The organism is Mesorhizobium sp. M0296 (assembly GCF_040321675.1).
Taxonomy (GTDB): domain Bacteria; phylum Pseudomonadota; class Alphaproteobacteria; order Rhizobiales; family Rhizobiaceae; genus Mesorhizobium.
In genome coordinates, this window is record NZ_JAMYRZ010000011.1 from 55,449 (window position 1) to 109,151 (window position 53,703).

A 53,703-nucleotide genomic window follows, 5' to 3' on the forward strand; every position below is an offset into this window, starting at 1 on the left:
ATCGGCGGCGCCTTCGATGCGGCGCTCCGATTCACGGCCGACTGCTTCCATTGCCTCCATCAGCGTGCGGCGCGCCTTGACCTCGACGATCAGCACCAGATCGCCGCGCCGCGCGATCAGGTCTATTTCGCCGAACCTGGTGCGGTGGCGGCGGGCCAGAATCCGGTAGCCTTTCAGCATCAGCGCCGCCGCCGCCAGCCATTCGCCGTGATGGCCGCGCCGGTAGGCCTTTTGCCGGCTGGCGCTCGGCCGTTCAGCCATCGCCGTCTCCGCCGGCCCCGTCTCTTCCGGCATTCTTGAGGTCGAGCAGCCGACGATAGAGCGCCTGCTTCTGGCCACCCGTCATCTTGGCGGCTTCCGCCGCTGCCTTGGAGGCCGGCATCTCGGCGGCGAGCGAAAGCAGCAGCCGGTCGATGTCGGCCGGTCCATCAGCGACCGCATCGGCCGGACCGACGCAGATGACGATTTCGCCTTTCGGCGTGTCGGCTGCCGCGTAGTGGCTGGCAAGCGACTGCAAGGTGCCGGTCCGCATTTCCTCGAAGGTCTTGGTCAGCTCGCGGCCGATCGCCGCCTTGCGGGCACCGCCCAGCACCTCGACCATGGCACTGAGCGTCTCGGCCAGCCGGCGCGGCGATTCGAAGAAGATCAACGTTGCCGGCACCGCCTTCAGCGCTTCCAGCCGCGTCAGCCGCTGCCCGGTCTTCACCGGCAGGAAGCCGGCAAACAGAAACGCGTCCGAGGGCAGGCCGGATGCCGTCAAAGCGGCAAGTGCCGCTGATGGGCCGGGGATCGGCACGACACGAATGCCGCGTTCCAGCGCCTCACCGACCAGCCGGTAGCCGGGGTCGGAGATGAGCGGCGTGCCGGCATCCGAGATCAGCGCTACGCTTTGGCCGGCCAGCAGCGCCGCGATCAGCTTCGGTCCGGCCTCGCCGGCATTGTGCTCGTGGTAGGCGGTGGTGCGGCGGCGGATGCCGTAGCGGTCGAGCAGCACGCGGCTGACACGTGTGTCCTCGCAAGCGACGATATCGGCGGCGGCGAGCGTTTCCAGCGCGCGCAACGTGATGTCGGCGAGATTGCCGATAGGCGTCGCCACCAGGTAGAGCGCCGGCTCGAGCGGCCGGGCGGCGATTTCGGTCAGCCCGACCACATAACTGCGTTTGGCCGATTCGCCGGTCACCTGCACAACTCCGTTCGACCCTGTTTGGCACGGCTCACGCTTGGTTGCAAAAGCCTGGGTTGCAAAGGCCCTGGTTCCAAAAGGGATGCCGACGTGAACCAGCCGCCATGCCTTCGCCATAGTAGGGAACGAAACCGTTGCCGGCGAATTTTACACCTGATCTCGGGAGGAGCAGGATGAACAGCCTGACGATACAGGACGTTTTCGAACCCTACTATGCCGGCCGCAAACGCTTCGCCGCGCCATGCGACAAGAGCCTGCCTGCCGAAGCCGCAGATGGCAGAGCCAAGAAGCCGCTTGCACGCCAGCGATCGGCAGAGAGCAAGCCCGCAAACGAAACCGACCGCACGATGGAGCACTGACCGGACGATGCCCAATCGCTTCGACATTTTCATCACCCGCCTTGAAACAAAAAGCGCCCGCGATGGCGCAGCGTCACATTCCACAGACGACCAGCACCATGCCTCACGCGACAAAAGCGAGATCAAGCCGGCCCGTTCCGGAGAGACCAGCGAAAAAGATCGCGCCAAACACCGCCACAAGCACGAGGCTTGACCCCGCAAACCTTAGCGATCGGTCGAGACAGTTCTCGAAGCGCGGTTGCGAATGCTCCGCGATGTATCATTCAACCCAGATACTTCGAGACACGCGCCTCCAGCAGGCCCACCAGAGCCGGGTCCATGAATGCATAGTCGTCGGGAATATCGAGGCAGATTACTCGAGCCTTTTTCAGGCTTGTCTTGAATTTCTGCTGCAGTTTGGCGCGGTGCGTTTTTTCCATCACGAAGATGATGTCGGCCCAGGCGACGAGTTCATGCGTCAACGGAATGTCGGCATCGTGATTAGTGCCGGCCGAAGCGACCTCGATGTCCCGCCGCTTGGAAAACACCTGCTCCGCCGTCGGGCTGCGCAAGCGATTCTGGCTGCAGATGAAGAGAACGTTCTTCAACGTGCTATCTGGCCAAATCCGCCACGACCGCATCGAGCACGATCATGCCGGCCGGCGTGGCGCGCAGGCGGGCATTGCCGATCGGCGCCACTAGGCCTTCGTCCTGCAGCACCGACAGCCGTGCCGTCGACAGGCCACGCCCTGAAAATGCCTCGTAGCGGGAAAGGTCGATGCCCTCCGCCAGCCTCAGCCCCATCAGCAGGAACTCGTCGGCCTCTTCCGACCGCGTCAGGACCTCGCCGCCGGTAACGCCATGACCCTTGGCCTCGACCAGATTGGCCCAGGTCTCCGGCATTTTCTCGGCGATCGTCACCACGCGGCGGCCATTTTCGACGAACCGGCCATGCGCGCCGGGACCGACGCCGACATATTCGCCATAACGCCAGTAGGTGAGATTGTGCCGGCTTTCGGCGCCGGGCCTGGCGTGGTTGGAAATCTCGTAGGCCGGCAGTCCGCGCGCGGTGGTGATCTCCTGCGTTAACGCGTAGAGATCGGCGGCAAGCTCATTGTCTGGAATGATGAATTTCCTTGCCGCATGCAGTGCATGGAACGGCGTGCCTTCCTCGATGGTCAGCTGATAGAGCGACAGATGGTCTGCGGCGTGGCCGATCGCCTGCTCGAGCTCCGCCTGCCACGCTTCCGGCGTCTGACCGGGCCGCGCGTAGATCAGGTCGAACGACAGCCGTGGGAAAATCTCGCGCGCTAGGCCGATCGCATGCAGGGCCTCATCGACATTGTGCAAACGGCCGAGGAAGCGCAGATCCTTGTCGTTCAGCGCCTGCACGCCAAGCGATACCCGGTTGACGCCGGCCGCGCGATAGCCGCGAAAGCGCTCGGCCTCGACGGAGGAGGGATTGGCCTCCAGTGTCACCTCGATGCCGTCAGGCACCGTCCAGTTCTTCGCCACTGCATCCAGCACCGCCGCCACGGTCTGCGGTTTCATCAGCGATGGCGTGCCGCCGCCAAGAAAGATACTGGTCACCTCGCGCGGCCCGGTGCGGCCGCGCATCGTCGCCAGCTCGGTCTCGAAAGCGCGGGCAAAACGCTCTTGGTCGACCGGCTGGTGGCGGACATGGCTGTTGAAGTCGCAATACGGGCATTTGGCCGCGCAGAACGGCCAGTGGACGTAGACGCCGAAACCAGGCCTGCGGTCGAGCAGCATGGTCATACGGCGGCCAATCGGGCTTGCGCGAATTTCTGGAAGGCGCGGGCACGGTGCGACAATGCGGTTGGCTGGCCGGGCTTCCAGCCATGCTTTTCCTTCGCGCTCATCTCGCCGAAGGTCTTTTCGAACCCGTTGGGCAAGAACACCGGATCGTAGCCGAAGCCGAGCTCGCCGCGTGGCGGCCATACCAGCGTGCCCTCGACCTCACCGCGAAAATATTCCGCCTGGCCATCGGGAAAGGCCAGGCAGATGACCGCGACAAAGCGGCCCTTGCGCTGGGCAGGCGTGATCGCGCCAACTTCTTGCAAGGCCACTTCCGTGCGCTGCATGGCCATGCCGAAGTCGCGGGAGCCGTCCGGCGTCTCGGCCCAGTTGGCGGTGTAGACGCCGGGTGCGCCGTCGAGCGCATCGACACACAGGCCGGAATCGTCCGACAGCGCCGGCAATCCAGTGGCCTTGGCGGCGGCCAAGGCTTTTATGAGGGCGTTCTGCTCGAAAGTGGTGCCGGTCTCGTCTGGCTCCGGCAAGCCGTATTCCTTTGCGGACTTCGCTTCTATGCCGAATGGCGCCATCAGATCGGCGAATTCCCGCAATTTACCGATGTTATGGCTGGCGACGACGATCTTATGCCCGTCAAGCGAATGAACAGTTGGCGAATGCATCAGATGCCCCAGATTCTTGGCTCGGCGAATTCGATCGAATTGCCCGACGGGTCGCGAATATAGATCGAGCGGCCGCCCTGCGGCCATTCGAACTCGCTTTCGATGGCGATTTTCTTCGCCTCAAGATGCGCTTTCCAGCGTGGGATTTCATCCGCGCTTGCGGCGAAGCAAAGATGGCCCTGGCCGACCGCGCCATGCGGCGGTACTTTGAGCTTGGCGTCGGCCGGCGGCGGCACTTTGGTCGCCTCGGCATTGAACATAAGCAGCACGCTGTCGCCGCAGCGGAAGAAGAGATGCCTGCCATCGACCTTGCCGAGCAGATCGAGCCCGAGCACGCCCGAATAGAACCGTTCCGCGGCAGCAAGGTCCGTCACGTAGAGTGCTGATTCCAGGATTGCAGAAGGAGTCACAGGATCGCCAATCTCATCAATATTGACCGCAGCTAAGCCACCGCCATTTGCTGCAAGCTGACCAGGCGCTGAATACCTTTCTTGGCGAGCCCCATCAGCGCCGCGAACTGCTCTTCCGAGAACGGCTCGCCCTCGGCCGTGCCTTGGATCTCGACGATGCCGCCCTTGCCGGTCATGACGAAATTGGCGTCGGTGCCGGCCGAGGAATCCTCGATATAGTCGAGGTCGATGACCGGCTGGCCATCATGGATGCCGCAGGAGATCGCCGCAACGTGATCCTTCAGCACCTTGCCCAGGCTCGCCATCTGGCGGGTTTCCATCCAGCGCAGGCAGTCGTAGAGCGCCACCCAGCCGCCGGTGATCGAAGCGGTGCGCGTGCCGCCGTCGGCCTGGATCACGTCGCAGTCGACGGTGATCTGCTGCTCGCCGAGCGCCTGCAGATCGACCACGGCGCGCAGGGAGCGGCCGATCAGCCGCTGGATTTCCAGCGTGCGGCCGCCTTGTTTGCCGGCCGAAGCCTCGCGGCGCATGCGCTCGCCGGTCGAACGCGGCAGCATGCCGTATTCCGCCGTCACCCAGCCCTTGCCGGAGTTGCGCATCCAGCCCGGCACCTTTTCCTCCAGGCTGGCCGTACACAGCACATGCGTGTCGCCGAACTTCACCAGGCACGAGCCTTCCGCATGCTTGGAGACGCCGCGCTCGAAGGAGATGGGGCGCATTTCGTCGAATTGGCGTTTGGAAGGGCGCATTCAGGCTTCTTTCTTTCTTCGGAATCTTGGCCGGGGAATCTTGGCCGGCTTGTAGCCGCACGGGGCGTGAGGCGCAAAGGAAAATGGACCGGTTGCGCCGACACCGCGGAAGTCTATATCTTCGGGGCGGAGGTTTTTGGCTCGAAATGACAAAGGCAGTCGATCCCGGTTTGCAGTCGCACGTGCTCCCGTCGCACGCGCTGCAATCGCCCGCGCTTCAATCGCTCGACATGCGTTCGCGCGACATCTTCCGGCGCATCGTCGATTCCTATTTGAGGGATGGCGAGCCGGTCGGTTCGCGCAGCCTGTCGCGCATCCTGCCGTCGTCGCTGTCGCCGGCCACCATCCGCAACGTGATGAGCGACCTTGAGCATCTCGGCCTGATCTATGCGCCGCACATTTCGGCTGGCCGGCTGCCGACTCAGGCAGGCCTGCGCTTCTTCGTCGATGCTTTCATGGAACTTGGTGACCTCTCCGACGAGGAGCGCCGCACCATCGAGGCCCAGGTGCGCGCCTCCGGCTCGGGCGCGACGCTGGAGCATATGCTGACCGAGGCCAGCCAGATGCTGTCCGGCATGTCGCGCGGCGCCGGCCTCGTGCTCGCCGCCAAGAATGAGGTGGCGCTTAAGCACATCGAATTCATCCAGCTCGAGCCGACCAAGGCGCTGGCCGTGCTGGTCTCGCAGAACGGCGACGTCGAAAATCGCGTCATCGATCTGCCCGCCGGCATCACCATCTCGCAATTGCACGAAGCCTCCAACTTCCTCAACGCCCATATCCGCGGTCGCACCCTGGCCGAGGCGCGGGTCGAGATCGCCCGCATCAAGGAAGAGACCAGGGCAGCCCTCGACACGCTGTCGCAGGATCTGGTCGAGAAGGGCCTGGCGGTCTGGGCAGGCGCTGAAAGCGGCGTGCCTGGGCGGCTTATCGTGCGCGGCCGCGCCAATCTCCTGGAAAACGTCACTGCCCAGGCCGACATAGAATTGCTGCGGCATCTGTTTGAGGATCTGGAGACGCAGGATGGGCTGATCCAGCTTCTCGACCTCGCCGAGGCAGGCCCAGGCGTGCGCATATTCATCGGTTCGGAAAACAAGCTGTTTTCGCTGTCTGGCTCCTCGCTGGTGGTGGCACCCTATCGCGACAAGGACGCGCGCGTCGTCGGTGCGCTCGGCGTCATCGGGCCGACGCGGCTGAATTATGCGCGCATAGTACCGATGGTCGACTATACCGCGCAGCTGATTTCGCGCATGCTGAGCTAGGAGCCGCCGCGGGCCTGCCGCAAGGAGGAGAAAAGAATGGCGCTGGAATCGTTCAAGGCCCAGATCAGTCTGCTGCTCGAAGAAATGATCAACCAGCCAGAGGATCAGCACGAGGTGCAAGAGCAATTGCGCGAGAAGCTGCAAGAGATGCGGGCGATGGGTTTGCCGCTGCCGGCCGATCTGGTCGCGCTGGAAAAGCGCCTCGACGACGACTTTTACGCCTCTGGCAACTGAACGGGTTCGGCTTCAAATCCTCGTGTGCTGGACGGCCGCTTGGAACGATCAATACCTGATGCCGTTTGCCCTGTTCGAGGCGAATCCCGGAGGACGTTGATGATCCGATCTGGCGGCTTTGCGGCCGTTGCCGCTGCCCTCCTTGTTGCGACACCGGCAGCCGCCCAGCAGGCGGACCAGAATGTGCTCAAAGGCGAAGCCGCGTTTGGCGATTGGCAAGCCGACAGGCCTGGCGTCCGACGCCTGATTGGGCCGCGAGACATGCCGGCAGCCGACCCCGCCCAATCCGCTTCGAACGGCGCCGGCGTGGCGGAACGGCCCGAAAGCGCCAAGCCAGAATTGCCGTCGGGCTTTTCGGCTGAAATGATCGCATCCGGCATCGTCAATCCACGTGTCGTGCGCGTCGCTCCGAATGGCGACCTGTTTGTTGCCAACAGCCATGCCGACCAAATACGCGTCTATCGTCTCGCCGAGGGCAGCGCCAAGCCCATCGAGAAAGCGATCTTCGCCAAGGGGCTCAATTATCCCTACGGCATCGCCTTCTATCCGCCAGGAGACAAACCGCAATGGGTCTATGTCGCGAACAGCGACAGCATCGTCCGCTTCCCCTATCGCGATGGCGACTTGAAGACATCCGGAAAACCAGAAACCATTGTCGCCCAAATCCCGTCGGGTGGTCACACGACCCGCGACATCGCCTTCTCGCAGGACGGCAAAACGCTTTATTTGTCGGTTGGCTCCGCCTCGAACGTCGCCGAGGATATAGGCAAGGAGCCGGATAGCGGCCTCGACGCCTGGGCCAAATCAAAGCCGCTCGGGGCGGCCTGGGGCTCCGAGGACGGCCGTGCCGATGTGCTCGCCTTTGACCCGGATGGGAAAAATCCCCGAACTGTCGCCACCGGCCTGCGCAACTGTACGGGCATGACCGTGCAGCCCGCCACCGGCGCATTGTGGTGCGTCGTCAATGAGCGCGACGAGCTCGGCGACAATGTGCCGTTCGAATTTGCAACAGCGGTCAAGGACGGCGGATTCTATGGCTGGCCTTGGTACTACATCGGCAATAACGAGGATCCGCGCCATCAGGGCGAGCGGCCAGACCTCGCCGGCAAGGCCACTGTCCCCGATGTATTGATGCAGGCGCATTCGGCGCCGATGAATATAGCCTTCTACGACGGCAAGAACTTCCCGGCGGATTATCAGGGTGACGCCTTCGTCGCCATGCATGGTTCGTGGAACCGTGGCGCCAGGACCGGCTACAAGGTGGTAAGGCTCAAATTCAGGGATGGCAAGCCGACCGGCGAATATGAGGACTTCATGACCGGCTTCGTCATCTCGAACGACGCCGTCTGGGGCCGCCCGGTCGGTGTCGCGATGGCCAAGGACGGCTCGCTGATCGTCACCGAGGACGGTAATGGCACCATCTGGCGCGTTACCTACGAAGACGGCCGCTCCTGAACGGCGGTGTCGCCTGCTGCGCTGGCGCAATCGAATCCGGGCCGAGGGAATTCACCCAACTTCAACATTGTGCGACAAGCGCGAATCATGACACTCACCGGGTTTCTCGCCTATAGCGCCGCCCTCGGCATCGCCGCGGCCATCCCCGGCCCCGGCGTCACCGCGCTCGTTGCGCGTGCGCTGGGTTCCGGCTTCCGCTCGTCGCTGGCCATGTCGTTCGGGCTGATGCTCGGCGACCTGACCTATCTCACTGCCGTGGTGCTCGGCCTGGCTTTCGTCGCACAAACTTTCGGCATGGTCTTCCTGGCGATCAAATGGCTGGGTGTCGCCTACCTCGCCTTTCTTGGCTGGCGTTTCTGGACGAGCGGCATCACGCCGGAGACGGTGGAGGCGAAGAAAGGCAAGGGCGGCTTGGCATCCAGCTTTGTAGCCGGCCTCGCCGTCACGCTCGGCAATCCGAAGACGATGATCTTCTATCTTGCCATCACCCCGACCATCGTCGATCTGAAGACGATCACGCTGGCCGATTACGGCATCCTCGTCGCGCTCACCATCGTCGTCCTGCTCGTGGTGCTGGTGCCCTATCTGGCGCTGGCGGCCAAGGCGCGCTGGTTCCTGAAGTCGCCGCGGGCGCTGAGGGTACTCAACCGCACCGCCGCGGGCTTCATGGTCGGTGCGGCGGCGGCAATTGCCGCCCGCCAATAGATCTCTTTCGCCAATCCGCCCAAGGATTGCCACGCCTTGCAAGGGCGGGGGTACTCAGCACGAACTTCACTCGGATATTTTTCGGTCGACAGCCTATCTTGCGCGGCGGATGGCTCTATCCTAGGCCCCGCCCGACTCTTGCCGCTTGACCTCTGGGAGGAAATCAATGAACAAGCCCGCCACCCCCGCACACGTGCCCGGCCGCGGCCGCATCTACAATTCGATCACCGAGACGATCGGCGACACGCCGCTGGTGCGGCTTGATAAATTCGCCAGGGAGAAGGGTGTCGTCGCCAATCTGCTGGCCAAGCTCGAATTCTTCAACCCGATCGCCTCGGTCAAGGACCGCATCGGCGTGTCGATGATCGAGGCATTGGAGGCTTCGGGCAGGATTACGCCCGGCAAGACCACCCTGATCGAGCCGACCTCGGGCAATACCGGCATCGCGCTCGCCTTTGCCGCCGCTGCCAAGGGCTACAAGCTGATCCTGACCATGCCGGAAACCATGTCCGTCGAACGCCGCAAGATGCTGGCTCTGCTCGGTGCCGAACTGGTGCTGACCGAAGGGCCGAAAGGCATGAAGGGCGCCATCGCCAAGGCGGACGAGCTGGCGGCAACGCTGCCCGACGCTGTCATTCCGCAGCAATTCGAAAACCCGGCCAATCCGGAAATCCATCGCCGCACCACGGCCGAGGAAATCTGGAACGACACCCATGGGGAAGTCGATATCTTCGTTGCCGGCATCGGAACCGGCGGCACCATCACCGGCGTCGGCCAGGTGCTGAAGAAGCGCAAGCCCTCGGTGCATGTCGTCGCGGTCGAACCGGAAGCCTCGCCGGTGCTGTCGGGCGGTCAGCCAGGCCCGCACAAGATCCAGGGCATTGGCGCCGGCTTCGCGCCAAAAATCCTCGATACGACGATCTACGACGAGATCGTCAAGGTCTCGAACGAGGATTCGGTTGCCAATGCACGGCTCGTCGCTCGGCTCGAAGGTGTGCCGGTCGGCATCTCGTCGGGTGCCGCCCTGCAAGCAGCGATCGTCGTCGGCTCGCGGCCCGAGAACAAGGGCAAGAACCTCGTCGTCGTCATCCCCTCCTTCGCCGAGCGCTATCTCTCGACGATCCTGTTCGAGGGGTTGGGGACTTAGGGTCTGGACACGAGTAGCGATCCCTTCGCGCTGCCCTCCGGCGGGCCGCTGAAAATACCTGTAGCGACATCGTTCGCTGGAGCGGCGGGTCCCTTCCGTATCAAATCGTCGCTGCCCGGCAGGTGGAGGAGTTCATGTACAAGCTCTATACGCGTGCCAATACCGGCGGCTTTGTCATCGAGGCGGCGCTCGCTTTGGCGGGTGTGCCTTTCGACCAGATCGATGTTCCAAAAGGCCGACCCAACCAGGCCTTTTTAGATATCAGCCCCTTGAACCAGGTACCGGTCCTGGTCTTGCCGGACGGACGCTCGATGACCGAATCGGCGGCGATCTGCATCCTGCTGGCCGAGCGCCACCCGGAAGCAGGACTGGCGCCCGCAGCAAGTTCGGCTGACCGTGCCGACTTCCTGCGCTGGATGTTTTTCATGTCCTCCGTCATCTATTCGGCTGACCTGCGGTTCTTCTACGCTCCATCGCTACACGACCGATCCCCGCGGCGTGGACGCTGTCAAATAGGCGGCGGTCTCGGAAATGGATCGCAGCTTCGCCATTCTCGATGCCGCCCTCGCAGGCCATGACTGGCTGGCCGGCGACCGGCTCTCGCTGGCCGACGTCTATCTCGTCATGTTGGTGGCCTGGCATCCGGAGGTCGCGAAGGTTCCAACCGCTTGGCCGAATATCGAACGCCTGTGGGCCAATTTGCGGGAACATCGGGTGATAAAGAGGCTGAATGCTTCCCACGACATGTGGCCGGCCTAAGCACTCCGCCTTGTCTCAGTGTCTTTCCGCGTGGCCGAGCCATGCCCGTCGTTCCTGCAGGAACCGGCGCACGGCCGGATCGCGTTCGAGGCCGATAGCCCGGTCATAGGCCTCGCTCGCTTGCGGAACTTTGCCGAGTCTGGCCAGCAGGCCCGCGCGGGCGGCCCAGTAAGGTTGATAGTCATACAGCCGCTTGTCGCAGCTGAGTTGATCAAGCGCGCCCAATCCTGCTGAAGCACCTTCGGCCTCGGCAATCGCCACCGCACGGTTGATCGACACCACCGGCGAGCCGGCAATCACCGACAGCGCGTCGTAGAGCTCCTTGATCGCGACCCAGTCGGTGCAACCGGTCAGCCGCCGTGTCGTATGGGCGGATTGCACGGCGGCCTCGAGCTGGTAGCGGCCGACAACACCCTCGGCGGCCGCGCGCCCGAGCAGCGCCTCCGCTTCATCGATCAGGGTGTCGTCCCACAATGCAAGATCCTGCTCGGCCAGCGGCACATAGTCACCCGCCGCATTGCGCCGGGCTGCACGCCGCGCCTCGGCGAACAGCATCAGCGCCAGCAGGCCGAGTGCTTCCGGCTCATCCGGCATCAGCGAGGCGATCAGACGGCCGAGCCAGATGCCTTCGGTCGCGAGATTACGGCGCAGCGTTTCGGTGCCGGCCGGGTCGGACCAGCCTTCGGCAAACGCCGCGTAGATCGCTTCCAGAACGGTGCCCAGCCGCTCGCCGAGTTCGGCCCTCTCCGGGACGCGGAACGGAATGCCGGTCTCGCGGATGCGGGTCTTGGCGCGCACCAGGCGCTGGCTCATCGTGGCTGGCGAGACAAGAAAAGCCGAGGCGATGGTCGCTGCGTCGAAGCCAAGGACGGTCTGCAGGATCAGCGGCGCTCGTACGCCGGCCTCGATAGCCGGATGGGCGCAGGCAAACATCAGCCTGAGCCGCTCGTCCGGCAGGTCTTCGTCGGCTATGCGTGCCTCCATCTCCTCGGCGATCAGCCTGAGGTGGTCGCGGCCCGCCTCGCTGGTCAGGCGCCGCCGGATTGCGTCGACGCGGCGCCTGCGCGCCACCGCCAGCAGCCAGGCTTCCGGCTTGTCGGGCACGCCCGCCTGTGGCCAACGCTCGAGCGCCGCTGCAAAGGCATCGGCCAAGGCGTCCTCGGCACCGGCCACGTCGCGCGTGCGCGCGGCGAGATAGGCGACCAGTTTGCCGTAGCTTTGCCGGGCGGCCGCTTCCGCCGCCGCCCGCGCCATCTCCGGGCGACCGTCTATCACATGGTCATTTCTCAGATAAGTACTCCGTCATTTCCCAGATCGGCCGCACCTCTACCGTGCCGGTGCTGGCGCCCGGGCAGCGCGCCGCCCAGGCAATGGCGGCGTCGACGTCCTCCGCTTCGATCATATAGAAGCCGGCAAGCTGCTCCTTGGTGTCAGCATAGGGGCCGTCGAGCACGTTGGTCTTGCCATTGGCCATCCGTACCGAAGTAGCGGATTGCGTCGGCTTCAACCGGTCACCGCCAAGCCAGGCGCCGGATTTCTTCAGCGCTTCGGTGTAGGCGACGTACGCGCTCGACATCTGTGTCACCGCATCTGCTGGCGCGGCTGCCATCCCCGCTTCGTTTCCATAGATCAAAAGCATGTATCGCATGGTCTTCTCCCGTTTCTCGAAGGCCGCATCGTTGCGAGCCGGACGTATGTCGCCCGGCCCTGCCGGATTTCGACAAGCGCTGGAAAAATCTTTCTGCCGCGATGCGACCTCGCGCAAGCGCCAACGTGTTGCGGCACTGCTTAGCCGTTCGTCTAATTTGCTGCTATTGCAGGTTGGCATTTCCCGCCCGCTGTCTACACTCGCTTCGCTTCATGCCGCCGAGGAGGGCACGGCGACGAATTTTCAGGGAGGAAATCGCATGCTCAATTTCAGGACGAAATTTATTGCGGCCGGTGTGCTGGCGCTGTCGCTTGGCCTTGGCGCGGTATCGGTCAAGGCGCAGGAATTCATCAACGTGCTGACTGGCGGCACGTCCGGCGTCTACTATCCGCTCGGCGTCGCGCTGTCGGAAATCTACGGCAAGGGCATCGAAGGCGCGCGCACCCAGGTGCAGGCGACGAAAGCGTCGGTCGAAAACCTCAACCTGCTGCAGCAGGGCAAGGGCGAGATCGCCTTTGCGCTCGGCGATTCCGTCAAGCTGGCCGCCGAAGGCAACACCGAAGCAGGCTTCCCAGGCAAGCTCGACAAGCTGCGCGGCATTGCCGCCATCTATCCCAATTACATCCAGATCGTCGCCAGCAAGGAATCCGGCATCAAGACGCTCGCCGATCTCAAGGGCAAGAGCCTTTCGGTCGGCGCGCCGGCCTCAGGCACCGAGCTCAACGCCCGCACGATATTTGCCGCTGCCGGGCTGAAATACGAAGACCTCGGGCGGATCGAATATCTGCCCTTCGCCGAATCGGTGGAGCTGATCAAGAACCGCCAGCTCGACGCCACGCTGCAGTCGGCTGGCCTTGGGGTCGCGTCGATCCGTGACCTCGCCACCTCAGTGCCGGTAAACATCGTTGCCGTGCCGGCGGAGGACGTCGCCAAGATCGGCTCGCCCTATCTTTCCGTGGTCATCCCCAAGGGCACCTACGAGGGCCAGACCGAGGATGTTGCGACCGCCGCCGTCGGCAATTTCCTGATCACCAGCGCCGATGTCTCCGACGAGACCGCCTACCAGATGACGAAACTGCTGTTCGAGCATCTCGACCAGCTCACCGCTGCCCACGCCGCCGCCAAGGCGATCGACCCGGCCAAGGCGCTCGACGGCATGCCGGTGCCGCTGCATCCAGGCGCCGAGAGGTATTACAAGGAAAAGGGATTGGTGAAGTAAGGAGCCATCCCTCCCCCTTGAGGAGAAGGTGAACAGCTGCCGAAGGCGAATGGACGGGTAGGGTCGGTTGAGGCCGCGCACTGCCGCACCGACCCCACCCGCCTCGCTTCGCTCGGCACCCTCCCCTCGAGGAGGGGACCGCCCCGCCAGGAACCCCGCTAATGACCGTAATCCCGACCGTTCTTTCCCCCACAGCGGAAGCTCCTGTCGAAGGATTGCCGCCTGGCTTCGGCGAAGGCATCGCCGGCAAGGCGGCTTTTTTTATCGCCATCGCCTTCTCCATCTTCCAAATCTACATCGCCGCCTATGGCAGCCTGCCGAGCCAGGTCATACGCGCCATGCATGTCGGCTTCCTGCTGCTGCTCGGCTTTGCCCTAATCGCCAATCTGCGCGCCAAAAGCGTCCCGGCGAAAGCAGTGTTCTGGACGCTCGGCCTGCTTGGTTTCGCCACCGGTCTGTACAATTGGGTGTTCTATGCCGACCTCATCCGCCGCTCCGGCTTTCTCACCACGCCTGACCTGATCGTCGGCGCGGTGCTGGTCGTGCTGGTCTTCGAGGCGGCGCGGCGGTTAATGGGGCTGCCGCTTGCCGTCATTGCCTTTATCTTTCTCGCCTACGCATTTGCCGGCAATCATCTGCCGCCGCCGTTCATCCATCGCGGTTATGATTTCGCCCAGCTCGTCGACACCTTCGCCTATGGCACCGAAGGCATCTACGGCACGCCGATCTATGTCTCGGCCGCCTACATCTTCATCTTCGTCGTTTTCGCCGCCTTTCTTGAGCGCGCCGGCATGATCGCGCTGTTCAACGATTTTGCGCTTGGCCTGGTCGGCTCATGGCGCGGCGGCCCGGCGCAAGTCTGCGTGCTGTCCTCGGCGCTGATGGGCACCATTTCCGGCTCCGGCGTCGCCAATGTGGTGGCCAGCGGCCAGTTCACCATCCCGCTGATGAAGCGCTTCGGTTTCCGCTCGGCCTTCGCCGGCGCCGTCGAGGCGACCTCGTCGATGGGCGGCCAGATCATGCCGCCGGTGATGGGAGCGGTTGCCTTTATCATGGCCGAGACCCTGAACATCCCCTATGCCGCGGTGGTCAAGGCGGCGATCATTCCGGCGCTGCTCTATTTCGGCGCCTGTTTCTGGCAGGTGCACCTGGAAGCCGGCAAGGCCGGCCTGCACGGCATGGCCAAGGCTGACCTGCCCAATCCGTGGGATGCGGTGAGACAACATTGGCCGCTGGTACTGCCTCTCGCAGCACTGATCTACCTGCTGTTTGCCGGCTACACACCGGTGTTCGCCGGCACCATGGGCCTGGCGTTGACCATTGTGCTTATCCTCGGCACGCCGCTGGCAGCATCGATCGGGCCGCTCGCCTTCCGCATCGTCTTCTGGCTGGCGCTCGGGCTTGCCGCGGCTTCCTTCATGAAATTCGGCGTCAACATCCTCAGCCTAGTCATCGCCGTGCTGGTCGCCGCCTGCCTCACCTTCAAGGGCGGGCGCGAGACGCTGCGCATATGCATGGATTCCCTTGCCGAAGGAGCAAAGAACGCGCTGCCGGTCGGCATTGCCTGCGCCATTGTCGGCATCGTCATCGGCACGTTGACGCTTACCGGCATCGCCTCGACCTTCATCGGCTGGATCATCTCGATCGGCGAGAACAATCTGTTCCTGTCGCTGCTTTTGACCATGCTCACCTGCCTGGTGCTCGGCATGGGCATACCGACCATTCCCAACTACATCATCACTTCGTCGCTGGCCGGGCCAGCGCTGCTGTCGCTCGGCGTGCCGTTGGTGGTCAGCCATATGTTCGTCTTCTATTTCGGCATCATGGCCGATCTCACCCCGCCTGTGGCGCTGGCCGCCTTCGCCGCCGCACCCATGGCCAAGGAAAGCGGCCTCAAGATCGGCATCCAGGCCACCAAGCTTGCCATTGCTGGCTTCGTTGTGCCGTTCATGGCGGTCTATACCCCGGCGCTGATGCTGCAGGACCCCGGCCCGATCGCCGCCCAGTTCGGCTATCCCGTCGAGGTCGCCTATATCGTCATCAAAGCCTGCATGGGTATCGTCCTGTGGGGCGCCGCGGCGGTCGGATTTCTCGACCGGCGCATGGCCTGGTGGGAACGCCTCGTCGCCTTCGCCGCCGGCGTGCTGCTGGTTGCGGCGCTGCCGCTCACCGACGAGGCGGGCTGGGCGCTGTCCCTAGCCTGGATCGGCTGGCACTGCTGGCGCGCGCGGCAGGCTTCGCTGGCTAATTCAGCATGAGCCTCTGCATCGTCGCGGCCGGCAAGACGGTGACGCTCGCGGTCGCTGCCTTCACGCTCTCCTGGGTGCATTCGGTGGAGAAGACCCAGTGGCAGGAAGACTGGAAGGTGCTGCCGTCCGGCCTGCAGCTGGTCGAGGCCCGCATCAAGGGATCGGGCGCCGGGATGGAGCCGCCGCAAGGCTCGGTGCTGAGAAACGGCTGGTGGGTCTATGCGCCCAAGGTCGGGCCACGGCGGCGCCTCGCGCTCGCCGCCTCGGGCGCCACGGGTCAGGGCTGGACGCTGTGCACGGCGCAGGACTGTCGCGAACTGGCCAAGCTGGCAGGCGGCACGATCTCGCTGGAGCCGTGCGGGCCGGAGGGCTCCAGCCAGCCGCGGTAGCGGGCGATCATGCCGGCAAGCGGATGCGAGATCTCGACATGGAAGCGGAAGCGGCCATCCTTCACCGATTCGTAGGAAGTCGAGCGTGGACCGAGCCACATCGGAAGCGGCAGGCCAAAAAAACTCCAGCGGCGCAAGACCAGCGCCAGCCGGCCGTCATCGGCAACCAGCGCCATCGCGAAGGTCAGCGGGCCGAAGCGTTCGCACAGCAAGCGCTGCGATCGACCCCGGCCTGCGGACTGTAGGCTCGAAAAACTGTGCTGCCGAATGTCCGGGTCCAGGTCTCGCCGTCCTTGTCGGTGTCGAAGCGGACATGAACCGGGATGTCCTCGCTTGCCCCGGGGAAGCCGACCGTCCAGGCCATTAGCCGGCCAAGAACATTGCGCCCGCGTTCGACGCGCGCGCGGCCTGCGGCCGTGATCGTACGGTCATGCATTGACCTAATTGCCTCGGGAAGGCCTTGCCAGGCGGCACCGAGCAGCTCGGCATAAAGCGGCTTGTCCTCGTCCGCCGCCCCGTTCCTGAAGCCGGTGTAGATTGTCCGCCCGGCGAACAGGGCTTCATAATCCCGGAGCTCCAAATCGCGCACCCCCGCCCGTGCGCCCGGCGCGGGCTGATGTCCGGCCAGCGCTTTGCGGGCCAGTGCTTCGACCGCCATCGACGGGATCAGCGGCCCGTCATTGCCCTCGGCCAAGAGATGCCACGAGCGCTTGACGATGGCGCCCGCCCGGCCCGATCCCTCCACCTCGACGAACATGCCGCCGCGATGCTCGCCCCAGCGCAGCCGGTTCGTTGCCTGATGCATCAGCAGCGCCAGCGGCGAAAGCGAACCGATCAATCCGGTGCGCACCAGCCAGGCGAGGCCGATCAGGGCGCGGTGCAGCATTTCGGGAACCGGCCCGGCGCCCATCCAGATGGTCCTCGCCTCCGGCCAAAGCGCGGCCAAGGCGCGCAGGTCCGGAACGTCGACCAGAGAAAACAGCGTGTTTCGAAGCGGCAGCCGGCCCGGCGGCGCGATAGTGTAGCGCAGCTGCCCGGTAAACGGACGGCCTTGTTCGGGACGGCCATTGCGAACAAGCCGCACCGGCCGATAGCCCGGATGACGTTCCCGCCGACGCCGGCAAAGGGCGAAGGCGCGATGCCGCCGCGAATGCCGTCGACCCGCGTCAGGTCCGAAGACAGGCGACGCACCACCGCCGCCGTCAGCACCGGAAAGCTCGAGACGCCGGACAGCACGAAGACGCCGGCGTTTCGCGCCGCCTCGTCGAACGCAGAGACACCGGCGACGAAATCCGAGCCGTCGGCTAGATCGAGATAGTTGATGCGCCGGGCGATGCAGGCCTCGATCAGGCGATAGCGTCCCTCGCCATAGGCCTGGAACGGACCGCTCGCGTCGACTACAATATCAGGCTCAAATGCAGCGAGTTGCGCGGCGAGATCGCCGTCACGGTCGAACAGTGCCGGCACCAGCTGGGCTGCTGTCGGGGCGCGCTTCTTGCAATACGCGTCAGCCTTGGCGAGCGAGCGCCCGGCGACAAAGAGGATCAGATGCGGCTCGCCCTCCAAAAGCTCGACGGTGCGACCGCCAAAGGTGCCGTAGCCGCCGACGACAAGAACCTTCATCCGCAGTTCCCCCAAAATGCCCCGCCCGCTCCCGGCCACGGCAACGAACCTAACCGATCAATCTTGCCCTCACCTCGGCGGAAGGGATTTCGCAATTGTCCTTCTTGCCGAACAGGGCGTAGCGGTTCTTTGCGATACGGTCGTAGAGCCAGTCGCGAAGCGGGCGCGGCAACAGCAGCAGGATCCGCGCCGCCCGCCACGGCCAGCCGAGTTCGGCCATGACGGCAACGAAACTGTCCAGGCGGGTGAAAGCCGCGCCATCGACGATGACGAGATTGGTCTCGTAGCGATCCGTCCGCAGCCCGTATTTCTTGAACAGCATCTCGCCGAAGGGCGACTGCGCCGTTACGAAATGGAAGCGGCCCTTGCGGTCGAGCTTCACCACCATGCGCACAAAGCCCGAGCACAACACGCAAATACCGTCGAACACGATCAACGGGCGACTTGATTCGAATTCTGGCGGCTCAGGAGAATGGTTCGGCTTGACGATCACGTGACGCCCGGCAGCTGGTGTCAGGCGACACTAGGCCTGCCGGCGGCTGGATCAAAGCCCGGAATGCTAGAGGCTTGGCGTTGTCGCACGCCGTCTGTCGGTCAGCGCAGGCCGCTCGGCGCGATAGGTCGTTGACCGATTGTCGGCGTCGGGCCGGCAGATTCGGCTGTCGTGACGGCTCTCCATGCTCATCATCAGCGCACGCTGATCCCAAGCGTGTTGCCACGGCGCGCGCAGGCGGGGCCTGGGCCGCGCATATAATAGCGCTCAGGCCGATAGGTCGGCGCGACGAATTCGCGGATGGCGGCGGCATAGCCGGCGATTTGATTCCAGAAGCTCATTTTACTCGGTCCCTGTCCCGTTTCGGATGTCCCTTCCGAATTGCGGGGATCATAGCGTCCAGGCGTGAATAGTCGGTGAACGCGATGTTAATCTCTGGTCGAAAATGCCTTTGTTCATGGCTGGAATGCGGCTGATTCGCGGTGTTTCCATGCAGTCCGGCGGCATTTCGTCCAGTGTGACTTTTGCATCACATATGTTTCGCCTGAATGTCGCAGAGGCGCGGTTTTGTTTCAGGTTTTGCCGGACCGCGAAATTTCCGTGCACGCGGCCGGAAAACCAGGAACCGGCCCGTCAGCCGCACGTTGATTCCCAGTGCCGGGACGAACCGGCGCCGCAGGCTGTGGTGCTCGGGTGGGCCGCAGCCAAAAAAATCCGAAACTGCAAGAGCAATGGAAAGGCAAAGGCCATGGGTTTCTTTTCGAAGGATATCAAAACCCTCGACGACCTCTTCGTGCACACGCTGCGCGACATCTATTACGCTGAAAAACAGATCGAGAAATCGCTGCCGAAGATGATCGACAAGGCGAGTGATGCGCAGCTGAAAGCCGGCTTTGAGAAACATCTCGCTCAGACCAAGGGTCATATCCAGCGTGTCGAGCAGGTGTTCGAACTGCACGGCGTGAAGGCCAAGCAGGTCGACTGCCCGGCCATCGACGGCATTCTCGAAGAAGCCGACGACGTCAGCGGCGACATCGCCGACAAGGAGGTCCTCGACGCTGCGCTGATCGCCTCCGCCCAGGCGGTCGAGCATTATGAGATGACCCGTTACGGCACCCTGATTGCTTGGGCCAAGCAACTGGGCCGCAGCGACTGCGCCAATGTGTTGGCCAACAACCTCAAGGAGGAGCAGGCAACCGACCGCAAGCTTACCGAAATAGCGGAAAGCAAGGTCAACCTGCAAGCCGCCGAGTAGGGCAGCGAGCGAGAACAAGGCAAGGCTGGGTTGAAAGCTCGGACTTGCCTTTTGCGCCGCCGGAACCGGAACGGACTTTGGCCGTTCTCGGTTGAACGCCGTTATCGGTTGAACATTGTCGCGCAGGGAGTTTGTCATGGCGCCGCGACCCGCCTGGAGAGGGTATCTCAAGCTTTCGCTGGTCACTTGCGCCGTCGAACTGACCAATGTCGTCACCCAGGCCGAGAAAGTCTCGTTCCGCGTGCTCAACCGCAAGACCGGCAATACCGTCAAGCGCGTCTATGTCGATTCGGCAAGCGGCAAGCCGCTCGATGAAGGCGACGAGATCAAGGGCTACGAGATCGGCGACGGCGACTTCGTCCAAATCGAGGAGGAGGAGATCGAAGCCGTGCAGATCGAATCCTCGCATACGATGAGCCTCGATGGTTTCATCGAAAAATCCTCGATCCAGCAGATCTATCTCGATGCGCCCTATTATGTGACGCCTGCGGACGAGGTCTCGGAAGAGGCCTTCGCCGTCATCCGCGACGCCATGGCCGCCAAGAAGACGGCGGGGCTAGCCCGCATTGTGCTCTATCGCCGCGAACGTCCGGTGGTCATCGAGCCGTTGGGCAAGGGTCTGCTGCTGACGACCCTGCGCTATGGCGATACGGTTCGCAGGCCCGAGATGGTGTTCGGCGACATCAAGCCGGTGAAGACCGACGCCGAGATGATCAGGCTGGCCGAACACATCGTCGATGAGAAACAGGCGAAGTTCGATCCTTCCGAATTCGAGGACAAATACGAAAGCGCCCTGATGGAGCTGGTCCGCGCCAAGAAGGCCGGCAAGAAGGCACCGAAGACCAAGGCGGAACCACGGCCCTCCAACGTCGTCAACCTCTTCGATGCGCTGAAGAAGAGCCTTTCGTCGGAAGCCGGTGCGCCGGCAAAGACCGGACGCCCGGCAAAAGGCGCCAAGTCCAAAGCCGCCCGGCGCAAATCTGCTTAGGATCCGCCCATGGCCGGCCTCGAGCAGTATCACGCCAAGCGCAATTTCAAGAAGACGGCCGAACCAGCCGGCAAGGTTTCGCGCGGCAAGAAAGCCGTGCCGGGTGGCATCTTCGTCATCCACAAGCATGCCGCCACCAGGCTTCACTACGACCTTCGTCTCGAGCACGGCGGCGTGCTGTGGAGCTGGGCGGTGACGCGAGGCCCGAGCCTCGACCCGCACGAAAAGCGGCTCGCCGTGCATGTCGAGAACCACCCGATCGACTATGCGCCGTTTGAAGGCACCATCCCGAAGGACCAATATGGCGGCGGCTCGGTCATTGTCTGGGATGAGGGAACTTGGGTCCCCGATGGCGACCCGGCAAAGGCGATGAAGAAAGGCCATATCAGTTTCGAACTGCATGGCCACAAATTGCATGGCGCATGGCATCTGGTGCGGCTGAAGCCGCGTCCGGGCGAAAAGCGTGACAACTGGTTGCTGATCAAATCCGACGATGCCGCCGCGCGTCCGGGCGAGGACATTTTGCAGGAGGCGCCGCAATCGGTGAAATCCGGCCTGACCATCGAGGAGGTCGGCCAAGGCAAGACCGCCGACGGCAAGAAGCCAAGCGTCTGGCAGTCCGACAGGCCGGCTACCGGCAAGAAGGCAGTCGCGGCAAGGCGGCTCGAATTCATCGAACCGGCGCTCGCAACGCTGGAGCGGGACGCGCCGCCCGGCAAGGACTGGCTGCATGAGGTGAAGTTCGACGGCTATCGCATGCAGGCGCAGCTTGCCGGTACCGAGGTGCGGCTTTTGACGCGCACCGGCCTCGACTGGACCGACAAATTCGGTGGCGCGATTGCCGCCGCACTTGGCGGCCTGAAATGCACCGACGCCATCATCGACGGCGAAATCGTCGTGCTGGCGGATAATGGCGTGTCGTCATTCTCGCTGCTGCAGCAAGATCTGTCGGCGGGCCGCACGGATCGTTTCATCTACTACGTTTTCGACCTGTTGCGTCTCAACGGTGAGGATATCCGTTCCGAGCCGCTGGTCGAGCGCAAGGAAAGGCTGCGCACTTTGCTCGCCGGACAGGCCGAGGATCAGGCTGTGCGCTTCAGCGACCACTTTGCCGAGCCCGGCAAGATCATGCTGGAGCATGCTTGCCGGCTGGGGCTCGAAGGCGTCGTCTCCAAGCGTGCCGATGCGCCCTACCGCAGCGGTCGTGTTCCCTCGTGGGTGAAGTCGAAATGCACGGCGCGCCAGGAATTCGTCATCGGCGGCTATATGCCGTCGGACAAGACCGGGCGCGGCCTGCGCTCGCTGCTGGTCGGCTATCACGAGGGCGGCAAGCTGCGCTATGCCGGCCGCGTCGGCACCGGCTTCACGGCCAAAAGCACCAACGAGTTGAAGAAGAGGCTTGATGCGCTAAAGACGACGTCCTCGCCCTTCGACAGGGCGGTGCCAAGGGGCAAGGGGCTGGTCTGGGTCAAGCCCGAACTTGTCGGCGAAGTGGAGTTTCGCAGTTGGACGTCGGACCGTATAATACGCCACGCGTCGTTCCAGGGATTGCGCGAGGACAAGCCGGCGGAGGAAGTCGTGCAGGAGAAACCGAAAGCACGCTCAGCTCCGGCAGAGCAGCCCAAGGCAAAGCCCGCCAAACCCGCCGGGACGGCGAAAACGTCGGTTACGCTGTCTCGCCCGGACAAGCTTCTGTGGCCGCAGGAGGAGGTGTCAAAGCAGGATCTAGTCGACCATTACGCACTGGTCTGGCCGCGCATGAAGCAATTCATCATCAACCGGCCGCTCAGCCTCGTGCGGGCGCCGGACGGCGTTGGCGGCCCACGGTTTTTCCAGAAGCATGCCTCAGCGGGCATGAGTGAAAAAATAGCTGTGATGAAGGATCCGACGGACGGCGAGGAAATCCTGTTCGTCCGCGATTTCGACGGCGTCGCGGCGCTGGTGCAACTGGGCGTCGTCGAGATCCACATCTGGGGCTCGACCACCAACGATCTGGAAAAACCCGACCAGATCATCTTCGATCTTGATCCGGACGAGGGCGTCGACGTGAAGGCGGTGCGCGCGGCGGCGCTCGATATCCGCGGCCGGCTCGACGAACTGTCCCTGCCGAATTTCGTCAAGACGTCAGGTGGCAAGGGCTATCATGTCGTCGTGCCGCTGAAGCCGTCGGCGGATTGGGACGAGGTCAAAGGCTTCGCCCATGAGTTCGCCCGAGCGCTCGAACAGGCCGCGCCCGACCGCTACACGGCGACGCTGTCGAAGAGGGCGCGCACCGGCAAGATTTTCGTCGATTATCTGCGCAACGGCCGCGGCGCCACCACGGTTGCGCCTTATTCGTCGCGCGCCAAAAAAGGCGCCACGATATCGATGCCAGTGACCTGGGCGGAAATCGAGGCCGGATTGCCGCCGAACGCCTTTCCGATCGGCGACAAGACGACGCTGAAGCGGCTCGGGCAAGCCGATCCCTGGGCGGATTTTTTCAAGCAGGCTAAGCCGCTCAAGCGCGGCTAATGCATGTCGCGCAAAAATGTGCAGCGGTTTGCGACAACGACATGCTTCAAAACAAAATGATACAGCGGTTCGGCGTTTCCGTGAAACGACGAACCGTTCTAGCGCATTGAAGCGAGCCGTCAGGCGAGAAACGTCGTCTCGAAGGCCTGCTTGCCTACCGGTGAAAAGATCACGGCACGGCTGTCCTTCTCGCGCCGCGCCCATTTCTCGGCGAGGATCTTGTCGAGAATGGCGGCGCCCAGCGTGCCGGCGAGGTGCGAACGCCGCACGCTCCAGTCGAGGCAGGCGCGGCACACCGGTCGCCGCGCTTTGGTATGGATGTCGATGCCGATCGCGGCGAAATGCGAGGCGGCCGACGGCCCAAGCTGGATCACCTTGTCGTCGCGCAGGAGCACTTGTCGAGCCACAAGACGGTCCAGCATCGCCACCGCCCGCTCGCCGGCGAGGTGATCGTAGCAGACCCGCGCCACGCGCATGGCCGCGTCGCGAGGGCCGGGTCGCACCCTCTGCGGTCCGACCGCAGCGGCAACGCCGGTGATGGCTTCGATCATTCCCGCCACCTGCGGGCCGGCGAGGCCGTAATAGCGGTGCCGCCCCTGGCTCGCCAGTGTCAGCAGCCCGCCTTCCATCAGCTTCGACAGATGCGAGCTCGCTGTCGGAAGCGACACCCCGGCTTCGAGTGCCAGTTCGCTCGCCGTCAGTGCCGTGCCGCCCATCAATACGGACAGCATGTTTGCCCGCGCCGGATCGCCCACCAGGCTGGCAATGCGGGCTATGTCAGGTCCTTCGCGCATAGTTCGTTCCTCATCGAAGCATCCTCGTCAGATAAAGCATTAGTCTCGATGCAAATCAAGGAGACAACGATGCCTGCAAGGACCATTCTCAGCGCCGCGCCTGCTCGCCGGCCGTTCCCGTTCATTGTCTTGCGCCGCTTGCGGCTGCGGCTCCTGAAGCAGTGGTACGACCGTCATTTGCAGCGTCTCGACCTCGCCGAGATCGACGATCATCTGCTGCGTGACCTTGGCCTGACACCTGAAGACGTCCGCCGCGAATGCGCGAAATCGTTCTGGCAGGCATGATCAGCGAGGGATTTGCCTAGCATATCGATCTTCGGAACGTTTCGATCCGGCTCGAACTGTGACCGCAAGAAAACATCCACCGCCAAGGACGCGAAAATGACCATCACCTGCTTCATCCGCTACGAGATCGATCCGTTCGGCAAGGCGGCATTCGAGGAATATGCACGCAATTGGGGGCAGGCGATCCCGCGCTGCGGCGCCGATCTGGTCGGCTATTTCGCGCCGCACGAAGGCTCGGCCACCACGGCTTATGCCGCCTACAACATCGACAGTCTTGCGGCCTACGAAGCCTACCGCGCCCGGCTCGCCGCCGATCCCGCCGGCAAGGCGAACTACGAGTTCGCCCGACGGGAAAAATTCATTCTGAAGGAGGACCGCATCTTCCTCAAGCTGGCCTCCGGGCCGCATGCTCCTTTGGTGAAGCCATGATCGCCGTCATCTTCGAGGTCGAGCCGGCGGCGGGCAAGCGCGATGCCTATCTCGGCATCGCCGCCGACCTACGCCCACTGCTCGACGGCATCGACGGTTTCCTGTCGATCGAGCGCTTCCAGAGCCTTGCCGATCCGAACCGCATCCTGTCGCTGTCCTTCTGGCGCGACGAGGACGCGGTGAAGACCTGGCGCAACACGCAGGAACATCGGCAGGCGCAGAAGGCCGGGCGCGGCGGTATCTTTGCGGACTATCGTTTGCGCATCGCCCATGTCGTGCGCGATTACGGCCTGACCGAACGCGCAGAGGCGCCTCAGGACAGCCAGGCGGTAAATGGTTAAGGACTGTTAGGCATTCCCGATCAGCACCCCTGCCGCAAACACCAGCGCGCCACCCAGCACCACCTGGAAGGCGGCGCGCCAGAATGGCGTCTGCATGTAGCGGTTCTGCACGAAGGCGATCGCCCACAGCTCGAAGAAAACCACCACGGCGGCGACAATGGTCGCCGTCCAAAAAAGCGGGATTAGATAGGGCAGCGCATGGCCGAGCCCGCCCAGCGTCGTCATGACGCCGACGGTCAGCCCGCGTTTTGCCGGCGAGCCGCGGCCCGATAATTTGCCGTCGTCGGAAGCCACCTCGGTGAAACCCATCGAGATGCCAGCGCCGATCGAGGCGGCAAGCCCGACCAGAAAGGTCTGGAACGTATCATGCGTGGCAAAGGCGGCGGCAAAGATCGGCGCCAGCGTCGACACCGAGCCATCCATCAGCCCGGCCAGCCCCGGTTGGACATAGGTCAGGATGAACTGGCGCTGCTCGGCTGCTGTTTCTTCGTCCTTGACCGCGCCCGGCACATGCTTTTGCTCCAGCCGCTGCGCCAGTGTCTCGTGGCCCTGTTCTGCGATCGCCAGGTCGTCGAGCAGCTTTCGCGTCGACGCATCGCCTGTGCGTTTGGCCGCCTCGATATAGAACAGGTAGGCCTGCCGCTCCATGGCCTCGGCTTGGCTGCGCACATGATCGATGCCGAGCGGCCTCACCAGCCAGTCCGGCTTGCGTTCGTAATAGCCCTTCACATGTTCGCGCCGGATCAGCGGTATGCGCTCGCCGAAACGCTTGCGGTAAAGCTCGATCAGCGAATCGCGATGGCCGTCCTCCTCCTCCGCCATCTCCTCGAACACCTTGGCCGATTGCGGAAAGCTCTCCGCCAGCCCGTCGGCATAGGCGCGATAGATGCGCCCGTCATCCTCCTCGGAGGAGATGGCGAGCGCCAGGATCTCCTGTTCCGAGAGCGATTCAAAGGGACGGCGGCCGAAGCCGAAAACGCGGGAAAGCATGAGAAATTCACCCTAGTTTAGAATAGTTCTAAACTATGACCTCGCACGTCGCCGGTCAATCGTGTGCGCTCCACTCATGCTCAAAAGGTACAGGCTTCAAAATTCCGAACACATCGCCGTTGCTATCGGCAAACGTTCACTTATATAACCGAATCTCAACCAAGAGAAAGGAACGCCGCAGATGCCGGAAAAACAGCAGCTGTTTGATCCCAAACCGGTTCTCGACCTTATCGCTAATATTGAGGCGGATCTGCAGCGCCTGAAAGGCCTAGTCGAGCAGCAGGTCGAAAAATTCGATCCCGCCAATCCACACAACAAGGCTCCCGACGGCAAGTTGACCGAGGAGGGCGTCGAGTGCTGCTATCGGCTGTTCGACGAGGGCAAGTCGCGCTATTCGGTCGCCCAACAGATGAAGATCTCCTTCGCCGCTGCCACCCATCGCTTCAACACCTGGCGCAAGATCGGCGGCCCCAAACGGCAAAAGACGCTGTTGGGGTAGGGGCGGCCGGCAATGCCGGTAAATCGGCAGCGATTTGTCGAAATGACGAATGCATGGCGGAGGGCGGAGGAGAGGTGGGTGACAGTCACGCCCCACTCCTGCCTCCAAGTCGAATTGTAACGGTCACATTTTTCATTGGTGCGCGGCCTCCCTTTCCGTGCACCATAGGCCGTCTCATCTCTTGCAGGACCCTAGCCATGATCACCCCTCCCGGCATCGCCGATATTCACAGTGCAGCAGCGCGATTGTCCGGACTGATCGTCGAAACGCCGCTGATCGAATCGCCGGAGTTGAACAATCGCTTCGGCGCCAGGATGCTGTTCAAGCCGGAGACGTTGCAGCGCACCGGCTCGTTCAAGTTCCGCGGTGCATACAACAAGCTCTCCTCGCTCTCGGCGGAAGAACGCGCCCGCGGCGTCGTCGCCTTCTCGTCGGGTAATCACGCGCAAGGCGTTGCCGCCGCAGCGGCGATGTTCGGCGTCAAGGCCGTCATCGCCATGCCCGCCGACGCGCCGGCGATGAAAGTCAGCAATGTCAGGAAGATGGGCGCGGAAGTGATCACCTTCGACCGGGTCCGCGACGATCGCACTGCCGTCGTCCGTTCTTACGTGGAAAAGGGCATGGTCCTGGTGCCGCCCTACGACGATCCGGCCATCATCGCCGGCCAGGGCACGATCGGCCTCGAATTGATCCGCCAAGCAAGAGCGCTTGGCGTCAGCCTCGATGCGGTAGTGGTTCCCTGCGGCGGCGGCGGGTTGAGCAGCGGCATTTCGATCGCGGTCAAGGACGCCTCGCCGGGCACCGCCGTCTGGGCCGTGGAACCCGAGCATTTCGACGACACACGCCGCTCGCTGATCAAAGGCTCCAGGGTGTCGAACACGCCCGGCCACACCTCGATCTGCGATGCCCTTCTCGTCGCCGAGCCGGGCGCCATCACTTTCGAAATCAACCGCAAGAATCTCGCCGGCGCCATCGCCGTTTCCGACAAGGCGGTGGCACAGGCGATGCGCGATGCGATGGCTTGCTTGAAGCTGGTCGTCGAACCCGGCGGTTGCGTCGGCTTGGCCGCGCTGTCGTCAGGCGAGATCGACCTTGCCGGCAAATGCATTGCCGTGGTGCTCTCCGGCGGCAATGTCGATCTCAGCACCTATGCCGAGATCATTGCTGCTGGCTAGGATAGCAACCAGTTCCAGCTCATGTGCCGATTCGAGGTGCTCAAGCGTCCGTTGCGCCCAGCCGAACCTGTACCCTTCAAAGACTGAGATCAATGAAACTGTTCTTCAGCCGCAATCCCAATCCTCGCCTCGCGGTCGCGGTGGCACGGTATCTCAACGCCAAGGTCGAGTTTGAATTCGCCTCTCCCCTCGCTCCGGGCCAGGCCGAGCGATTTCGGCCGCTCAATCCAAATCTTTCATTGCCCATCCTTATAGGTTCGGGAAAAAGCCTCTGGGAGGCCGACGCCATAGCCTGTCGGCTTTCGCGCGATATGCATTCGGATTTCTGGCGCGCTGGCGACGACGAGCCCGAGATGATCCGATGGCTGAGTTGGGGGAAAGAGAACTTCGCAAGAGCCTGCGATGTCGTGCATTTCGAACGCGGGACCAAACAGCGCTATGGGCTCGGCCCGATAGATCAGGCGCGGGTTGAGGAGGGCCTGAGCGACTTCCGCACGGCCGCTGCCATGCTTGATGCCGCGCTCTCCCAGCGAGAATGGCTGGTCGGCGCTTCGGTTTCCGATGCCGACTTTCGAATGGCGACGTTTCTGCCCTTCAACGATGTCGCCCGATTGCCGCTCGATGACTATCCCTCTGTCAGTCGCAGGTATCTTCAACTCGAAGAAATCGACGCCTGGCGCGATCCCTTCGAAGGGCTCGATGCGCCTGAATTGACACCGGTCCCGGGCCAGGCCAAGTCCGTGTAAATCTCGATCATTTGCACAAGCGGATCGAGTTCGACCCTAATCCAGCGTCCGGCGGAACCGCACCAGCGCAATACCGGCGAACAGCGCCACGAACACCAACAGCCAGCCGATTTCCGTTGCCACCGCCGGCAGCTCGGCGCCCTTCAGCATCACCGCGCGGATGATGCGCAGGAAATGCGTCAGCGGCAGCACCTCGCCGAAAACCTGCGCCCAGTCCGGCATGCCGCGATAGGGGAACATGAAGCCGGACAGCATGATCGACGGCAAGAAGAAGAAGAAGGTGAGCTGCAGGGCCTGCATTTGCGTGCGGGCGATCGTCGAGATCGTGTAGCCGAGCAGCACCAGCGCCAAGACGAAGATAAGGACCGCCGTCAACAGCAGCGACATCGACCCGGTGAAGGGGATGGCAAACAGAAGCTTCGAGGCTGCCAGCACCACCAGCACCTGCACGGCGCCGACCGCCAGATAGGGCAGCACCTTGCCCAGCATGATCTCGAGCGGGCTGGATGGCATCGCCAGAAGGTTCTCCATCGTGCCGCGCTCGGTCTCGCGCGTCAGCGCGATTGAGGTCATCATCACCATCGTCATCTGCAGGATGACGCCGAGCAGGCCGGGCACGATGTTGTATTGCGAGACGGCTTCCGGATTGTAGCGCCGGTGCACTACGACCTGGAGCTGGCGCCGGGCAGCTTCGGCCGCCGTCTCCTGCATGCCGCGTGCCCTGAGCAGCGCCTGGTTGGCGACGGTGCCGAGCGTCGAGATGGCGCCGCTGGCCACGGCCGGGTCGGTCGCATCCGCCTCGATCAGAATCTGCGGGCTATCGCCACGCTCGACCCGCCGGGCAAAATCGGCGGGAATGGTGACGACGAAGGCGACGTCGCCGCGCGCCATCAGGAATTCCGCCTCAGCGGCACTTTGCGCGACATGGTCGAAGCGGTAGTAGCCGGTGGTCTGCAGTGCCGAAACCATGGCTCGTGTGTAAGGATCGCTGCTCATCGCCACCAGCGCTGCCGGCAGGCTCTTCGGATCGTTGTTGATGGCATAGCCGAACAGCACCAGCTGCATCAACGGCACGCCGAGCATCATGGCGAAGGTGATGCGGTCGCGCCGCATCTGGATGAACTCCTTGATCAGCAGCGCGCCTAGCCTGGCGAACGAAAAGATGCTGTTTATCCCATTTTTCATCCCATATTGTCCTTCGAACCGGACATGAACTGGATGAACACATCCTCCAGGCTGGTCTCGCCGGGCGTCACCGTAACGCCCTCGTGCTCCTTTTCGACATCGGCGAGCGCTGCCTGAATTGCCGTCCTGTCGGAGCCGACGACATGCAGCGTCGCGCCGAACGGCGCCACCTGGTCGACGCCGGGGCGGCCATGAAGTGCGGCAGCGACCTGATCGAGCCGCGGCCCTTGCAGAACGAAGGTGGTCAGCCCGGCATTCCTCACCACGTCCTCGACCGTGCCGGTGGCCAGCATCTTGCCGTAGGAGATGTAGCTGATGCGATGGCAGCGCTCGGCCTCATCCATGTAATGGGTGGAGACCAGCACGGTCAGGCCGCCGCTCGCCAGCCGGTGGATCTCGTCCCAGAATTCGCGTCGCGCTTTCGGGTCGACGCCCGCCGTCGGTTCATCGAGCAGCAGCAGTTTCGGCTTGTGCATGATGCAGGCGGCCAGCGCCAGCCGCTGCTTCCAGCCGCCGGACAGGGTACCGGCCAACTGGTTCCTGCGCGATGTCAGGCCGAGCTCCTCAAGCGTCTTAGCCACGTGCCCGTCGAGCGGCTTCAGCCGGTACAGCCGTGCCACGAATTCGAGATTCTCGCCGATCGTCAGATCTTCGTAGAACGAGAATCTCTGCGTCATGTAGCCGACTTCGCGTTTGATCCGCAGGCTGTCGGTGCGGATGTCGAAGCCCAGAACCGTGCCTTCGCCCTCATCCGGCGTCAGCAAGCCGCACATGATGCGGATGGTCGTCGTCTTGCCCGAGCCGTTCGGCCCGAGGAAGCCGACGATCTCGCCCTCGGCCACAGCCATAGTCACATGATCGACGACGGTCTTGTCGCCGAAGCGCTTGACCAGGCCGTGCACGTCGATGACGTTCATTTTCTGATGTCCGCCACATCGACGTCGACGATCTGCCCGGGCTGCAATGCGCTGGCGTCGCCCTCCGGCCGCGCTTCGACCAGATAGACCAGCTTTTGCCGGGTCTCGAGCGAGTAGATCACCGGCGGCGTGAATTCCGGATCCGGCGACACGTAGCTGACGCGAGCCGTCACGCCCGATCCGCAGCCGTCGCAATGGACGTTGAGCAGCGTGCCGACATCGACCGAGGAGAACGCGCTTTCCGGCACATAGACGCTGAGCTTCACCGCGCCATCCGGCAGTATGGAGATGACCGGCGCGGTCGGCCCGGCCGTGTCGCCAGGATAGCGGATGACATCGTTGACCCGGCCGGGCGAGGGCGCCGTCAGCACGCGCTTCGACAGCCGCCATTGCGCTTGCTCCAGCGCCGACTGCGCCTGCCTGACCTGATTGTCGGCGGCCTTGATCGTCTCCGGCCGTGCCGGCAGGCCACCGACGGCGAGATTGGCCTCCGCCTGGCCGACCTGCGCGTTGGCCGTCTCCAGCGTCGCGGAAGCCGTGTCGTAGTCGGCCTGCGTGCCGGTGCCGCGTTTGAACAGATCGCTGGCGCGGATGTAACGGCGTTTGGCGTCGGCGGCTTGCGCCTTGGCCATGTCCACCTGCGCCTTGAGCACCGCAATCTCTTCCGGCCGCTTGCCGACCTGCAGGTCGGCAAGTTGCGCCTGGGCCTGCGCAAGGGCCGCCTCGGCTTGTGCGATGGCGATCTTGGCGTCGGCGTTTTCCAGCGTCACCACCGGCGTGCCGGGCGCGACGCGGTCGCCGCGCTTGACCGCAATCGTCTCGACCTGCGCCACCTCGATCGGCGCCAGCAGGACATAATCGCCCTCGACGTAGCCGACGGCGAGCGGTGCTGCCGGCGCGCAGGCGCTGAAAACCTGGGCGGCAAGCGGCAAAGAACAGAGCAGGCTCATGATCCACGATCCTTTCGGGCAGCCAAATCGCGCCGAGCCAAAATCGCGCTGAGATTATCCGTCACCACCGCCGCGATCTTTCCGGCCTCGTCATTGCCGATCTCGCGCCAGCCCATCCGGCGCATAACCGCCTCGCGGCCGATGCGGAAATAGACGACCTGGCCAATCAGCGTGAACACAGTGAGTTTTGTGCGCTCGCTCTCGGCCGGCTCGCCCGTCGCCTGTTCCCAGATCAGGCAGAGTCGGTGATGCGCCGGTTCGAACACGCCATCATAGATACGGTCGAGCGCGGCGGTTGGATGCGACAGCTCACGCAGGACGAACTGTACAATCTCGCCGGCTTCCGGCCTTGCCGCGATGAAGGCGACCATCCGCTCCAGTGCGACGGCCAAATGCGCCCGCGCGGCCTCGGTGTCCGCCAATGCCGCGGCCGGCGCTTGCAGATTGCCGATCGCTTGGCCGGCAACGATCTGGATGGTGTCGACGATGTAGTCGGCCGCCGCGTTGCGGAGCCCTTCCTTGCCGCCGAAATGATAGGCGATCGAGCCGATATTGGCCTTGGCCTCGGCCGCGATCTGGCGCGTTGACGTGCCGTCGAAACCCTGGCGTCCGAACAGCTTCAGCGCCGCGCGCACGAGTGCCGTCCGCGTCACATCCGCGGCGGTCTTGGGCGCCTCATGAGGAAGGCCGCTGGCGCTGGGCGATTTGATCATGGTCAACAATTTAATCAATCGAATGATTAAAGTCAAGTGCGGTCAAGCGGCTTGCCAACTCTGGCCGTGCGCGCTTTAGTGCCTGGCCATGGGCAAGGAAATCGAGCGTAAGTTCCTGGTCTCAGGTGAGGAATGGCGGGCAATGGTCGAGGCGGACATTCATATCCGTCAATTCTATCTAGTCGCCGAACCCAGCCGCACGGTGCGTGTGCGCATCAGCAACGATGCGGCCGCCAAGCTGACGCTCAAGTTCGGCAGCCAGGCACGCGAGCGCGATGAATTCGAATATCCGGTACCTTTGGCGGAGGCGCAGGAGATGCAGGCCTTTGCCATCGGACATGTCATCGAGAAGACACGCCACCATGTTAGACACCGCGGCTATCGCTACGAAGTCGATGTCTTCGGCGGGACGCTTGCGGGGTTGGTGATCGCCGAGCTCGAGACGCCGGATGATGTACAGGACGAAATGCTGCCACATTGGCTCGGCCGTGAAGTCACCGGCGAGCCAAGATTTTACAACGCGTCGCTCGCCCTTGGGGGGATTCCGGAGATCGTCGCATGAGCTTTCGTATCGATCCGCGCATGTCGCTGACCGGAGAGGTCAGGCGCATCCTCGCCGAGGAGATCGGCAAGGCGCTTGTCCATCTGGACGCCGCGCGTGACAGGCCCGAACAGGGGCTGCACAAATGCCGCAAACGGCTGAAGAACGTCCGCGCCTTGCTGCGTCTTGTCCGTTCCGGAGGCGAAACATTCTGCGTGACGGAGAATCAGTGCTACCGCCAGGTGGCGGCCCTGCTTGCCGGCCCGCGCGAGGCGACCGCACTGGTGGAAACAATCGACCGGCTGGCGGCAAGCTTTTCCGAGCAAAGTGCCGGCGATGGCCTCGGTGCCGTGCGTGACAGGCTCGTCGCGCGCCAGCATGAACTGCATGGCGGAGCAGGCCTCGATGCTGCGATAGGCGCGGCGATTTCCGTTTGCGAGGAAGGTGTCGCCCGGATCGACAAGCTCGCTCTGCCCGACCAGCCGGAGCAGGCTGCCGACGTGCTCGCCGAAGGCGCGCGCACCACTTTGCGCCGCGCCAGGAAAGCGCTGGACAAGGCGGCTTCGCGCGGCGAAGCCGATGACTTTCACGATCTGCGCAAGGCGGCCAAGACGCATGGCATGCACCTGTCGCTGCTCGGCAGGCTGTGGCCGACGCCGATCAAGACGCGGCGCAAGGCCGTCAACGAGTTGGGCGAGCGGCTTGGCGAGCTGCACGATGTGTTCGTCATGCGCGCGCTTCTAGATGCCGAGGACCAGCCGCTCGGTCCTGCTGAAGAGACGCGGTTGCTTGCCAAGCTGCTGAAGCGTTCGGAAAAGAGCCTGAAAAAGACCTGCCTCGCCGAGGCGGTCGAGCTTTTCGGCGACAGCCCGAAGCGCTCGACGAGGAAGCTCGCCCGTAAGGCGCGCGAAGATCTCACAGTTGCGCACCAAGACGCCGGCACACCTGGCGTGGGCTGATCATGGTCTAACTTGCCGCCCTGTGGTAATCGCCGTCTGGCATGACCGAGCCCGGCGACACGCTTCTGGACCGACTGGCCGCTGGCTTGCCGGCCGGCTGCAGGAGGAATCGTCCGGCTACTAGCCTTACACGCCGTCGGACGCCGAAACGTTGCGCCGCACGCTCGAGCCCGGCGACATCCTGCTCATCGAAGGCAACCAGAAGATCTCGGCGGCGATCAAATACCTCACCCAGTCGACCTGGTCGCATGCCGCCTTCTATGTCGGCGATGCATTACCGGAGCCGGAGGACGGATCGGAGCGGCGGCGCCTGATCGAGGTCACGCTCGGCGATAGCTGCATCGCCGTGCGCTGTCGCGCTATCGCAGCTACAACACCCGCATCTGCCGTGCGAGTGGCCTGGCTCCGGATGACCGCGAAGCGGTCGTCGCGTTCATGATCGGCAGGCTCGGTTTCAGATACGATCTCAAGAACATATTCGACATGCTGCGCTACTTCTTGCCGACGCCGCCGGTGCCGGTGCGCTGGCGCCGCCGCATGCTGGCTTTCGGTTCCGGCGACCCGACGCGCGCCATCTGCTCGTCGCTGATCGCCGAGGCGTATGGCCTGATCCGCTACCCGATCCTGCCGGAGATTACCCGGGCGCCTGGCCGTGCCTCGGCCCAGTCGAGCTATTCGCGCAGGGAAATCCTGCACATCCGCCATCACTCGCTCTACACGCCGCGCGATTTCGACCTGTCGCCCTATTTCCGTATTGTCAAGCCGACGCTGGAATACGGCTTCGACTACCGGCAGATGGTCTGGGATGACAAGGTCGCGAACAAGACCGCCGAATAGCCGCTCGATCTTGTGTTTGCGGCCGATACTCAGGGGTAAGAAGCTCAGTCAGACTGGCTGCCGCCAACAGCCCGGACTCGGTCGTTCTGCATTTTGACCTAGGCCGGCAGACGTCGTCCGTTTGCGGCAGCCGCAACTCGATCGTCGGTCCGTGCGCCTGCGTCGCGCGGATGCGGCCCGATCGGCATGATCACCGGGAACGGCGTTGCGCCGAACGCAAACGTCCATTTGTAGCCGACCAGTCGGTCTTCAGGCGTCGTGTGCTGGTCGTGATGAGCAAGCAATTTGGCGCGCTCCGCCAATTCCTCCGCCTCGCGCCTGACCATTTCCGCCGTTTCCGGCCGCATCCGCCTGGAGAAGCTGACGAACGTCGACTCGCGCTCAAGATGGGTGATGGCCCAGCCGATGAAATTCTTGTTGGTCGTCTCGAACAGCGGCCGCAATGGCCCCTCGAAATTCCACTGGATCGGCGCCTCGATCAGCAGCCTTGCCGACAGGCCGCGACCGAGCGCGACCAGGCCGAGTTCCTCGAGCTCGCGCAGATAGAGGAACATCGAAGCCTCGCTCAGCCCTTGTGAGCGCATGATGCCTTCGGGCGTGAATTTCTCGGAAAGCATGACAAAGACGAACAGCAGTGCCGGCCGCCCGGCGAGCTTGCGCTCGATCTCCGGCGCGATCTGGTTGGCGGGTCCTGGTCCTCTGTTCATAGAGCCGAGCACGTTCTCCAACTCTACGCCGGCGGCAGTGCAGATCTCCATCAGCCGGTCGAGCTTGCAGTTGCGCTCGTGGAAGATGCGCTTCACCGTCGGCTCGGAAACACCCATCCGCTCGGCAAGGACGCGATAGGTGATGCCCTTTGCCTTAAGCGTCCGCTTCAGCGCTTCGAAGATCAGGCCGTTCATGGGATGCACCTCTTTTGCACGATTTGGTATCAGCCTTCGGTACTAGTCCTGATAGCTCTTCCCGAAAAGTATCGAAAGGCCTAGCTCTCCGCCAGTCCATTACAGGAGACTAGCCATGAAGAGCCTCTTCACCTCGATACTTCTCGCCCTGGTCGGCATCGCGGCCGCGCCGGCAGTTCAGGCCGCTGAACTCTGGCGCACCGGCGGCCTCGAGCAGCCTGAATCGGCGCTGTTCGACGCCGCCGGCCAGCGCGTTGTCGTCTCGAACATCGTCGGCAATCCCGGCGAAGCCGACGGCAACGGCTATCTGTCGATCCTGTCGATGGACGGCAAGCTAGTCACGCAACACTGGACCGACGGCATGGACGCGCCCAAGGGCATGGCGATTGTCGGCGGCAAACTCTACGTCGCCGACCTCACCCATGTGCGCGTCGTCGATCTCGCAAGCGGCAAGCTAACATCGACGATCGACGTGCCGAACGCGGTCTTCCTCAACGACGTGACCGCCGACGCGTCCGGCAAGATCTATGTCACGGATATGCTTGCCGATACGATCTATCGCATCGACGGCGACCGGCCCGAACTGTTCGTCAGGGATGCGGCGCTTGCTTCGCCGAATGGCATCTTCGCCGATGGCGGCCGGCTGATCGTCGCTTCCTGGGGCAAGGGCATCAAGCCCGACTTCAGCACCGCGGAGCCGGGCGGCCTGCTCTCGGTCGATCTTGCCACCAAGGCCGTTTCGCCACTGCCCGGCGCGGAAAAATTTGCCAACCTCGATGGCGTCGTTGCCATCGGCGGCAGCATCTACGCCACCGCGTATATGACCGGCACGCTCTACCGCTACAAAGCCGGCGGCACGCCGCAAGCGGTTGCGACGTTCAAGCCGGGCAGCGCCGACATCGGCACCGACGGCAAGTCGACGATCTTCGTGCCGCTGATGAACGACGGCGAGATCGCGGCATTGGGCCTCGACTAAGCCAGCCATCGGCTCAGGCGGCGGGCGCGGCTTTCTTCAGCTGCGCCCGCGATCCGTGATCGAGGCGGTATAAGTCACCAGCGGCCGCTTGACGCCGTGGTTGATCAGCATGCGGCGTATCTGCGGCGAAGCGCCTGATATAATGAAGCGAACGCCGGCGCGGCTCGCCTTGTGGGCCGCACCCTCGATGACATTGGCCGCCGTTGAATCGAAGAACGGCATCGCCGAACAGTCGAGGATGAAGTTCCTGCGCTGGCGCGGTCGGCGACGTCTTCCTGCACCAAGGATTGATGGTCTGCCTCCAAACATGCAGCACTCTTTGCCAGCCGATGCACTGTGATGCTACAAACCTCGGCATCGTTTGGCGGGACATCCACTGCGATCCCGATTTCACAGGCACGACTTCAAAAGGATGAGCGGGTGAAGATATTCAAAGCGTTGGCAACCTCGACAGCCTTGCTGTCGATGGTTTTCCTGCTGGCAGGCTGCGGTCATGGCCTGATCAACAGGCTGATTTGAGTCAGGTGCCGTCGGCCCGCCCAAGCCATCGCTGCAGGAACCGTGCCGCAAGCCAGCACAGCATCGCCCAGGCAAAGCCGGCGCACCAGCCGGCCAATACGTCGGACGGCCAGTGGACGCCGAGATAGATGCGGCTGATGCCGACCACCACTGTCGTCAGCACCGCCAGCCCGAGTACATAGATCTTCGTTGTGCGCCCGGGCAAAACCCGCGCCGCCATGCTGCCCAGCGTCAAATACGTCACCGCCGACAGCATGGCGTGGCCGCTCGGAAACGAAAGCGATGCCACATCGGCGAGATGCGAGACCAGATCGGGGCGCGGCCGGTCGATATCGAATTTCAGCACGCTTGACAGGAGCTGGCCGCCCGCTACCGCGACGAACATGAGAAGCGCCGCGCCTGGCCTGCGGATAAGAAGCAGATAGACGATCATTGCTGCCGTGATCAGCAGCAGTACGCTGGCGCTGCCGAGGCTGGTGATGTCGCGCATCGCCCCTTCCAGCCACGCCGGTCCGATCGGATTGTCGGGCTGGCCGGCCTTGCGGAAGGCAAGCAGGATTTCGGTGTCGAAGGCATGCGGCGTGGTCGCCCGCGCCAGCTCCATCAGCTCCTCGAACCCCCACAGCCCGCCGGCAATGACCAGCCCGGCCAGCAGAACCGGGAACTCCAGCCAGTTGGGCAGTCTGCTTGCAATCTTCTTCATCGGCCCGATCGCAGTTACAGCCTTTGCAGATAGGGCCCGAGCGTGATCAGCGCCACAGCTGCGATGGCAAGCACGATGCCGGTTGCCTGCAAGGCATTGACGCGCTCGCCGAAGAAGACCAGCGCCACCACATTCACCGACACCAGCTGGATCACCGCCGACAGGCTGAACGACACCGACATGCCGAATTCACGGATCAGCCTCAGCATGATCAGATTGCCCAGCGAATAGAGCGCCAACGTCAGCACAATCTTGCCGAGGCTCGGCGCCAGCCCCCACTGTTTTGCGGCCATCGCCGCCAGCAGGAAGATCACCGTCGAAACGCAGAGCTGCCCAAGTCCCCAGAAACTCACTTTTGTTCCTCCCGATGCGGTCCCTACCGCCTGCCGCAGCTCTTGTTTCCGAAGCGCCGGTCGCGGTCAAGCGGGGCCGATGTTGGATACGAAATCGCAGGTGGCAATTAGCCGGCATGTCATCAAACTGTGACCTGCCGGTAATACCGGATTGGCCAGGCAACACGCTCCAGCAATCCATCCAGCCAGAGGCAGGCCCTATGACCGAACATCGCACCCCTGACGCCCATTTCCGCACCAGCCTGCTCGAGGAAAACGATGGGCCAGGAGCCAATCCCACCGACAACCGCACCATGGGTGAGATCATCGCCGCGCGGTTCTCACGCCGCGGCTTCCTCAAGGGTTCGCTTGCCGTCTCGGCCATAGCCGCTACCGTCAGCCCGCTGGCGCTGATCACCGCCGACAATGCCCGCGCCGCCGAAGGCTCCGCCTTCGCTTTTGACGAGCTCGAGGCCGGCATCGACGACAAGCATCACGTCGCACCCGGCTATGACGCCGATGTACTGCTGCGCTGGGGCGATCCGCTGTTCGCCGATTCGCCGGAATTCGATCCGACAAAACAGTCGGCGGAAGCCCAGGCCAGACAATTCGGCTACAACAACGACTATGTCGGCTATATCCCGATCGACGGCTCGGCCGAGCACGGCCTGCTGGTGGTCAACCACGAATACACCAATCCGCACCTGATGTTTCCGGGCCTCGTCACCATCATCGACGGCAAGGCCAAGCAGGCGCCCCTCAGCAAGGAACAAGTCGACGTCGAGATGACGGCGCATGGCGGCACTATCGTCGAGATACGCAAGGTATCAGGCAAATGGCAGGTCGTTCGCGACGGCAAGCTCAACCGCCGCATCACCTCCAACACCGAGATCGCGCTCTCCGGCCCGGTCGCCGGCCACGACCGCGTCAAGACCAGCGCCGATCCGACCGGCACGAAAATCATCGGCACCATCAACAATTGCGCCGGCGGCGTCACGCCATGGGGCACCTATGTCATGGCCGAGGAGAACATCCACGGCTATTTCTCGGGCGAGCTGCCGCAGGGGCATAAGGAAGCCGCCAATTACAAGCGCCTCGGCATTCCCGAAGGTGCCTATGAATGGGCAGCGCATTACGACCGTTTCGATATCGGCAAGGAGCCGAACGAGCCGAACCGCTTCGGCTGGATCGTCGAGGTCGACGTCCAGGATCCGACTTCGGCGCCGAGGAAGCGCACCGCGATGGGGCGCTTCAAGCATGAGGGCGCCGAATCGATCGTCGCCAAGGATGGCCGTGTCGTCTTCTATCTCGGCGACGACGAGCGCTTCGATTATGTCTATAAGTTCGTCACCACAGGCAAGTTCGATCCGGACGACCGCGCCGCCAACATGGATTTGCTCGACGACGGCACCTTGCATGTCGCCAAGTTTGCCGACGACGGTTCGGTCGAGTGGCTGCCGATCGTCTTCGGCCAGGGGCCGCTGACGGCGGAGAACGGCTTCGACAGCCAGGCCGACGTGCTGATCGAGACGCGCCGCGCCGCCGACCTGCTCGGCGCCACCAAGATGGACCGCCCGGAAGACATCCAGCCCAATGCCACCAACGGCAAGGTCTACGTCATGCTGACCAACAATTCGAAGCGCAAGGCCGACCAGGTCGACGCCGCCAACCCGCGTGCCGAGAACGCCTTTGGCCACATCATCGAGATCGTCGAGGACGGCGGTGATTTCACCGCGACAAAGGGTAGGTGGGAAATCCTGCTGAAATGCGGCGATCCCGCTGTGGCCGACGTCGGCGCCACCTTCTCGACCGCAACCACCGCCAATGGCTGGTTCGGCATGCCGGACAATTGCACGGTAGATTCGGCCGGCCGCCTCTGGGTCGCCACCGACGGCCAGGGCCCGAAAGCCACCGGCCGCACCGACGGTCTGTGGGCTGTCGATACGGAAGGGACGGCACGGGCGACATCAAAGCTGTTCTTCCGCGTGCCGATCGGCGCCGAAATGTGCGGTCCCCTGTTTGCGCCGGACGACCAGACCGCCTTCGTTGCCGTCCAGCATCCGGGCGACGGCGGCGAGGACTGGGAGGCTTTCGGCCGTCCGTCCTATTATGAGGATTTGTCGACGCGCTGGCCCGACTTCAAGCCGGACATGCCGGTGCGCCCGGCGGTCGTTGCCATCACCAGGCAAGGCGGCGGCAAGATCGCGGTCTGACACGCAGCAAGATCTTGCAGTCTCAAGGAAGGATTTCGGCCGTACGAAATCCTTCCTTCCGATACGGGATGAATCCATGCTGCGCATCATGCGCCGACTAATCATTCGGTGCGCTGAACCACGGCCACATTCATTGTGCTTCGCAACCTGAAGCCGATGGACTCGTATAACGCTATGGCCGCGGCGTTGCTGGCATAGGCGTGGAGATAGGGAACTTCGCCGCGCGCCACTATCCGGTTTGCCACGAATAGGGACAGCAGCTTTCCTAGGCCACCGCCGCGAAATTCCGGATGTGAGCACACCCCGCTGAGTTCGGTATAACCAGGTTGCTTCATGCGCTCGCCGGCCATTGCCGCAAGCCTGCCCTCGATTTTCACACCCCAAAAATCGCCCAGGCTCAAGGCTTCGAGCGTGAATGGGCCAGGCTTGGTGAGCAATGCCAGGGCGAGCATCTCAGCAGCATCGTCTCGGGTCAGACGATGCACGCGCGGGTCGGAGACGATCTGCAATGGCTGCTCGGCGATCATCTGAACCCCGGCTGCGGTCGAAGTCGCGGAAAGCCCCGTGGGCAGAGCAATCGCGTCCGCTTGAAGCAGGATCACACTCTCGCCCGGGGAGACAAGGTTTTCGAGCGCCCGCAGGCTTTCCGGGTCGTCCGCGCCAGTGGCGGCGAAAGGGACGATCGACGGCCGATATCGCATGGCGAGGTTGTCACCCTCCGCGAAGGCCCGATGTCGCGTCTGAAGCGCGCTCCAGATAGGGCGGTCGAGCAGATGTCTCATTGCGCGGCACCCTCAGGCTTATTTACACGACGGTCGAGAGGGGCAGCGGCGAGGCCGTCCTCGATGGCAGCCAGCTGCTCAAGAAGCGGCCCCGAAAAACCTGCGCACAAATCCGCGACCACGTTCTCGATGCAAGGCCAGACGTCGCGCTTTGCGACATCGACCAGCCGCCGGCCGTCCCGAGTAAGCGAGACGATCCTGCGCCGCTGGTCATCGTTCGACGGACTGACCTCGAGCAATCCCAATCCGGCCAGAAGCGAGACGGTTCGCGTCACACCCGGCTGCGCGATCCCAAGGGATTGCGCCAGTTCCCCGACCGGCAGTGGGCCCAGCCTGTCGAGCGCGGCCAGCAGCGGGTATTGGCTCGCCTGAACCGGGACATCCAGCCTGTCGAGCAGGCGCTGCGCCTCCGCTTGCAGTTGCTCGCCTATACGCTTCAGCCTGCTGCCCAGGCACAGGAAGCCAAGCGATCGTTGACGTCTTCCATAGGTCAATTTTCATCCCCGTGAACATCGATAACATGATATATAACAATGCATTAAAAGCAAGATCGAGGCGTTCAAGCGCGAGTTCCAGGCATCGTGCGCAGGCCTATGTCGCCTTCGGCAAGGAAAGGTCGATCGATAAGGCTGCTTCGCCTGGACGAGGCCCGTTCGATCAGTTGCGCAGCCGGTAGCCGGTCCTGAAGATCCAGGCGACGATCGCTATGCAGATGAGCAGGAAGACCACCGTCATGCCGAGGCTGACGCCGACTGAAACATCGGACTTGCCGTAGAAGCTCCAGCGGAACCCACTGACCAGGTAGACCACCGGGTTGAACAGCGTCACCGTGCGCCAGATGCCGGGCAGCATGTTGATCGAATAGAAGCTGCCGCCGAGGAAGGTCAGCGGCGTGATGATCAGCAGCGGCACGAGCTGCAGCTGCTCGAAGCTCTTCGCCCAGATGCCGATGATAAAGCCGAACAGGCTGAAGGTCACCGCCGTCAGCACCAGGAAGGCGAGCATCCAGAACGGATGCTCGATCGTCAGCGGCACGAACAGCGAGGCCGTCGCCAGGATGATCAGGCCAAGCACGATCGACTTTGTCGCCGCGCCCCCGACATAGGCGATGACGATCTCCAGATAGGACACCGGCGCGGACAGCAATTCGTAGATCGAGCCGACGAATTTCGGAAAATAGATGGCGAAAGAGGCGTTGGAGATCGATTGCGTCAGCAGCGACAGCATGATCAGCCCCGGTACGATGAAGGCGCCGTAGCTGATGCCGTCGATCTCGGTGATGCGCGAGCCGATGGCCGAACCGAAGACGACGAAATAGAGCGACGTCGAAATGACCGGCGAAACGATGCTCTGCAGCACAGTGCGAAGGGCGCGCGCCATCTCCACCCGATAGATCGCCCATACCGCATGAAGATTCATGGCCGCGCGCGGGTTCATGCCGGTTTCCTCACCAGATTGACGAAGATCTCCTCGAGCGAGCTGTTTTCCGTATCGATGTCGCGGAACTGGATGCCGGCCGCCTCGAGCTCGCGGATCAGCGAGGCGACGCCCGGCCGTTCGCTCTGGTTGTCATAAGTATAGGTCAGCTGTCCGCCATCCGGCGAAAGCTCCAGCGCGTAGTGCGAAAAAGTATCGGGAACGGTGGCCAGGGGACTGCGCAGTTCCAGCACAAGCCGTTTGCGGCCAAGCTTGCGCATCAGCTCGGCCTTGTCCTCCACCAGCACGATCTCGCCGCGGTTGATGACGCCGACGCGGTCGGCCATCGCCTCGGCTTCTTCGATGTAATGCGTGGTCAGGATGATGGTGACGCCGTCTTCGCGCAGCCGGCGCACCATCGCCCACATGTCCTGGCGCAGCTCGACATCGACGCCTGCCGTCGGTTCGTCGAGGAACAGGATGCGCGGCTCGTGCGACAGCGCCTTGGCAATCATCAGCCGGCGCTTCATGCCGCCGGACAGCGTGATCGCCTTGGCGTCCTTCTTGTCCCAGAGCGACAGGTCGCGCAGCACCTTTTCGACGAACGCCTTGTCCGCCGGCTTGCCGAACAGGCCGCGGCTGTAGTTGACCGTCGCCCACACGCTCTCGAAGGCGTCGATGGTCAGTTCCTGCGGCACCAGCCCGATCAGACTGCGCGCGGCGCGGTAGTCGCGGTTGATGTCATGGCCGTCGACGGTGACGGAACCCGACGAGCGGTTGACGATGCCGCAGACGATCGAGATCAGCGTTGTCTTGCCGGCGCCATTCGGCCCGAGCAGCGCAAAGATCTCGCCGCGCACGATGTCGAGATTGATCTCCTTCAGCGCCTTGAAGCCGGTGGCGTAGGTCTTGGTGAGCCCGGAAATCGAGATGATCGGCTGCATGGCTGAAAACGACTGCTTGAAACAGAGTTGTTGATTTAGTCCGCTGAATGTCGGTTCGCAAATCCGGATGTCAATGGCGCTCCTGACAGTTCTGGACCATCGAGGTTCGCCGGAATAGGCAACACCTGCCCGGTCGTCCAGCCAAATTCCACGTAAAAGCAGATTAACCGCACTGCGGCGTTCCGCCTCGCGGCGGGACGCCGCTTTGACCGTCCGGTGCATCAAGCCTATCCTTCAACAAACAAGCAGCAGCCGGAGCCGCCATGGACCCGCTCATTCTGTCGCGCATACAGTTCGGCGCGAACATCTCGTTCCACATCCTGTTCCCGGCGATCACCATCGCGCTCGGCTGGGTGCTGCTGTTCTTCAAGCTCCGCTACAACGCGACAAACGATTCCGCCTGGATGCGCGCTTATTTCACCTGGGTTAAGGTATTCGCGCTGTCCTTCGCCATGGGCGTGGTTTCCGGCGTCACCATGAGTTTTCAGTTCGGCACCAACTGGCCGGGCTATATGGAGACGGTCGGCAACATTGCCGGCCCGCTGCTGGCCTACGAGATCCTGACCGCCTTCTTCCTCGAGGCGGCGTTCCTCGGCATCATGCTTTTCGGCTTCCGCCGTGTCTCGAACCGCGTCCATACACTGGCGACGGTGCTGGTGGCCGGCGGCACCACCTTGTCCGCCTTCTGGATCATCGCACTCAATTCGTGGATGCAGACGCCGGCCGGCTTCGAGATGCGCGATGGTGTAGCGCACGCCACCGACTGGTGGGCAGTTGTCTTCAATCCGTCCATGCCCTACCGGCTCGTCCATATGCTGCTTGCTTCGGGCCTGACCGTCTCGTTCCTGGTCGCCGGCCTGTCGGCGCTGCGCTATCTCTACGGCGATCGCTCGGAATCGATGTGGAAGGCGCTGCGCACCGGCGTCTTCACCGCCGCGATCCTGATCCCGATCCAGATCTTTGCCGGCGACCAGCACGGCCTCAACACGCTGGAACACCAGCCGCAGAAGATCGCCGCGATGGAGGCCAACTGGAACACCGGTCCCAACGTGCCGCTGGTGCTGTTTGCGGTTCCCGATGAAGCGGCCAAGGAGAACAGGTTCGAGCTCACCATTCCCGATGGCGCCAGCCTCATCCTCAGGCACAGCGCCGGCGGCATCGTGCCGGGGCTGAACGATTATGCCGGCAACCATCCCCCGGTATTTCCGGTGTTCTGGGGCTTTCGCATCATGGTCGGCACCGGCCTCCTGATGCTCGCCGTCTCTTGGTCGGCGGCCTTCTTCCTCAAGCGCCGCCACGGCCTGCCCAAGCCGCTGGCGCTCGTCATGGTGCCGATGGCGCTGTCCGGCTGGCTGGCGACGCTGGCCGGCTGGTACACCACCGAGATTGGCCGCCAGCCCTGGCTGGTCACCGGCGTGCTGCGTACCGCCGATGCTGTCGGGCCGGTCGCCGGCAGCCATGTCGCGCTGTCGCTCGCGGTCTATCTCATCCTCTATGTGCTGCTCTTGATCGCCTATCTCGGCGTGTTGGTGCATCTGGCATTGAAGGCGGCGAAGGATGGTGACACCTCGCCGCTGCCGGGCGTCATGAACAGGCCGCTGTCGCAGCCGGTTGCGCAACCAGGAGAAACATCATGAGCGTCGACTGGCCGACCCTGCTGCCTCTGATCTTCGCCGGCCTGATGGGCCTCGCTATCCTGATCTACGTCATCCTCGACGGCTTCGATCTCGGCATCGGCATCCTGTTCGCCGCGGCCGAAGAAACCGAGCAGGATACGATGATCGCCGCCATCGGCCCGTTCTGGGACGCCAACGAGACCTGGCTGGTGCTGGCGGTCGGCTTGCTGCTGGTCGCCTTCCCATTGGCGCACGGCACCATCCTGACGGCGCTCTACATTCCGGTCTTCGTGCTGCTGGTCGGCTTGATCCTGCGCGGCGTCGCCTTCGATTTCCGCGCCAAGGTGCCGGCCGGCAGGAAGCACCGCTGGAACCGCATCTTCTTCCTCGGCTCGGTCATCGCTTCGCTGGCGCAAGGTTATATGCTCGGCGTCTATGTGCTCGGCCTCGACGTCGGCCCTGGCGGCGTCGCTTTCGGCGCGCTGGTGGCGCTCTGCCTTGCCGCGGCCTACGCGGCGATGGGCGCGGCCTGGGTCATCTACAAGACCGAAGGCGATCTGCAGAAGAAGGCGGTGCTGTGGCTGCGCACGGCGTTGGTGCTGACCGCGCTCGGCATGGTCGCGGTATCGCTGGCCACGCCCTTTGCCAGCGCGCGCATCTTCGACAAATGGTTCGTCTGGCCGGCCATGCTCTATTTGTCGCCGCTGCCGACCCTGTCGGCAGTGCTGTTCCTGTGGCTGTGGCGCCAGACCTTCCATCTGCCGAAGCCCGACGACCGCCACGCGCTGCTCCCGTTCCTGACATTGGCCGCGATCTTCACGCTCGGCTTTGCCGGCCTCGCCTGGTCGTTCTACCCCTTCGTGGTGCCCGACCGGCTGACCATCTGGCAGGCTGCTTCGGCACCCGAAAGCCTGGCCGTCATCCTGGTCGGGACGGTCGTCGTGCTGCCGATCATCATCTTCTATTCGTTCTTTGCCTACCGGGTGTTCGCCGGCAAGGCGACGGATCTGACCTATGACTGACCGGCATCGCCGTCGCAGCCTGAAACAGAATATTCATCTTCAAGCGGAATAACCTTCTCTGGCCGGCCCAGCAGAATCGCCGGCAAGAAGAAGGGCAATAGAATGAACCCCTTTTCTGCGGCAGGAGAGGATCGGCTGCTGCTTTTGCTGATCCGGACGGTCGCGCTGATCGGCGCACTCGCGCTTGCCGGCCTGCTGCCGGCCATGCCGCAGGCGCATGCCCAGGACGCGGCCAACTGGACGGGCGTGTGGGACACGAAGTGGCGCGGCGGCGGCGCCCAGATCAAGTTCGAGCAGACGGGCACTGACGTAAAGGGCATGTACCCGCTTTATAACGGCCGTATCGAGGCCAAGGCCGAAGGCGACAAGCTTGTCGGCCACTGGTTCGAAGGCGACCGCCAGGGCGCCTTCACCTTCGTCCAATCGCCCGACGGCGGCAGCTTCATGGGCCGCTTCGATGCCGCCACCGCCGAATGGTGGACAGGCGTGCGCGTCAGCGCCGTCGAGGACGTCCGCGTCGACCAGTCGAGCCCGATGAGCACCATGCGCTCGTTCCTGCAGACGATGAACGAGAGCGGCGCCGACAACGTGCCGCGCGCCACCGGCGGCGGCATGGGTCTTGCCGGTCTGGCAGCGGGTCTCGTCGACGTCACCGAGGCCGACCGCGGCGGCCTCAACATGCCCGATTACACCAAGCTTCTGTTCACCGTCATCGACAACGCGACGTTCCGTCTGTGGAGCCTGCCGCATGATGCGATTTCCGGCGACGAGGTGACGGCGACGCTGCCGCAATACGGCACCAGGGTCTCCTTCGCCGTCACTTTTCGCCGCAAGAATGGCGACTGGTTCATCGTCGGGCCGCCACTTGGCCAGCTCCAGGCAAAGCTCGCCGAATTCCAGGAAGCGCGTGGCGAAGCCGTCGACATGGTCGACGATCCGAGCAGGCTCGCCTCGCCGCGCGACACGTTCAAGGTGCTGTTGAGCGGCCTCACCGAGGCCGGCGATCCGGCACAGGCGGCGCTCGACCTGCGCAACTACAGTCAGGCGGTGCGTGGCGACGAGGCGTTCCTGCTCGAGCGCTATCTCAAAAAGGTCATCGACCGCATCGGCTACGTCTATTGGCAGGAGATCCCCGACGATCCGAAGAGCAATACCCCCTTCGTCTATTTCGAGCATCCCGCCGGCAACATCGTCATCGGCCCGGTCGAGACTGAGAAGGACAAGATCTGGCAGTTCACGCCCGAGACGCTCGCCCACATCCGCGCGCTCTATGCCGATGTCGAAGACGTGCCGGTGGCGCCGGAATTCGCCGCCTTCGCCAGCACCGACCCGTTCTTCATCGCCCGTGGCCTCGCCCGCGAGATCAGCCCCGGCCTGCTCACCCGCGCCGGCCCGATGGAGCGCTGGCAATGGTCGATGCTCAGCCTTGCCGCGCTGGCCGGCATCGTCTTCGGCTTCATCGCCAATGCGCTGATTTCCTTGTTTGTGCGAAGGACGGACAGCCCGGCCTTCTTCCGCATTGTCGAATGGGCGGTGCGCTCGATCGTGCTTGGCTTCTTCCTGCTGTTGACGCTGCGCCCGCTCGGTCTGCCGCAAGTGGTCGCCGCCCCGGTCAAGGCAATCGCCTGGAGCCTGGTCGTGATTGGCGCCGTGCCGGTGGTCTGGCACCTGATCGGCAAGGTCGCCGACCATTACCGTGGACTGTGGCAGGTGCCCGGCTATCACGACACGCTGATTTCGCTGTCCACCGGCGTGGCGCGCGTCGCCGTGCTGGTCGTCGCCTTCCTGCTGCTGGCCGAATTGCTCGCCATCCCCTACGAAGGCGTCATTGCCGGTCTCGGCATCGGCGGTCTGGCGGTGGCGCTGGCGGCGCAGCCGACGCTGCAGAACTTCCTCTCCGGCCTGACGCTTTATGCCGACCGGCCGGTCAGCGTCGGCGACTTCTGCAAGTTTGGCGACCAGTCCGGCACGATCGAGCATATCGGCATGCGCTCCACCCGCATCCGGTCGCTCGACCGCACGATCATCTCGGTGCCAAACTCGGATTTCGCCGGCATGCAGATCGAGAACTACGCGCATCGCGACCGCACCCGGTTCGCGACGACGCTGCAGCTGCGCTACGAAACGACGCCCGATCAGCTACGTTACGTCCTGGCCGAGCTGCGCAAGCTGCTGATTGCCCATCCTCGCGTCATCGATGAGCCGTGCCGCGTGCGCTTTGCCGGCTTCGGCGCCTATTCGCTCGATATCGACGTGTTCACTTATATCAAAACCGCCGACGTGGCCGATTTTCAAGCCATCCGCGAGGACATCCTGTTGTCCATGATCAACATCATGGATGATGCCGGCGCGCAGTTCGCCTTCCCTTCGTCACTGGAATACAGAGCCACCGACCTTCCGGTCGACGACGAAAAACGCATCGCCGCGGAGAAGAGGGTCAGCGATTGGCGCGAGGCGCAAAATCTGCCTTTCCCCGACTTCAGCCAGATCGACAAATTCGCCCTCAACAACACACTTGCCTACCCGCCTGAGGGCTCGGCGCATTATCGCGAGACAGAGCCCGACCCGGACTCGGCCGAGGCAAAGGCGACGCTGGAGAAGGTGCGCTGGAGCCTGCCCTGGAAAAAGGGGGAGTAGTGCGAAGCGCGGAAACTGCTGATCTCCGGGGGAGATGTCGCTGAAAGCGACAGAGGGGGGTCGCCGCGCGTGGAGTGCAAACTTCGTCTTCCTCGATATGCCGGACCGCGTCGCGCCAACCGAACCGACCCCCTCTGGCCTGCCGGCCATCTCCCCCTCAAGAGGGGAGATCAGCAGGCCCCCCGCAAAAGCTCAGCTCTTGTTGGCGGCCAGCACCAGCACCGGCTTTTCGCTGTAGAGGTTGGGGAACAGCCGCTTCAGGTTCTCGACCTTGGGCAAATCGTTGTAGACGATATAGGGATAGGTCGGGTTGAGCGTCAGAAAATCCTGGTGATAGTCCTCGGCCGGATAGAAGGTCTTGCCAGTCTCCAGCGTCGTCACGATCGGCTTGGGAAACACCTTGGCCTTGTCGAGCTGGGCGATGTAGCTTTCGGCGATCTTTTTCTGTGCGTCGTTTTCGGCAAAGATCGTCGAACGGTACTGGGTGCCCGTGTCCGGGCCCTGGTAGTTCAGTTGCGTCGGGTTGTGCGCCACCGAGAAATACACCTGCAGCAGCTGGCCGTAGGTCACCTTGGACGGCTCGTAGGTGATCTCGACGGATTCGGCATGGCCCGTCCGGCTGGTGCCGACCATTTCATAGACGGCCGTGTCCTGGTCGCCGCCGGCATAGCCGGAAACGGCGCTGGTGACGCCCTTGATGTGCTGGAACACGCCTTGCACACCCCAGAAGCAGCCGCCGGCGAAGACCGCCTTTTCGGTGCCGGCGGTGGCCTTCTCGTCCATTGCCGGCGGCGGGGTCACCACCGCGTCTTCGGCCGAGACTGCCGGCGTCTGCCAGAATACGGCCGCGGCGGCCGTGAGGATGAGCGCGGCAAGTGCTGCTTTTGCGAAAATCGACGATCGTTTCACGGCTCCGGTCATGTCTGATCTCCCATGATGCTGGTTTGGATTATACGACGGATCCGCCGGGCTCTCACATTGCTGTGCGCATCGCCTATTTGGCCGAGGCCATGGCATCGCAGGCCTTGGTCGCCTCTGTCTTCTTCATGGCGTCCGTCTCGGCGGCGGCCCTGTTCATGCAGTCGGCCTTCATCGGATCGCCCGCCTTCATCGCAGTCGTGGCCATCGCGTCAGCCGCCATGGCGCCGGCCGGCTTCATGGCATCCGTTGCCGGCTTCATGGCGCCCGTTGCCGGCTTCATGGCGTTTGTCGCCATCGCCGGCTTCATCGCATCTTCGGCCCGTGCAGCGCCTCCCGCAAACAGCGCCGTCGAGCAAAGTGCGAAGGCGAGTGCCGCCAGGGTCGGGCGATTGGTCAAACGATTGGTCATGATGATCTCCTAGGGTTCTGGCAGGGTTGATCGCATGCGGCGGCGCCGCTGCGCGTTGTGAAAATTTCGGCAGGGTTTCTAGTTGGTAGCGGCAGCAAGGATCGGCCCGCCGCCCGGCACCTGCACCAGCACCGCTGTGCTGAGGCCGCCCGTCGCCGCCGGCAGCGGCAGTGCGGTGGCGTCGCCGGTCCAACTGCCCAGCCTGGTCAGCGAATGCACGACATTGGCGTGCGGCAGCGTGCGGCCGGTGTTTTCGCCGCGCGCCACCGGCACCTCGACGATGCCCTTGCCGTAACGCACCAGCCAGACGTCGGCCTTGCCGCCGGGCACCGGACCGGCGCCGATGCTGACCTTTCCGCCGGCGAGCGACAGCGAAGGTCCGTCACCGTGGCCGCCGCTCGAAATCAGCTGCTCGATCTCGCCCGGCCTGGCGCCGACGGCATCGGCCCTGCCATTGACCACCACTTGCGGCGTGAACGGGCCGGAACGGCCGAGCGACGGTTCATAGCGGACCTGGCGCTGCGTGAATTCTTCTTTGCCGAATGTGTCCTTCCAGCCGAGATAGTCCCAGTAGGTGACGTTGAAGGACAGCGCCAGCACGCCGGGCCGGTCCTTGACCTTGATCAGATTGGCGTTGGCCGGCGGGCAGGACGAGCAGCCCTGGCTGGTGAACAGCTCTACGACGGTCAGCGTCTGTCCGGCGGCCGCGCTGGTTGCCGACAGCACAGTCGCGGAAAACAGTGCCGCGGCGAGCCCCATCAGGGCTGTGCGTCGTTTCGATCCGGTCATCGCTGTTCTCCTGTGCGGTTCCATGTCCACACTTCGCCGCCGACACACGGTTCGTTACAGCATCACCGCTTCGTGATCGTTCGCAGCTCTCCCGTCTCCCACAGGGGCGAAGGGAAGACGGTCGCTCGCAACCAACACGTCACCCGGTGTGACCGGGGCGGCGGTGTGATGGACGGGTAGCCTAAGCGGGCCGATATGCCCTCGCACTCAGCTGCGGCGGCCTATTGTGTCAACAGCGTTTCGGATGCCCGCTGATTGAAGGCGCATTTGCCGGTTACTGTGTAGAAAAAGTCCGCGTTGGAATCGGTGATGGTCGGAGATGTCGGCACCGACGATCCCCCGTCTTCCCACGCTTGTGTGCTGGTCTGGCCGCACGGCACCAGTGTGAAGATATCGACCGTTTGGCCACTGGCGATCTCGACGCCGTTCGCGTAGAGGCGGTTCGATGTTGCCGGATCGTTCGATTTGAGCACCGTTGGATTGCCTGACGGAACATCCATCTGCAGATATAGCTGGTCCATCTGGCTGACGTCGATCACCGCGCCGGCACCGGTCGCGGGATACATTGTGTTGACACAGGTGGTCGCGTATTTCCTGCCATATGAGTCGGTCTGGACGATCGTGGTGCTAGGCAAGCCGTAGAAGCTGAGCACCGTCGTGGTCGTACACACCTGCTGCTGGGCCATGGTGATCGTCGCTCCGTTGATGGTGGAGACGGTCGCCGTGCCATAGCCTTTCGGATCGCCATAACCGTTGTATGTGTAGGTGATCTTCATCAGCTTGTTGGCCACCGTGTCCCCGAATTTGGTGCCGTAGAGCGTCATTGTCTTGCCCCACCAGCCCGAGACCTTGGTCACCTTGAACGTGGCTTGCACCAACGCCGGCCGCTTTGTCACTGCCGACGCAACGCCGATCTGCACCGTGTTGATCCTGGCGATCTGCATGAAATTCGTCGGCATGGCAAAGCCGGCCGAAGCCTTGATGCTGGCGGCGCCGTCGGTGGCGACGACGAAGCTGTCGAGCTTGGCCGTGCCTTGCCCGCCATTGGCCAGATATGCCTCCTGCAGTTTTACCTGGCGGTCCGCCAGTGAGGTGTCCGTCGCAAGCGTCGTGATCGACAGCGACGCTGCATCGAGGGCGTTCTGCATCGATGCCCTGGTTGAAACCGCAGAGGTATAGTCGGTGGAAAAACCCAATGCGGCAACCATCGGGATAAGCAAGATGGCGAGCAATGGCGCGAACGAGCCGCTCACCGATCTGAGAAGTTTGCGTGCTGACAGCGGCATTCCGATCCCCCCGAAACGGCGATAGACCGGTGGGTTACCATGCCGGGCGCAAACTATGCTCTAATCTCATGGATCAAAGTTTAACGACTTTGCCGCCCGGCCGCCGCACCCGCGTCCCGCCGCTTGCCGATGTACCGTGCCCCTGCTAAAGCGCGCCGCATGACCACGCCGATCAAAAACATCCGCAACTTCTCCATCGTTGCCCATATCGACCATGGCAAATCCACGCTTGCCGACCGGCTGATCCAGTCGACCGGCGGGCTGGAGCTGCGCGACATGAAGGAGCAGGTGCTGGACTCGATGGACATCGAGCGCGAGCGCGGCATCACCATCAAGGCGCAGACGGTGCGGCTGAAATACCGCGCCAACAATGGCGAGGACTATATCCTCAACCTGATCGACACGCCCGGCCATGTCGACTTCGCCTATGAAGTGTCGCGCTCGCTCGCTGCCTGCGAAGGTTCGCTGCTGGTCGTCGACGCCTCGCAAGGCGTCGAGGCGCAGACGCTGGCCAATGTCTACCAGGCGATCGACAACAACCATGAGATCGTCGTGGTGCTGAACAAGGTCGACCTGCCCGCCGCCGAGCCCGAGCGCATCCGTGAACAGGTCGAGGAGGTGATCGGCATCGACGCCTCCAACGCCGTGCTGATCTCGGCCAAGACCGGGCTAGGCATTCCCGACGTGCTGGAAGCCATCGTCAACGATCTGCCGCCGCCGCGCGAGGGCGACATCACGGCCCCGCTGAAGGCGATGCTGGTCGACAGCTGGTACGACGCCTATCTCGGCGTCATCGTGCTGGTCCGCATTATCGACGGCGTGCTGAAGAAGGGCCAGACCATCCGCATGATGGGTACTGGCGCCAGGTACCTGGTCGAACGCACCGGCGTCTTTACGCCAGCCCGCATCAATGTCGACGAGCTCGGCCCCGGCGAGTTCGGCTTCTTCACCGGCTCGATCAAGGAGGTTGCCGACACCCGCGTCGGCGACACCATCACCGAGGACAAGCGCCCGACGGCACAGGCCCTGCCCGGCTTCAAGCCGGCGCAGCCGGTGGTGTTCTGCGGCCTGTTCCCGGTCGACGCCGCCGATTTCGAGGATCTGCGCGCCGCTGTCGGCAAGCTGCGCCTCAATGACGCGTCCTTCTCCTTTGAAATGGAAACCAGCGCCGCGCTCGGCTTCGGCTATCGCTGCGGCTTCCTCGGCCTGCTGCATCTCGAAATCATCCAGGAGCGGCTGGAGCGCGAGTTCAACCTCGACCTTATCGCCACCGCGCCTAGCGTCGTCTACCGCCTGCTGTTGAACGACGGCTCGGTCAAGGAACTGCACAACCCGGCCGACATGCCCGACGTCGTCAAGATTGCGGCCATCGAGGAGCCGTGGATCCGCGCCACCATCCTCACCCCCGACGACTATCTCGGCGGCATCCTGAAACTCTGCCAGGACCGGCGCGGCATCCAGGCCGACCTCTCCTATGTCGGCAAGCGCGCCATGCTGATCTACGATCTGCCGCTCAACGAGGTGGTCTTCGACTTCTACGACCGGCTGAAGTCGATCTCCAAGGGCTACGCCTCCTTCGACTATCACCTCACCGACTACAAGGAAGGCGACCTGGTGAAGATGTCGATCCTGGTCAATGAGGAGCCGGTCGATGCGCTGTCGATGCTGGTCCACCGTACGGCGGCGGAAAAGCGCGGCCGGCAGATGTGCGAGAAGCTGAAGGAGCTGATCCCGCATCATCTGTTCAAGATCCCGATCCAGGCGGCGATCGGCGGCAAGGTCATCGCCCGCGAAACGATCTCGGCGCTGCGCAAGGACGTCACCGC

The 53,703-nt window shown here is 63.4% G+C and carries 57 protein-coding genes and 4 pseudogenes (2 of these 61 running past the window's edge); 29 read left to right on the forward strand and 32 right to left on the reverse strand.

What is annotated here, in order from left to right:
* Together NKI97_RS13195 and rsmI are read right to left on the reverse strand one after the other, a co-directional pair.
* Nucleotides 1-261 carry the 5' portion of a YraN family protein gene (locus NKI97_RS13195; protein WP_352451879.1) on the reverse strand. 117 nt of this gene lie to the left of the window's left edge, so the window shows 261 of its 378 coding nt (coding positions 1-261); its start codon is at nt 259-261; its stop codon lies off the left edge, out of view.
* Nucleotides 254-1,180 (reverse strand): 16S rRNA (cytidine(1402)-2'-O)-methyltransferase, encoded by a 927-nt coding sequence (gene rsmI / locus NKI97_RS13200; protein ID WP_352834583.1) that lies wholly within the window; start codon nt 1,178-1,180, stop codon nt 254-256. The genes NKI97_RS13195 and rsmI overlap by 8 nt, the downstream gene beginning before the upstream one ends.
* A gap of 176 nt (nt 1,181-1,356) precedes the next feature.
* On the opposite strand from rsmI, the gene NKI97_RS13205 reads away from it, so the two are divergent.
* Nucleotides 1,357-1,542, forward strand: a complete 186-nt coding sequence (locus tag NKI97_RS13205; protein ID WP_023678975.1) for a hypothetical protein — start codon at nt 1,357-1,359, stop codon at nt 1,540-1,542.
* 7 nt (nt 1,543-1,549) lie between these two features.
* Nucleotides 1,550-1,735 carry a hypothetical protein gene (locus tag NKI97_RS13210; protein ID WP_023678976.1) on the forward strand — a complete coding sequence of 62 codons (186 nt, stop codon included), beginning with the start codon at nt 1,550-1,552 and terminating at the stop codon, nt 1,733-1,735.
* A gap of 70 nt (nt 1,736-1,805) precedes the next feature.
* On the opposite strand, the gene NKI97_RS13215 is transcribed toward NKI97_RS13210, so the two are convergent.
* Genes NKI97_RS13215 through rph form a run of 5 tightly spaced genes read right to left on the reverse strand, consistent with a single transcriptional unit; the run spans nt 1,806 to nt 5,115 of the window.
* The gene (locus NKI97_RS13215; protein WP_023678977.1) at nt 1,806-2,129 is read right to left on the reverse strand and encodes a low molecular weight protein tyrosine phosphatase family protein; all 324 of its coding nucleotides are present in this window, start codon (nt 2,127-2,129) and stop codon (nt 1,806-1,808) included.
* Between the two features lie 4 nt (nt 2,130-2,133).
* Nucleotides 2,134-3,297 (reverse strand): radical SAM family heme chaperone HemW, encoded by a 1,164-nt coding sequence (gene hemW, locus NKI97_RS13220; RefSeq protein ID WP_352451877.1) that lies wholly within the window; start codon nt 3,295-3,297, stop codon nt 2,134-2,136.
* Nucleotides 3,294-3,956: an RdgB/HAM1 family non-canonical purine NTP pyrophosphatase gene (rdgB, locus tag NKI97_RS13225; protein ID WP_352451876.1), complete on the reverse strand. Its 663-nt coding sequence runs from the start codon at nt 3,954-3,956 to the stop codon at nt 3,294-3,296. Before rdgB ends, hemW begins: the two co-directional genes overlap by 4 nt.
* Nucleotides 3,956-4,366, reverse strand: a complete 411-nt coding sequence (locus tag NKI97_RS13230; protein ID WP_023678980.1) for a VOC family protein — start codon at nt 4,364-4,366, stop codon at nt 3,956-3,958. Before NKI97_RS13230 ends, rdgB begins: the two co-directional genes overlap by 1 nt.
* A 32-nt stretch (nt 4,367-4,398) precedes the next feature.
* Entirely contained in the window at nt 4,399-5,115 is a 717-nt protein-coding gene (gene rph / locus NKI97_RS13235; RefSeq protein ID WP_023678981.1) for a ribonuclease PH, read from the reverse strand.
* A gap of 146 nt (nt 5,116-5,261) precedes the next feature.
* Between rph and hrcA the strand changes: the two genes are divergently transcribed.
* The 6 genes and pseudogenes from hrcA to NKI97_RS13265 all read left to right on the forward strand — a co-directional run bounded on the left by hrcA (nt 5,262) and on the right by NKI97_RS13265 (nt 10,674).
* Nucleotides 5,262-6,374 carry a heat-inducible transcriptional repressor HrcA gene (hrcA, locus tag NKI97_RS13240; RefSeq protein WP_036239090.1) on the forward strand — a complete coding sequence of 371 codons (1,113 nt, stop codon included), beginning with the start codon at nt 5,262-5,264 and terminating at the stop codon, nt 6,372-6,374.
* Between the two features lie 36 nt (nt 6,375-6,410).
* Nucleotides 6,411-6,608, forward strand: coding sequence for a hypothetical protein (locus NKI97_RS13245; RefSeq protein WP_023678983.1), 198 nt, complete (start codon nt 6,411-6,413; stop codon nt 6,606-6,608).
* 99 nt (nt 6,609-6,707) lie between these two features.
* The gene (locus tag NKI97_RS13250) at nt 6,708-8,063 is read left to right on the forward strand and encodes a PQQ-dependent sugar dehydrogenase (protein ID WP_352834586.1); all 1,356 of its coding nucleotides are present in this window, start codon (nt 6,708-6,710) and stop codon (nt 8,061-8,063) included.
* Between the two features lie 87 nt (nt 8,064-8,150).
* Nucleotides 8,151-8,768, forward strand: a complete 618-nt coding sequence (locus tag NKI97_RS13255; RefSeq protein ID WP_352451872.1) for a LysE family translocator — start codon at nt 8,151-8,153, stop codon at nt 8,766-8,768.
* A gap of 166 nt (nt 8,769-8,934) precedes the next feature.
* Entirely contained in the window at nt 8,935-9,915 is a 981-nt protein-coding gene (gene cysK, locus NKI97_RS13260; RefSeq protein ID WP_352457895.1) for a cysteine synthase A, read from the forward strand.
* A gap of 134 nt (nt 9,916-10,049) precedes the next feature.
* Nucleotides 10,050-10,674 (forward strand): annotated as a pseudogene (locus tag NKI97_RS13265) (glutathione S-transferase family protein).
* Nucleotides 10,675-10,689: 15 nt separating this feature from the next.
* On the opposite strand, the gene NKI97_RS13270 reads toward NKI97_RS13265, so the two are convergent.
* Together NKI97_RS13270 and NKI97_RS13275 are read right to left on the reverse strand one after the other, a co-directional pair.
* Nucleotides 10,690-11,946: an RNA polymerase sigma factor gene (locus tag NKI97_RS13270; RefSeq protein ID WP_352747432.1), complete on the reverse strand. Its 1,257-nt coding sequence runs from the start codon at nt 11,944-11,946 to the stop codon at nt 10,690-10,692.
* A 7-nt stretch (nt 11,947-11,953) separates the two neighbouring features.
* Nucleotides 11,954-12,322 (reverse strand): YciI family protein, encoded by a 369-nt coding sequence (locus NKI97_RS13275; RefSeq protein ID WP_023678989.1) that lies wholly within the window; start codon nt 12,320-12,322, stop codon nt 11,954-11,956.
* Nucleotides 12,323-12,581: 259 nt separating this feature from the next.
* Here NKI97_RS13275 and NKI97_RS13280 point away from each other — a divergent pair, with 259 nt between their 5' ends.
* From NKI97_RS13280 to NKI97_RS13290, 3 genes are all read left to right on the forward strand, one after another.
* Entirely contained in the window at nt 12,582-13,541 is a 960-nt protein-coding gene (locus NKI97_RS13280) for a TAXI family TRAP transporter solute-binding subunit (protein WP_023678990.1), read from the forward strand.
* Between the two features lie 161 nt (nt 13,542-13,702).
* On the forward strand, nt 13,703-15,799 hold the full coding sequence (locus tag NKI97_RS13285; protein ID WP_352834590.1) for a TRAP transporter permease: 2,097 nt from the start codon (nt 13,703-13,705) through the stop codon (nt 15,797-15,799).
* On the forward strand, nt 15,796-16,179 hold the full coding sequence (locus NKI97_RS13290; protein ID WP_352834593.1) for a DUF1850 domain-containing protein: 384 nt from the start codon (nt 15,796-15,798) through the stop codon (nt 16,177-16,179). Before NKI97_RS13285 ends, NKI97_RS13290 begins: the two co-directional genes overlap by 4 nt.
* Here the strand turns inward: NKI97_RS13290 and NKI97_RS13295 are convergent.
* The 5 genes from NKI97_RS13295 to NKI97_RS13315 form a co-directional block, all read right to left on the reverse strand.
* Nucleotides 16,068-16,355, reverse strand: coding sequence for a DUF4166 domain-containing protein (locus NKI97_RS13295; RefSeq protein ID WP_352834650.1), 288 nt, complete (start codon nt 16,353-16,355; stop codon nt 16,068-16,070). The genes NKI97_RS13290 and NKI97_RS13295 overlap by 112 nt on opposite strands.
* 8 nt (nt 16,356-16,363) lie before the next feature.
* On the reverse strand, nt 16,364-17,089 hold the full coding sequence (locus NKI97_RS13300) for a DUF4166 domain-containing protein (RefSeq protein ID WP_352834595.1): 726 nt from the start codon (nt 17,087-17,089) through the stop codon (nt 16,364-16,366).
* Nucleotides 17,047-17,802: a saccharopine dehydrogenase NADP-binding domain-containing protein gene (locus NKI97_RS13305; protein ID WP_352747383.1), complete on the reverse strand. Its 756-nt coding sequence runs from the start codon at nt 17,800-17,802 to the stop codon at nt 17,047-17,049. Before NKI97_RS13305 ends, NKI97_RS13300 begins: the two co-directional genes overlap by 43 nt.
* A 49-nt stretch (nt 17,803-17,851) precedes the next feature.
* Nucleotides 17,852-18,232, reverse strand: coding sequence for a thiol-disulfide oxidoreductase DCC family protein (locus NKI97_RS13310; protein WP_245274773.1), 381 nt, complete (start codon nt 18,230-18,232; stop codon nt 17,852-17,854).
* A 257-nt stretch (nt 18,233-18,489) separates the two neighbouring features.
* Entirely contained in the window at nt 18,490-18,636 is a 147-nt protein-coding gene (locus tag NKI97_RS13315; RefSeq protein WP_023678994.1) for a hypothetical protein, read from the reverse strand.
* A gap of 407 nt (nt 18,637-19,043) precedes the next feature.
* Between NKI97_RS13315 and NKI97_RS13320 the strand changes: the two genes are divergently transcribed.
* The 3 genes from NKI97_RS13320 (at nt 19,044) to ligD (ending at nt 23,049) form a co-directional block, all read left to right on the forward strand.
* Entirely contained in the window at nt 19,044-19,550 is a 507-nt protein-coding gene (locus tag NKI97_RS13320) for a YciE/YciF ferroxidase family protein (RefSeq protein WP_352451918.1), read from the forward strand.
* Nucleotides 19,551-19,686: 136 nt separating this feature from the next.
* Complete coding sequence (gene ku / locus NKI97_RS13325) at nt 19,687-20,538, forward strand: non-homologous end joining protein Ku (RefSeq protein ID WP_352451862.1); 852 nt, start codon at nt 19,687-19,689, stop codon at nt 20,536-20,538.
* A 9-nt stretch (nt 20,539-20,547) separates the two neighbouring features.
* On the forward strand, nt 20,548-23,049 hold the full coding sequence (gene ligD / locus NKI97_RS13330; protein WP_352834599.1) for a DNA ligase D: 2,502 nt from the start codon (nt 20,548-20,550) through the stop codon (nt 23,047-23,049).
* A gap of 119 nt (nt 23,050-23,168) precedes the next feature.
* Here ligD and NKI97_RS13335 read toward each other — a convergent pair whose 3' ends face one another.
* The gene (locus tag NKI97_RS13335) at nt 23,169-23,843 is read right to left on the reverse strand and encodes an ArsR/SmtB family transcription factor (RefSeq protein WP_352457887.1); all 675 of its coding nucleotides are present in this window, start codon (nt 23,841-23,843) and stop codon (nt 23,169-23,171) included.
* 69 nt (nt 23,844-23,912) lie between these two features.
* On the opposite strand from NKI97_RS13335, the gene NKI97_RS13340 reads away from it, so the two are divergent.
* The 3 genes from NKI97_RS13340 (at nt 23,913) to NKI97_RS13350 (ending at nt 24,898) form a co-directional block, all read left to right on the forward strand.
* Nucleotides 23,913-24,128, forward strand: coding sequence for a DUF1127 domain-containing protein (locus NKI97_RS13340; protein WP_352451859.1), 216 nt, complete (start codon nt 23,913-23,915; stop codon nt 24,126-24,128).
* A 96-nt stretch (nt 24,129-24,224) separates the two neighbouring features.
* Nucleotides 24,225-24,557, forward strand: a complete 333-nt coding sequence (locus NKI97_RS13345; protein WP_352451858.1) for an NIPSNAP family protein — start codon at nt 24,225-24,227, stop codon at nt 24,555-24,557.
* Nucleotides 24,554-24,898 (forward strand): antibiotic biosynthesis monooxygenase family protein, encoded by a 345-nt coding sequence (locus NKI97_RS13350; protein WP_023679001.1) that lies wholly within the window; start codon nt 24,554-24,556, stop codon nt 24,896-24,898. The genes NKI97_RS13345 and NKI97_RS13350 overlap by 4 nt, the downstream gene beginning before the upstream one ends.
* 6 nt (nt 24,899-24,904) lie before the next feature.
* On the opposite strand, the gene mbfA is transcribed toward NKI97_RS13350, so the two are convergent.
* Nucleotides 24,905-25,888 (reverse strand): iron exporter MbfA, encoded by a 984-nt coding sequence (mbfA, locus tag NKI97_RS13355; RefSeq protein WP_352451856.1) that lies wholly within the window; start codon nt 25,886-25,888, stop codon nt 24,905-24,907.
* A 181-nt stretch (nt 25,889-26,069) separates the two neighbouring features.
* Between mbfA and NKI97_RS13360 the strand changes: the two genes are divergently transcribed.
* From NKI97_RS13360 to NKI97_RS13370, 3 genes are all read left to right on the forward strand, one after another.
* Nucleotides 26,070-26,387, forward strand: coding sequence for a hypothetical protein (locus NKI97_RS13360; RefSeq protein ID WP_352834602.1), 318 nt, complete (start codon nt 26,070-26,072; stop codon nt 26,385-26,387).
* A 197-nt stretch (nt 26,388-26,584) separates the two neighbouring features.
* A complete protein-coding gene (locus NKI97_RS13365; RefSeq protein WP_352834605.1) occupies nt 26,585-27,562 on the forward strand; it encodes a threonine/serine dehydratase family protein in 978 nt (325 codons plus the stop codon).
* A gap of 92 nt (nt 27,563-27,654) precedes the next feature.
* On the forward strand, nt 27,655-28,308 hold the full coding sequence (locus NKI97_RS13370; RefSeq protein WP_352834607.1) for a glutathione S-transferase family protein: 654 nt from the start codon (nt 27,655-27,657) through the stop codon (nt 28,306-28,308).
* Between the two features lie 36 nt (nt 28,309-28,344).
* Here NKI97_RS13370 and NKI97_RS13375 read toward each other — a convergent pair whose 3' ends face one another.
* Genes NKI97_RS13375 through NKI97_RS13390 form a run of 4 tightly spaced genes read right to left on the reverse strand, consistent with a single transcriptional unit; the run spans nt 28,345 to nt 32,073 of the window.
* A complete protein-coding gene (locus tag NKI97_RS13375; RefSeq protein ID WP_352834653.1) occupies nt 28,345-29,481 on the reverse strand; it encodes an ABC transporter permease in 1,137 nt (378 codons plus the stop codon).
* 8 nt (nt 29,482-29,489) lie between these two features.
* A complete protein-coding gene (locus tag NKI97_RS13380; protein WP_352451853.1) occupies nt 29,490-30,410 on the reverse strand; it encodes an ABC transporter ATP-binding protein in 921 nt (306 codons plus the stop codon).
* Nucleotides 30,407-31,360 carry an HlyD family secretion protein gene (locus NKI97_RS13385; RefSeq protein WP_352451852.1) on the reverse strand — a complete coding sequence of 318 codons (954 nt, stop codon included), beginning with the start codon at nt 31,358-31,360 and terminating at the stop codon, nt 30,407-30,409. The genes NKI97_RS13380 and NKI97_RS13385 overlap by 4 nt, the downstream gene beginning before the upstream one ends.
* Nucleotides 31,357-32,073 carry a CerR family C-terminal domain-containing protein gene (locus NKI97_RS13390; protein ID WP_352451915.1) on the reverse strand — a complete coding sequence of 239 codons (717 nt, stop codon included), beginning with the start codon at nt 32,071-32,073 and terminating at the stop codon, nt 31,357-31,359. The genes NKI97_RS13385 and NKI97_RS13390 overlap by 4 nt, the downstream gene beginning before the upstream one ends.
* 88 nt (nt 32,074-32,161) lie before the next feature.
* Between NKI97_RS13390 and NKI97_RS13395 the strand changes: the two genes are divergently transcribed.
* The 3 genes and pseudogenes from NKI97_RS13395 (at nt 32,162) to NKI97_RS13405 (ending at nt 34,410) form a co-directional block, all read left to right on the forward strand.
* Nucleotides 32,162-32,635 (forward strand): CYTH domain-containing protein, encoded by a 474-nt coding sequence (locus tag NKI97_RS13395; protein ID WP_023679010.1) that lies wholly within the window; start codon nt 32,162-32,164, stop codon nt 32,633-32,635.
* Nucleotides 32,632-33,573 (forward strand): CHAD domain-containing protein, encoded by a 942-nt coding sequence (locus NKI97_RS13400; protein WP_352451851.1) that lies wholly within the window; start codon nt 32,632-32,634, stop codon nt 33,571-33,573. The genes NKI97_RS13395 and NKI97_RS13400 overlap by 4 nt, the downstream gene beginning before the upstream one ends.
* Before the next feature lie 41 nt (nt 33,574-33,614).
* Nucleotides 33,615-34,410: pseudogene (locus NKI97_RS13405) on the forward strand (C40 family peptidase).
* A 98-nt stretch (nt 34,411-34,508) separates the two neighbouring features.
* On the opposite strand, the gene NKI97_RS13410 reads toward NKI97_RS13405, so the two are convergent.
* Complete coding sequence (locus NKI97_RS13410; RefSeq protein ID WP_352451850.1) at nt 34,509-35,312, reverse strand: helix-turn-helix domain-containing protein; 804 nt, start codon at nt 35,310-35,312, stop codon at nt 34,509-34,511.
* Between the two features lie 115 nt (nt 35,313-35,427).
* Between NKI97_RS13410 and NKI97_RS13415 the strand changes: the two genes are divergently transcribed.
* A complete protein-coding gene (locus NKI97_RS13415; protein ID WP_352451849.1) occupies nt 35,428-36,288 on the forward strand; it encodes an SMP-30/gluconolactonase/LRE family protein in 861 nt (286 codons plus the stop codon).
* A gap of 36 nt (nt 36,289-36,324) precedes the next feature.
* On the opposite strand, the pseudogene NKI97_RS13420 reads toward NKI97_RS13415, so the two are convergent.
* The 3 genes and pseudogenes from NKI97_RS13420 to NKI97_RS13430 all read right to left on the reverse strand — a co-directional run.
* A pseudogene (locus NKI97_RS13420) lies at nt 36,325-36,549 on the reverse strand (sodium-independent anion transporter); the annotation flags it as partial.
* A 259-nt stretch (nt 36,550-36,808) separates the two neighbouring features.
* Entirely contained in the window at nt 36,809-37,510 is a 702-nt protein-coding gene (locus NKI97_RS13425) for a phosphatase PAP2 family protein (RefSeq protein ID WP_352451848.1), read from the reverse strand.
* A gap of 14 nt (nt 37,511-37,524) precedes the next feature.
* Entirely contained in the window at nt 37,525-37,863 is a 339-nt protein-coding gene (locus NKI97_RS13430; RefSeq protein WP_023679017.1) for a hypothetical protein, read from the reverse strand.
* A gap of 200 nt (nt 37,864-38,063) precedes the next feature.
* Here NKI97_RS13430 and NKI97_RS13435 point away from each other — a divergent pair, with 200 nt between their 5' ends.
* Nucleotides 38,064-40,055, forward strand: coding sequence for a PhoX family protein (locus NKI97_RS13435; protein WP_352451847.1), 1,992 nt, complete (start codon nt 38,064-38,066; stop codon nt 40,053-40,055).
* A gap of 101 nt (nt 40,056-40,156) precedes the next feature.
* On the opposite strand, the gene NKI97_RS13440 is transcribed toward NKI97_RS13435, so the two are convergent.
* From NKI97_RS13440 to NKI97_RS13455, 4 genes and pseudogenes are all read right to left on the reverse strand, one after another.
* Complete coding sequence (locus tag NKI97_RS13440; protein ID WP_352451846.1) at nt 40,157-40,837, reverse strand: GNAT family N-acetyltransferase; 681 nt, start codon at nt 40,835-40,837, stop codon at nt 40,157-40,159.
* Nucleotides 40,834-41,324, reverse strand: a pseudogene (locus NKI97_RS13445) (MarR family winged helix-turn-helix transcriptional regulator). Before NKI97_RS13445 ends, NKI97_RS13440 begins: the two are co-directional and overlap by 4 nt.
* A gap of 170 nt (nt 41,325-41,494) precedes the next feature.
* Entirely contained in the window at nt 41,495-42,256 is a 762-nt protein-coding gene (locus NKI97_RS13450) for an ABC transporter permease (protein ID WP_352451914.1), read from the reverse strand.
* Between the two features lie 14 nt (nt 42,257-42,270).
* Nucleotides 42,271-43,197: an ABC transporter ATP-binding protein gene (locus NKI97_RS13455; protein ID WP_352451844.1), complete on the reverse strand. Its 927-nt coding sequence runs from the start codon at nt 43,195-43,197 to the stop codon at nt 42,271-42,273.
* A gap of 263 nt (nt 43,198-43,460) precedes the next feature.
* On the opposite strand from NKI97_RS13455, the gene NKI97_RS13460 reads away from it, so the two are divergent.
* From NKI97_RS13460 to NKI97_RS13470, 3 genes are all read left to right on the forward strand, one after another.
* Nucleotides 43,461-44,834 carry a cytochrome ubiquinol oxidase subunit I gene (locus tag NKI97_RS13460; protein WP_352451843.1) on the forward strand — a complete coding sequence of 458 codons (1,374 nt, stop codon included), beginning with the start codon at nt 43,461-43,463 and terminating at the stop codon, nt 44,832-44,834.
* Nucleotides 44,831-45,835, forward strand: coding sequence for a cytochrome d ubiquinol oxidase subunit II (locus tag NKI97_RS13465; RefSeq protein ID WP_352451842.1), 1,005 nt, complete (start codon nt 44,831-44,833; stop codon nt 45,833-45,835). Before NKI97_RS13460 ends, NKI97_RS13465 begins: the two co-directional genes overlap by 4 nt.
* Nucleotides 45,836-45,937: 102 nt before the next feature.
* Nucleotides 45,938-48,472: a mechanosensitive ion channel family protein gene (locus NKI97_RS13470; protein WP_352834613.1), complete on the forward strand. Its 2,535-nt coding sequence runs from the start codon at nt 45,938-45,940 to the stop codon at nt 48,470-48,472.
* Nucleotides 48,473-48,664: 192 nt separating this feature from the next.
* Here the strand turns inward: NKI97_RS13470 and msrA are convergent, their stop codons facing one another.
* The 4 genes from msrA to NKI97_RS13490 all read right to left on the reverse strand — a co-directional run bounded on the left by msrA (nt 48,665) and on the right by NKI97_RS13490 (nt 51,877).
* Nucleotides 48,665-49,393 carry a peptide-methionine (S)-S-oxide reductase MsrA gene (msrA, locus tag NKI97_RS13475; protein ID WP_352834616.1) on the reverse strand — a complete coding sequence of 243 codons (729 nt, stop codon included), beginning with the start codon at nt 49,391-49,393 and terminating at the stop codon, nt 48,665-48,667.
* A gap of 73 nt (nt 49,394-49,466) precedes the next feature.
* Nucleotides 49,467-49,802, reverse strand: a complete 336-nt coding sequence (locus NKI97_RS13480; RefSeq protein ID WP_352451838.1) for a hypothetical protein — start codon at nt 49,800-49,802, stop codon at nt 49,467-49,469.
* A gap of 78 nt (nt 49,803-49,880) precedes the next feature.
* Nucleotides 49,881-50,591, reverse strand: coding sequence for a DUF1223 domain-containing protein (locus NKI97_RS13485; RefSeq protein ID WP_352451837.1), 711 nt, complete (start codon nt 50,589-50,591; stop codon nt 49,881-49,883).
* Between the two features lie 221 nt (nt 50,592-50,812).
* Nucleotides 50,813-51,877: a TadE/TadG family type IV pilus assembly protein gene (locus NKI97_RS13490; protein ID WP_352451836.1), complete on the reverse strand. Its 1,065-nt coding sequence runs from the start codon at nt 51,875-51,877 to the stop codon at nt 50,813-50,815.
* A gap of 159 nt (nt 51,878-52,036) precedes the next feature.
* On the opposite strand from NKI97_RS13490, the gene lepA reads away from it, so the two are divergent.
* Nucleotides 52,037-53,703, forward strand: partial view of a translation elongation factor 4 gene (gene lepA, locus NKI97_RS13495; protein ID WP_352451835.1) — the 5' portion only. It continues 139 nt past the right edge of the window; the window shows 1,667 of its 1,806 coding nt (coding positions 1-1,667); it begins with the start codon at nt 52,037-52,039; the stop codon falls past the right edge of the window.

What these genes read in the sequence shown, in the direction of transcription:
- NKI97_RS13490 (WP_352451836.1), bottom strand. Translation starts at nt 51,877, where the DNA reads ATGCCGCTGTCAGCACGCAAACTTCTCAGATCGGTGAGCGGCTCGTTC.
- NKI97_RS13455 (WP_352451844.1), bottom strand. Translation starts at nt 43,197, where the DNA reads ATGCAGCCGATCATCTCGATTTCCGGGCTCACCAAGACCTACGCCACC.
- NKI97_RS13380 (WP_352451853.1), bottom strand. Translation starts at nt 30,410, where the DNA reads ATGAACGTCATCGACGTGCACGGCCTGGTCAAGCGCTTCGGCGACAAG.
- NKI97_RS13350 (WP_023679001.1), top strand. Translation starts at nt 24,554, where the DNA reads ATGATCGCCGTCATCTTCGAGGTCGAGCCGGCGGCGGGCAAGCGCGAT.
- NKI97_RS13345 (WP_352451858.1), top strand. Translation starts at nt 24,225, where the DNA reads ATGACCATCACCTGCTTCATCCGCTACGAGATCGATCCGTTCGGCAAG.
- msrA (WP_352834616.1), bottom strand. Translation starts at nt 49,393, where the DNA reads ATGACCGGAGCCGTGAAACGATCGTCGATTTTCGCAAAAGCAGCACTT.
- NKI97_RS13315 (WP_023678994.1), bottom strand. Translation starts at nt 18,636, where the DNA reads ATGAGCTTCTGGAATCAAATCGCCGGCTATGCCGCCGCCATCCGCGAA.
- NKI97_RS13365 (WP_352834605.1), top strand. Translation starts at nt 26,585, where the DNA reads ATGATCACCCCTCCCGGCATCGCCGATATTCACAGTGCAGCAGCGCGA.
- ligD (WP_352834599.1), top strand. Translation starts at nt 20,548, where the DNA reads ATGGCCGGCCTCGAGCAGTATCACGCCAAGCGCAATTTCAAGAAGACG.
- NKI97_RS13435 (WP_352451847.1), top strand. Translation starts at nt 38,064, where the DNA reads ATGACCGAACATCGCACCCCTGACGCCCATTTCCGCACCAGCCTGCTC.
- cysK (WP_352457895.1), top strand. Translation starts at nt 8,935, where the DNA reads ATGAACAAGCCCGCCACCCCCGCACACGTGCCCGGCCGCGGCCGCATC.
- NKI97_RS13295 (WP_352834650.1), bottom strand. Translation starts at nt 16,355, where the DNA reads ATGGCGCTGGTTGCCGATGACGGCCGGCTGGCGCTGGTCTTGCGCCGC.
- rdgB (WP_352451876.1), bottom strand. Translation starts at nt 3,956, where the DNA reads ATGCATTCGCCAACTGTTCATTCGCTTGACGGGCATAAGATCGTCGTC.
- ku (WP_352451862.1), top strand. Translation starts at nt 19,687, where the DNA reads ATGGCGCCGCGACCCGCCTGGAGAGGGTATCTCAAGCTTTCGCTGGTC.
- rph (WP_023678981.1), bottom strand. Translation starts at nt 5,115, where the DNA reads ATGCGCCCTTCCAAACGCCAATTCGACGAAATGCGCCCCATCTCCTTC.
- NKI97_RS13465 (WP_352451842.1), top strand. Translation starts at nt 44,831, where the DNA reads ATGAGCGTCGACTGGCCGACCCTGCTGCCTCTGATCTTCGCCGGCCTG.
- NKI97_RS13360 (WP_352834602.1), top strand. Translation starts at nt 26,070, where the DNA reads ATGCCGGAAAAACAGCAGCTGTTTGATCCCAAACCGGTTCTCGACCTT.
- hrcA (WP_036239090.1), top strand. Translation starts at nt 5,262, where the DNA reads ATGACAAAGGCAGTCGATCCCGGTTTGCAGTCGCACGTGCTCCCGTCG.
- NKI97_RS13410 (WP_352451850.1), bottom strand. Translation starts at nt 35,312, where the DNA reads ATGAACGGCCTGATCTTCGAAGCGCTGAAGCGGACGCTTAAGGCAAAG.
- NKI97_RS13210 (WP_023678976.1), top strand. Translation starts at nt 1,550, where the DNA reads ATGCCCAATCGCTTCGACATTTTCATCACCCGCCTTGAAACAAAAAGC.
- NKI97_RS13425 (WP_352451848.1), bottom strand. Translation starts at nt 37,510, where the DNA reads ATGAAGAAGATTGCAAGCAGACTGCCCAACTGGCTGGAGTTCCCGGTT.
- NKI97_RS13205 (WP_023678975.1), top strand. Translation starts at nt 1,357, where the DNA reads ATGAACAGCCTGACGATACAGGACGTTTTCGAACCCTACTATGCCGGC.
- NKI97_RS13250 (WP_352834586.1), top strand. Translation starts at nt 6,708, where the DNA reads ATGATCCGATCTGGCGGCTTTGCGGCCGTTGCCGCTGCCCTCCTTGTT.
- NKI97_RS13385 (WP_352451852.1), bottom strand. Translation starts at nt 31,360, where the DNA reads ATGAGCCTGCTCTGTTCTTTGCCGCTTGCCGCCCAGGTTTTCAGCGCC.
- NKI97_RS13370 (WP_352834607.1), top strand. Translation starts at nt 27,655, where the DNA reads ATGAAACTGTTCTTCAGCCGCAATCCCAATCCTCGCCTCGCGGTCGCG.
- NKI97_RS13340 (WP_352451859.1), top strand. Translation starts at nt 23,913, where the DNA reads ATGCCTGCAAGGACCATTCTCAGCGCCGCGCCTGCTCGCCGGCCGTTC.
- NKI97_RS13485 (WP_352451837.1), bottom strand. Translation starts at nt 50,591, where the DNA reads ATGACCGGATCGAAACGACGCACAGCCCTGATGGGGCTCGCCGCGGCA.
- hemW (WP_352451877.1), bottom strand. Translation starts at nt 3,297, where the DNA reads ATGACCATGCTGCTCGACCGCAGGCCTGGTTTCGGCGTCTACGTCCAC.
- NKI97_RS13440 (WP_352451846.1), bottom strand. Translation starts at nt 40,837, where the DNA reads ATGAGACATCTGCTCGACCGCCCTATCTGGAGCGCGCTTCAGACGCGA.
- NKI97_RS13305 (WP_352747383.1), bottom strand. Translation starts at nt 17,802, where the DNA reads ATGAAGGTTCTTGTCGTCGGCGGCTACGGCACCTTTGGCGGTCGCACC.
- NKI97_RS13480 (WP_352451838.1), bottom strand. Translation starts at nt 49,802, where the DNA reads ATGACCAATCGTTTGACCAATCGCCCGACCCTGGCGGCACTCGCCTTC.
- NKI97_RS13390 (WP_352451915.1), bottom strand. Translation starts at nt 32,073, where the DNA reads ATGATCAAATCGCCCAGCGCCAGCGGCCTTCCTCATGAGGCGCCCAAG.
- NKI97_RS13285 (WP_352834590.1), top strand. Translation starts at nt 13,703, where the DNA reads ATGACCGTAATCCCGACCGTTCTTTCCCCCACAGCGGAAGCTCCTGTC.
- NKI97_RS13275 (WP_023678989.1), bottom strand. Translation starts at nt 12,322, where the DNA reads ATGCGATACATGCTTTTGATCTATGGAAACGAAGCGGGGATGGCAGCC.
- mbfA (WP_352451856.1), bottom strand. Translation starts at nt 25,888, where the DNA reads ATGCTTTCCCGCGTTTTCGGCTTCGGCCGCCGTCCCTTTGAATCGCTC.
- NKI97_RS13470 (WP_352834613.1), top strand. Translation starts at nt 45,938, where the DNA reads ATGAACCCCTTTTCTGCGGCAGGAGAGGATCGGCTGCTGCTTTTGCTG.
- NKI97_RS13460 (WP_352451843.1), top strand. Translation starts at nt 43,461, where the DNA reads ATGGACCCGCTCATTCTGTCGCGCATACAGTTCGGCGCGAACATCTCG.
- NKI97_RS13400 (WP_352451851.1), top strand. Translation starts at nt 32,632, where the DNA reads ATGAGCTTTCGTATCGATCCGCGCATGTCGCTGACCGGAGAGGTCAGG.
- NKI97_RS13245 (WP_023678983.1), top strand. Translation starts at nt 6,411, where the DNA reads ATGGCGCTGGAATCGTTCAAGGCCCAGATCAGTCTGCTGCTCGAAGAA.
- NKI97_RS13255 (WP_352451872.1), top strand. Translation starts at nt 8,151, where the DNA reads ATGACACTCACCGGGTTTCTCGCCTATAGCGCCGCCCTCGGCATCGCC.
- NKI97_RS13450 (WP_352451914.1), bottom strand. Translation starts at nt 42,256, where the DNA reads ATGAATCTTCATGCGGTATGGGCGATCTATCGGGTGGAGATGGCGCGC.
- NKI97_RS13395 (WP_023679010.1), top strand. Translation starts at nt 32,162, where the DNA reads ATGGGCAAGGAAATCGAGCGTAAGTTCCTGGTCTCAGGTGAGGAATGG.
- NKI97_RS13300 (WP_352834595.1), bottom strand. Translation starts at nt 17,089, where the DNA reads ATGGGCGCCGGGCCGGTTCCCGAAATGCTGCACCGCGCCCTGATCGGC.
- NKI97_RS13320 (WP_352451918.1), top strand. Translation starts at nt 19,044, where the DNA reads ATGGGTTTCTTTTCGAAGGATATCAAAACCCTCGACGACCTCTTCGTG.
- NKI97_RS13335 (WP_352457887.1), bottom strand. Translation starts at nt 23,843, where the DNA reads ATGCGCGAAGGACCTGACATAGCCCGCATTGCCAGCCTGGTGGGCGAT.
- NKI97_RS13280 (WP_023678990.1), top strand. Translation starts at nt 12,582, where the DNA reads ATGCTCAATTTCAGGACGAAATTTATTGCGGCCGGTGTGCTGGCGCTG.
- NKI97_RS13415 (WP_352451849.1), top strand. Translation starts at nt 35,428, where the DNA reads ATGAAGAGCCTCTTCACCTCGATACTTCTCGCCCTGGTCGGCATCGCG.
- NKI97_RS13290 (WP_352834593.1), top strand. Translation starts at nt 15,796, where the DNA reads ATGAGCCTCTGCATCGTCGCGGCCGGCAAGACGGTGACGCTCGCGGTC.